Raw genomic sequence first — 57,290 nt, 5'->3', positions numbered from 1 at the left:
TCTTCCTCGACCGCCTGACCCGAGCCATGGGCGCGCGCACCAATGCCGACCCGAGTCTGCGCTGGTACCACACCGGGCCCGTGGGTGCGGTGCTGCGCCTATGCGGCTCAGGGCACGCTGCAGGGCGGCGCAAGACCGCCTGACGCAAACACACTCGTACTGCCGCACACGACATAAAAACCAGAAGAAGGTACGCGACGATGTTGGAATCCAAGTTCTCCCGCAGCATCCTGCAAGGCGCCAGCGCGCTGGCCCTGGTAATTGCCTCGCTATGCGCCAACGCCTCGGCCGACAAGCCGGGCGAGGGCGTGAAGGTAACGCCGATCTTCCCCTCCATCGCCGAAGAGCGCTTCCGTGGCGAAGTCGCCATGGAAGGCCTGCGCGAGCTGGGCTACAAGGTCCAGGAGCCTAAGGAAACCGAGTACGGCGTGATGATGGTGGCTCTGGCCAACGGCGATGCCGACTTCACCGTGCACCTGTGGGACAAGCTGCACGACAAGTTCTACCAGCAGGCCGGCGGCGATGACGTGATGGTCAAGGCCGGCGACATCATGCCCGGCGTGCTGCAGGGCTACCTGATCGACAAGAAGACCGCCGAGCAGTACCACATCAAGTACATCACCGACCTGAAGAAGCCGGAAATCGCCAAGCTGTTCGACACTGACGGCGACGGCAAGGCCAACCTGACCGGCTGCAACCCGGGCTGGGGCTGCGAGCTGATCATCTCGCACCACATTAAAGCCTATGACCTGGACAGCAGCGTGCACGTCGACCAGGGCTCGTACTTCGCGCTGATGGCCGACACCATCACCCGTTACAAGGAAGGCAAGCCGATCCTGTACTTCACCTGGGTGCCACAGTGGATCTCCACCGTGCTGGTCGAGGACAAGGACGTGGTTTGGCTGGAAGTGCCGAAGACCGACCTGCCGGATGGCAACAACGATGTCGACACGATGTACAAGGGCAAGAACCTGGGCTTTGCGGTCGACAAGGTCGAGGCGGTGCTGAACAAGGAATTCGCCCAGGAAAACCCGGCAGCCACCAAATTCCTGTCGCTGATGCAGATCACCACGGCGGACGAGAGCGCGCAGAACCTCAAGATGCAGCAAGGTGAGAAAAAACCTGCTGACATCACCCGCCATGCCAAAGAATGGGTTGCGGCGCATCGCCAGCAGTTCGACGCGTGGCTGCAGGCGTCGCGCGCGGCGGCGACACAGGCCAGCAAGTAACCTGTTCCATCGGTGGGCGCTTCTTCGCGGGCAAGCCCGCTCCCACAGGGTTCGTGCCATCGTTGGGTTTGCGCGCTGCCTGTAGGCGCGCGCTTGCGCGCGAAGAAGCCAACGCGTTTTTTGCAGTTGAGTCAAAGCCATGAGCCATTTCGAAAGCACCCTCAAGAACGCCAACCTGGCCCACCTGGACACCGCAGGCCGTACCTCGCTGTCGATGCCGTGCCAGCGCGTCGCCTTCGTGTTACGTGAGCATTTCTCCATGATGGCCTTTACTGCGGCCATGGACACCCTGGTCACCGCCAACCTGATGAGCGCCACACCACTGTTCCAGATCCAGGTAGTGGGTGATGGAGCACAGGTCATGAGCGACCTGGGCATCGCCTTGCCGGTCAACACGCCACTGGCCGAGCTCGATGTGCAGGTGCTAGACACCCTGTTGGTATGCGGTGGGTTTCGGGTGCGCCTGGAAAGCGCACCGCTGCTGCGCGCCAAGCTGCGCCAGGCCGACCAGCATGGCTGCCAGCTGGGTGGTCTATGGAACGGCACCTACTTCCTGGCCGAAGCGGGCTTGCTCAATGACCACGCCTGCGCCTTCCACCCTGATGGCCGGGCAATGATGAGCGAGCTGTTCCCCAAGGTACGTGTCAGCCGCCAAGCCCATGTGCTGGACGGTCGGCGCCTGAGTTGCGCAGGGGCTAGCAGTGCCCTGGACATGATGCTGGCCTTGCTCGAACACAGGGGTGGCAACGGGTTGCGCCGGGCGGTGGAGCAGATGCTGGCGTGCGATCGCGCACGGGTGATGAGCGACGCCCCGGCCACTGCAGCGGACATCGACCCCAGCCTGCCCAAGGGCATACGCGTGGCCCTTGAGCTGATGCATGCGAATATCGAAGACCCGATCGGCATCGACGAAATCGCCGAACATGCAGGCTTGTCGCGTCGGCACCTGGAGCGGCTGTTCCGCCGCCATGTACAAGCGACACCGCCGCGCTACTACCTGGAATTACGCCTGACCCATGCCCGGCAGTTGCTGCAACACACCAGCAAGTCATTGACCGAAGTGGCCGTGGCCAGCGGCTTTGTCAGTTTTCCGCATTTCTACCGGCGCTTTCGTGAGCTGTTCGCCGTTGCGCCGCGCCAGTTTCGGGCGAGGAGCCAGGGGTGGGCAGGGCGGCAGGAGATAGCGATACCGTAAAAATGAAATAGTGTTCGATAATCGCACAGTTAACCGTGCCCTATTGTCCGCTATCCGCCCACGATTCCAATGGTCGCATTGCCCAATCCCCGCCTTTTTGCTTAGTGTGTGCCTATTCACCGGCTGTCGCCTGCCCCTGTACCCAGCGACCAGCCCGATAGAATAACCGTGATCGACCGCAACCACCGGCCGCAAGGCCCGTAGGAAGCGGCGCCCAGAACAATAACGAAACCGAGTGCCTTGCCTATGGAAAGCCGCCTGCTGAGCGAGCGCAGTAGCGTGTTTCACCACGCCGACCCTTATGCTGTGTCCGATTATGTGAACCAGCACGTGGGCCAGCACTGCATCGGTTTGTCGCGCACCACCCACCCCCAGGCCAGCCTCAGCCACCGCAAGTTCGCCGAGCTCGACCTGTGCCGCATCAGCTACGGCGGCAGCGTGCGCGTCACCTCGCCCGCGCTGGAAACCATCTACCACTTGCAAGTGTTACTCAACGGCAACTGCCTGTGGCGCGGGCCCCAGCGCGAGCATCACTTGGTGCCGGGCGAGTTGTTGCTGATCAACCCGGACGACCCGGTTGACCTGACCTACTCGGAAGACTGCGAGAAATTTATCCTCAAGGTGCCGACCCGGCTGCTCGATTCGATCTGCGAAGAACAACGCTGGCATCGCCCGGATGGCGGCGTGCGGTTCCTGCGTAACCACTACCGATTGGAAGAGCTGGATGGGTTTGTAAACCTGCTGGCGATGGTGTGCCATGAAGCCGAGGTGAATGAGTCGTTGCCGCGGGTGCAGGGGCATTACAGCCAGATTGTGGCCAGCAAACTGCTGACCTTGATGAGCACCAACATTCGGCGCGAAAGCCTGAGTGCGCCGGCGGCTAGCCTTGAGCGGATTCTGGATTACATCGAGCGCAACCTGAAGCTTGAACTTTCAGCTGAAGTGCTGGCAGAGCAGGCCTGCATGAGCGTGCGGTCGTTGTATGCCTTGTTTGATCGGCACTTGGGTACCACGCCTAAGCAGTATGTGCGGCAACGCAAGCTGGCGCGGGTGCATGCCTGCCTGAGCGATACCCGTTGTACCGTGAAAAACGTTACCGAGCTTGCCATGGACTACGGCTTCCTGCATCTGGGGCGCTTTTCGGAGATCTACCGGCAACAGTTCGGGGAACTGCCCTCTGCCACACTGCGCAACCGGCGTTGATTTGCACAAATCGGATACCACTCTGCACGAAAAGGATATTGCCGCCCCCCCTCGATCCCTAACCTGACATGGTCTGAACAATAACAATGGAGACCCTGGCCATGTCCCTGGGATTCGACTACCTCAATGCCATGCTCGAAGACGACCGTGAAAAGGGCATCTACCGCTGCAAGCGCGAGATGTTCACCGACCCACGCCTGTTCGACCTGGAGATGAAGCACATCTTCGAGGGCAACTGGATCTACCTGGCGCACGAAAGCCAGATCCCCGAGAAAAACGATTTCCTCACCCTGACCATGGGGCGCCAGCCGATCTTTATCGCGCGCAACAAGGACGGGGTACTCAATGCCTTCCTCAATGCCTGCAGCCACCGCGGCGCCATGCTGTGCCGGCACAAGCGCGGTAACCGTGCCAGCTACACCTGCCCATTCCATGGCTGGACCTTCAACAACAGCGGCAAACTGCTCAAGGTCAAAGACCCGAGCAACGCCGGCTACCCCGACAGTTTCAACTGCGACGGCTCCCACGACCTGACCAAGGTCGCGCGCTTCGAGTCGTACCGGGGCTTTCTGTTCGGCAGCTTGAATGCCGATGTGAAACCGCTGGTAGAGCACCTGGGCGAGTCGGCCAAGATCATCGACATGATCGTCGACCAGTCGCCCGAAGGCCTGGAAGTGCTGCGTGGCGCCAGTTCGTATATCTACGAAGGCAACTGGAAGCTCACCGCCGAGAACGGCGCCGATGGCTACCACGTCAGCTCCGTGCACTGGAACTACGCCGCCACCCAGAACCAGCGCAAACAGCGCGAGTCGGGGGACGAGATCAAGACCATGAGCGCAGGCGCTTGGGCCAAGCAGGGCGGGGGCTTCTATTCCTTCGATCATGGCCACCTGCTGCTATGGACCCGCTGGGCCAACCCAGAAGACCGCCCGGCCTACGAGCGCCGTGACCAGCTGGCCGCCGATTACGGACAGGCACGCGCCGACTGGATGATCGAGAACTCGCGCAACCTCTGCTTGTACCCCAACGTGTACTTGATGGACCAATTCAGTTCGCAGATCCGTATTGCCCGGCCGATTTCGGTGAACAAGACCGAAATCACCATCTACTGCATCGCGCCCAAAGGCGAGAGCGCTGACGCCCGCGCCAAGCGCATCCGCCAGTACGAGGACTTCTTCAACGTCAGCGGCATGGCCACTCCGGACGACCTCGAAGAGTTCCGCTCGTGCCAGACCGGTTACGGTGGCGGCACCGGCTGGAATGACATGTCCCGCGGCGCTGCCCACTGGGTCGAGGGCGCTGACGAGGCGGCCCAGGAAATCGAGCTCAAGCCGCTGCTGTCAGGCGTGCGCACCGAGGACGAAGGCCTGTTCGTGCTGCAGCACAAGTACTGGCAGGACACCATGATCCAGGCGCTCAAGGATGAACAGCAACTGATCCCCGTGGAGGCCGTGCAATGAGCCTCTACGAAACCGTGCGCGACTTCCTCTACCGCGAAGCGCGCTACCTGGACGACGCCGAATGGGACCAGTGGCTGGAGCTGTACGCAGCCGATGCCAGCTTCTGGATGCCGTCCTGGGACGATGACGACCGCCTCACCGAAGACCCACAAAGCGAAATCTCGCTGATCTGGTACGGCAACCGTGGTGGCCTCGAGGACCGGGTGTTCCGCATCAAGACCGAGCGCTCCAGCGCGACCGTGCCGGACACCCGTACCTCGCACAACATCAGCAACATCGAGATCGTCGAGCAGGGCGAGGGTTACTGCCAGGTGCGCTTCAACTGGCACACCCTGAGCTTTCGCTACAAGACCACCGACAGCTACTTCGGCAGCAGCTTCTACACCCTCGATTTGCGCGGCGAGCAGCCGTTGATCAAGGCCAAGAAGGTGGTCCTGAAGAACGACTACGTGCGTCAGGTCATCGACATCTACCACATCTGAACCGAGGTAACGCGAGCCGCCCGGTGTGCCGCATGGCGCGCCGCGGGCAGGCTCGCCCGCGAGGTGCAACATGAGCTTCCAGATCGCACTGAATTTCGAGGACGGGGTAACCCGCTTCATCGAGGCCACTGGCCATGAGACCGTGGCTGACGCCGCCTACCGCCAGGGCATCAACATCCCGCTGGACTGCCGCGACGGCGCCTGCGGCACCTGCAAGTGCAAGGCCGAGTCCGGGCGCTACGACCTGGGCGACAACTTCATCGAAGACGCCCTGAGCGAGGACGAAATCGCCGAAGGCTATGTGCTGACCTGCCAGATGCGGGCTGAATCCGACTGTGTGGTGCGCATTCCGGCCTCTTCGCACGTGTGCAAGACCGAACAGGCCAGTTTCGAAGCCGCCATCAGCGACGTGCGCCAGTTGTCGGCGAGCACCATTGCCCTGTCGATCAAGGGCGAGGCGCTGAGCCGGCTGGCATTCCTGCCTGGGCAATACGTCAACCTCAAGGTGCCCGGCAGCGAGCAGAGCCGCGCTTACTCGTTCAGCTCGCTGCAAAAGGACGGCGAGGTCAGCTTCCTGATCCGCAATGTGCCGGGCGGCTTGATGAGCAGCTTCCTCACCAACCTGGCCAAGGCCGGCGACAGCATGAGCCTGGCTGGGCCGCTGGGCAGCTTCTACTTGCGGCCGATCCAGCGCCCACTGCTGTTGCTGGCAGGTGGCACCGGGCTGGCACCGTTCACCGCGATGCTGGAGAAGATCGCCGAGCAGGGCAGCGAATACCCGGTGCACCTGATCTACGGGGTCACCAACGACTTCGACCTGGTCGAACTGGACCGCCTGCAGGCCTTGGCGGCGCGCATTGCAAACTTCACCTTCAGCGCCTGCGTGGCCAACCCAGACAGCCAGTACCCGCAGAAAGGCTATGTAACCCAGCACATCGAACCGCGCCACCTCAATGACGGCGATGTGGACGTGTACCTGTGCGGGCCACCGCCGATGGTCGAGGCAGTCAGCCAGTACGTTCGCGAGCAGGGCATTACGCCGGCGAACTTCTACTACGAGAAGTTCGCCGCCGCGGCCTGAGTTTCCTTGGGGCCGCCCTTGTGGGCGCGGGCTTGCCCCGCGAACACGGGCGCAGCCCGTGCCATCCACCGTGGGGTCTGCTAGCGGGGCAAGCCCGCTCCCACAGCGTCCGCGTCAGCATGGAGAAATACTGATGAACACAAGATTTCAAGGCAAAGTCGCCCTGGTCACCGGCGCCGCCCAAGGCATTGGCCGCGGCGTGTGCTGGCGGCTCAAGGCCGAAGGCGCGCAGGTGGTGGCGGTGGACCGCTCCGAGTTGGTCCACGAATTGGCCGGGGAGGGCATGCTGACCCTCACCGCCGACCTCGAACTGCACAGCGATTGTGCCCGCGTCATGGCCGCTGCGGTCGAAGCGTTTGGCCGCCTCGACATCCTGGTCAACAATGTCGGCGGCACCATTTGGGCCAAACCTTTTGAACACTACGAAGTGGAACAGATCGAGGCCGAAGTGCGCCGCTCGTTGTTCCCCACCTTGTGGTGTTGCCATGCCGCGTTGCCGTACATGCTCGAACGCGGGGCAGGGGCCATTGTCAACGTCTCGTCCATCGCCACCCGTGGCGTCAACCGCGTGCCCTACGGCGCGGCCAAAGGTGGCGTCAACGCGCTCACTGCCTGCCTGGCTTTCGAAACCGCCGGGCGCGGTATCCGTGTCAATGCCACTGCCCCTGGCGGCACCGAGGCACCGCCACGGCGCGTGCCGCGCAACGCCGCCGAGCAGAGCGCGCAGGAAAAGGCCTGGTACCAGCAAATCGTCGACCAGACCCTCGACAGCAGCTTGATGCACCGCTACGGCAGCATCGACGAGCAGGTCGGCGCCATCCTCTTCCTGGCCTCCGACGAAGCCTCCTACATAACCGGCGTAACGCTGCCGGTAGGGGGCGGCGACCTCGGCTGAGCCAGCCCCCCCCGGCAACCGTTTTCCTCCACAACAAAAACAACAGAGACAGATGCCATGCGAACCCTTGACGTGCACCCGATCATCGATAATGCGCGCTTTACCGCGTTCCACTGGATGGTCATGGCCTGGTGCGGCCTGCTGCTGATCTTCGACGGCTATGACTTGTTCATTTACGGCGTGGTACTGCCGGTAATCATGAAAGAGTGGGGCCTGACGCCCCTGCAGGCCGGCGCCCTGGGCAGTTATGCGCTGTTCGGCATGATGTTCGGCGCCCTGGTATTCGGCAGCCTGGCCGACCGCATCGGGCGCAAGAAGGGGATCGCCATCTGCTTCGCCTTGTTCTCCACGGCAACCATCCTCAACGGCTTTGCCACCAGCCCCAGCGAGTTCGGCATCTACCGTTTCATCGCCGGCCTAGGGTGTGGCGGCTTGATGCCTAACGCCGTGGCATTGATGAACGAATACGCCCCCAAACGCCTGCGCAGCACGCTGGTGGCGATCATGTTCAGCGGTTATTCGCTGGGCGGCATGCTGTCGGCAGGCGTCGGTATTTTCATGCTGCCGCGTTTCGGCTGGGAGTCGATGTTCTTCGCTGCGGCGGTACCGCTGCTGCTGTTGCCGGTGATTCTCTATTACCTGCCAGAATCCATTGGCTTCCTGGTACGTAAAGGGCGCACCGAAGAAGCCCGCAAGCTGCTCAAACAGCTTGACCCCGCGTGCGACATCCAGCCTGGTGACGTGCTTCAGGCAACCGACCGCAAGGGGGCTGGCAGCTCGGTCGTCGAGCTGTTCCGCAACGGCCTGGCCGTGCGCACCCTGGCCCTGTGGCTGGCGTTCTTCTGCTGCCTGCTGATGGTCTACGCGCTCAGTTCGTGGTTGCCGAAGCTGATGGCCAACGCGGGTTACAGCCTGGGTTCGAGCCTGTCGTTCCTGTTGGCGCTGAACTTCGGTGGCATGGCCGGGGCGATTTTGGGGGGCTGGTTGGGCGACCGCTACAACCTGGTCAAGGTCAAGGTCGGTTTCTTCATTGCCGCCGCGCTGTCGATCAGCCTGTTGGGGGTGAACAGCCCGATGCCGGTGCTGTACCTGCTGATCTTCATCGCCGGCGCCACCACCATCGGCACGCAGATCCTGTTGTATGCCGGCGCGGCACAGATGTATGGCCTGGCGGTGCGCTCCACCGGCCTGGGCTGGGCGTCGGGCATTGGCCGCAATGGCGCCATTGTCGGCCCGCTGCTGGGGGGCGCGCTGATGGGCATCAACCTGCCGTTGCAACTGAATTTCATCGCGTTCGCCATCCCTGGCGCGATTGCCGCGCTGGCCATGGCCGTGCACCTGGTCAGTGGCAAGCGCCATGGCCTGGCCACGGCGGCGCAAGCGTAATGAAAACCCTGATGAAGGACAGCTCGCTGTCCGCCATCGTCGCCGGCTGCCTGGCGACGATGATCTCCTACGCCGGCCCATTGGTGATCATCTTTCACGCTGCCGAGGCCGCGCAGTTGTCCCATGGCCAGCTGTCTTCCTGGGTCTGGGCCGTTTCCATGGGCAGCGGAGTGCTCGGCGCTGTACTCAGCCTGCGCTACCGGGTGCCGGTCGTGATCGCCTGGTCGATCCCAGGCTCGGCGCTGTTGGTCACGGCCCTGCCTGAACTCGGCTTGGAGCAGGCCGTGGGGGCGTACCTGGTGGCCAACCTGGTGCTGCTGCTGATTGGCATCAGCGGGGCCTTCGACCGCATCATCGCGCGCCTGCCGGGCTCCATTGCCGCCGGCATGCAAGCCGGCATCTTGTTCAGTTTCGGCATTGAGGTGTTCCGCGCCTTGCCGGTACAGCCGCTGCTGGTGGTGGCCATGTTCATCACCTATGTGCTGATGCGCAGGCTTCAGCCGCGCTATGCGGTGGCTGCCGTACTGTGCGTGGGCGCCGTCGTGACCGTGGCCAGCGGGGCGTTTCGCAGCGAGGCGTTGGTGCTGCAACTGGCCTCGCCGCAATGGATTGCCCCGCAATTCAGCTTGGCGGCGGTGTTCAGCCTGGCGTTGCCCATGGTGCTGGTGGCCCTCACCGGGCAATTCATGCCGGGGATGGCCGTGCTGCGCAACGCCGGTTACGCCACACCGGCCAGCCCGCTGATCAGTGCCAGCGCCATCGGTGGCGCCGTGCTCGCGCCTTTTGGTTGCCACGGCCTGAACCTGGCGGCCGTCACCGCCAGCCTGTGCACAGGCCATGAGGCCCATGAAAACCCGCGCCGGCGCTATGTCGCGGCCGTCGCCGGCAGTGTGCTGTACCTGCTGCTTGGGGTTGCTGGGGCCACCTTGATGTCGCTGTTCGCGGCGTTTCCGGCGGCACTGATTGCGGCCCTTGCTGGGCTGGCCCTGTACGGGGCAATCAGCGAAGCCCTGGCACGCAGCCTCGCCGAGCCTGCTGAGCGTGATGCCGGGCTGTTCACTTTTTTGGTCACCGCTTCGGGGGTGTCCTTCCTTGGCCTGTCGGCGGCGTTCTGGGGGCTGCTGTTCGGCCTGCTGGCCCACGCGCTGCTTGTTCTGCGGCGGCCTCAAGCGCGGGAGGTAATGCGCCGCACCCCATGATGCCTGTGTTCCCAGCGCTTTATTCCATAAAAACAAGATCAAGAGAGCTTCGGAATGAACCACACCCCTTGCGTCGCTATTGGCCTGACATTGCTCAGCCCACCGCTGCTGGCTGCTGAAGGCGGCTTCTTCGAGGATTCGAAGGCCAGCCTCAGTGCCCGCAATTACTATTTCAGCCGCGACTTCTCCGACATTGTCGGCGCCAATCAACAGTCCAAAGCCGAGGAGTGGGCCCAGGGCTTCATACTTGACTTCAAATCGGGGTACACGCCTGGCACGGTGGGGTTCGGGGTGGATGCACTCGGCCTGCTGGGCATCAAACTCGACAGCAGCCCGGACCGGGTCAATACCGGCCTGTTGCCGGTGCATGGCGATGGCCGCGCCGCAGACGAATACAGCCGCCTGGCGCCGACGTTCAAGGCCAGGCTGTCGAAAACCGAGCTGCGGGTGGGCGAACTGCAGCCCAACCTGCCAGTGCTGACGTTCAGTGATATCCGCCTGCTGCCGCCGACTTACCAAGGTGCCAGCCTGTTGTCGACCGAGCTGCACGGGCTGACCTTGCAAGCCGGGCACCTGACCTCAACCCACCTGCGCAACGAGGGCGGCGACGGCAAGATGAATGCCATGCTCGGCCACGTGCCAATGCGTCAGGCTGAAGGTGATGCGTTCAACTTTGTGGGGGGCGACTACGCGTTCAATGCGAACCAAAGCAGTGTCAGCCTGTGGTACGGGCAGTTGGAAGATATCTACGAGCAAGGCTTTGTCGGCCTTAAACACAGCAAACCTGTCGGCGATTGGGTGCTGAGCGCCAACCTTGGCTATTTCACCGCCCGCGAGGACGGCGATGCCCTGCTGGGCAGTATCGATAACCAGGCATTCTTCTCGCTGTTCACCGCCCGCCATGGCGGGCACAGCTTCCATGCAGGGTATCAGGGCATTTATGGCGACAGCCCGTTCCCGCGGGTATTCGCCAACATTTCCCCCTTGGGCAACGAGGTGCCAACCTACGAGTTCGCCTACACCGACGAGCGTTCCTATCAGGTGCGCTACGACTACAATTTTGCCGCCATGGGCGTGCCGGGGCTAACGGCAACGGTGCGGTACATCACCGGCAACAATGTCGATACCGGGCAGGGCTACGAGGGCCGTGACCGGGAGCGCGACCTGGATATCGGCTATGCGGTGCAGAGTGGGGCGTTGAAAGGCCTGGGCATTCGCGTGAGAAATGCCATGGCACGGTCCAACTACCGCAGTGATATCGACGAGAATCGCTTGACCCTGGTGTACACCTGGCAGTTGTTGTGAAAACCCAACTGCCATCTTTTGTCACTGAGCCGCATTTGCACCCAGAGGGTAGAGGGGGTTAGCTTTCACGCGTCATCCTCTCAGGAAATCCCGCCTTGGACTCATTGACCCAAGCCGTACTCGGCGCCGCACTACAGGGCACTGTGCTCGGTCGCATCCAGGGCCGCCGAGCGCTGCTGTACGGCGCAGCGCTGGCCACACTGCCCGACCTGGACGTAGTCATTCGCTACGCCGACCCGGTGTCGCAGATGACCTACCACCGGGGGTTCTCCCACTCCCTTTTCGTCCTGACCGGGCTGGCGCTGCTGCTGGCCTGGTGCGTCAACCGGTGCTGGCCAGGCAAAGGCTATACCGTGCCGCGCCTGTTCCTCGCGTTCTGGCTGGTGCTGGTCACGCACCCGGTGCTGGACGCCTTTACCGTGTATGGCACGCAACTGTTCTGGCCGTTGGCGCTGACCCCGCAAAGCTGGGCTGCGGTGTTCATCATCGACCCTGTCTACACCGTGCCGCTGCTGGCGGCAGTGATCTACACCCTCGCCAAGGGCGTGACGGGCACTGCCGTGCGGCTGCTGACCCTGGCACTGGTTTTCAGTACGGCCTACCTCGGCTTTGGCCTGGCTGGGCGCATGCAGGCGGAGCAACGCTTTCAGGCCGCGTTGGACCAGCAGGGCATCACGGTCAGCGACGTACGTGCCGTGCCGATTGCCTTCAACAGCCTGATCTGGCGCGTGCTGGCCAAGACGCCGGACGGCGACTACTACGAAGGCGTCAGCAGCGGGTTCGACCAGCAACCGCCAGAAATGCAACGCCTGCCACGCAACCTTGAGCTGGCCGCTGCGCTTGCCGGTGCGCCACTGCATCAGCGCCTGCGCTGGTTCACCGATGACTGGTTGCGCTATGACGAAATCGACGGGGCGCTGGTGGTGACCGACCTGCGCATGGGCATCCCCGGCAACTACACCTTCCGCTTCAACATGGCCCACCGTGACAGCCAGGGGCACTGGATTGCCGACACGCCCACGGCGTGGCGAGGGGCAGGGGTGGCATCGATGTTCAACGGGCATGACCTGGGCTTGATCTGGCGGCGTATCGTCGATCAGCAACCCCCATTGCCACTGGCTGAGTGGACTTCGCGTTACCTGGGGCCGGCTGCAGCACCGCCCAGGGGCGATTAAACGAAGATTCTGTTTACCGCCGCAGCCCCCATTTTGCGGGGGAAATCGGGTACAGGGCACAGCTATTTTGCGGCTTGGTGGAATTCTTAGTAGCTTATCGTCGCCAAAGCGCTCAATATGCCACTGCAGGGGCTGGTTGTTTGATAAGGCCCTCGTTGTAATTTCACGTAAAACGCATCAAATAAGCCATCGAGGGCTCAGAGCATGTCCAACAGACAAACCGGTACAGTTAAATGGTTCAACGATGAAAAAGGGTTCGGCTTCATTACCCCAGCGGGTGGTGGCGACGACCTCTTCGTTCATTTCAAAGCCATTGAATCGGACGGCTTCAAGTCGCTGAAAGAAGGCCAGACTGTTAGCTTTGTTGCCGAAAAAGGGCAAAAAGGCATGCAGGCCGCCCAAGTGCGACCTGAGTAAGACACGCACCCGCCGGCTCGGCGTTCGAATAGGTGCTTGCAACCTTGCGGGTTGACCTGGGTGCTTGATCGAACGGCGTGAAGCCTGGCAATTGTGTGGCGTGTAAAGAAAAGCTCCGTATCGAAAGATAGGGAGCTTTTTTTGTATCTGCCGCAACGCGGTATAACCGCCAAGCGGCTTTGCGGCCCCTTGGCTTCAATCAAACGGCTGCCATCAATTGCGCGCCAGTCGCCCACTCACGTAGTGCGCCACGTCATTGAACCCTGGCGTCGAGGCATGCCCCGGCGTTACCAGCGAATCGATGAACGCTTCATCCTCCGCCGAGATTTTCACGTTCAATGCGCCGGCATAGGTGTCCCATTGTGCTTCGGTGCGCGGCCCGACAATGGCCGAACTCACCAGTTGGTTATTAAGTACCCAGGCAATCGCGAACTCGACGATGCCCACGCCCTTGGCTTCGACATACGCCTGGATCTGGCGTGCGATGGCCAATGATTCCTGGCGCCATTCCACTTCCATGATCCGCTTGTCCTGGCGCCCGGCACGGCACCGAGCCGGGTGCGTACTTGCCGCTGAGCACACCGCGGGCCAAGGGGCTGAACGGCACCACGCCCAGGCCATGGTTGGCCGCAGCGGTCAGCTGTTCGGGTTCTGCCTGGCGGTTGACGATGTTGTACAGCGGTTGGCTCACCACCGGCTTGGCCACGCCGAGTCGCTCGGCCAGGTGGCACAGCTCGGCAATGCGCCAACCGCGGAAGTTGGACACGCCCCAATAGCGGATCTTGCCTTGGCGCAGCAGGTCGCCGATGGCTTGCACGGTTTCTTCCAGCGGTACCTTGTGGTCTTCGCGGTGCAGGTAGTAAACGTCGAGGTAGTCCAGGTCCATGCGCGTGAGCGTCGCGTCGATGGCATTGAAGATGTGCTTGCGCGAAAGCCCGCTGCGGTTGGGCAGGCCGTCGGCCGGGCCAAAGCCGACCTTGGACGCCACTATCCAGTCCTGGCGATGGCGCGCTACGGCTTCGCCGACGATTTCTTCCGAACGCCCACTGTTGTAGACATCGGCGGTGTCGATGAAGTTGATGCCCTGGTCCCAGGCTTTTTCGATGATCCGCAGTGAGTCCTCGGTGCTGGTCTGCTCGCCGAACATCATGCTGCCCAGGGTAAGGGCGGAAACCTGCAGGCCACTCTGGCCAAGGGGACGGTAGATCATGCGGTTGAGTCCTTTGCAGTGGGCTTGTCTGCCTGTTTTACACACAACCGCACGCCATTGAAAGCCCGCCACAGTGGCTGACACACCTGTGCCATGCCTGCATCAGCTGTGCCATGGCTGCTGCATGTGCAGGTCTCAGCCATTGCCCGACCGTTTGGCTAGCAACCGCTCTGTAATGCCTGTTTCGAGGGTGCTGGCTGATGCTGGCACAGCCGTTGCTCTGTCTGTTATCGACGCCTGATGCGGTGTCGCCATAACAAGAACGGAGAACCGACCATGAACCGAACAGGCCCGCACCGCCGGCCCCTTCCGCACGCCTTGGGCTGCCTGGCCCTTGCCTTGGCGTGCTGCGCAACCGCTTTTGCTGCAGAAGTGGATGGCAAGCGGATCATCCAGGCCGACCAGGAACCTGGCAACTGGATGAGCCACGGCCGTACCTACGATGAACAACGCTTCAGCCCGCTCAAGGCCATCAACCAGGACAATGTCAATCAATTGGGCCTGGCTTGGAGCTATAAGCTCGACCTGGACCGGGGTGTAGAAGCCACGCCTATCGTGGTCGATGGGGTGATGTACACCACGGGGCCGTTTTCCGTGGTGTATGCCTTGGATGCCCGCAACGGCAAGCTGCTGTGGAAATACGACCCGCAGTCAGACCGCAATCGCGCCGGTGAGGCGTGCTGTGATGCGGTAAACCGCGGCGTGGCCGTGTGGCAGGGCAAGGTCTACGTCGGCGTGCTGGACGGGCGCCTGGAGGCGATCGATGCCAAGACAGGCCAGCGCGTGTGGTCGGTGGACACCCGCGACGACCATAAGCGCAGCTATACCATCACCGGTGCGCCGCGGGTGGTCAACGGCAAGGTCATCATTGGCAATGGTGGGGCGGAATTTGGTGTGCGCGGCTATGTGACGGCTTATGACGCCGAGACCGGCAAGCAGGCCTGGCGCTTCTTCACCGTGCCGGGTGACCCCAAGCTGCCGCCTGAAGACAAGGCCATGGAGATCGCCAGCAAGACCTGGCACGGCGACGCCTTCGTCGAGTGGGGCGGCGGCGGCACGGCCTGGGATTCGTTCGCCTACGACCCTGAGCTGAACCTGTTGTACATCGGCGTTGGCAACGGCTCGATGTGGGACCCTAAATGGCGCAGCCAGGCCAAAGGCGACAACCTGTTCCTGTCGTCGATTGTCGCGGTCAATGCCGATACGGGCGAATACGCCTGGCACTACCAGACCACCCCCGGTGATGCCTGGGACTTCACCGCCACCCAGCACATGATTCTTGCCGAGCTGCCGATTAACGGCAAACAACGCAAAGTGCTGATGCAGGCGCCCAAGAATGGCTTCTTCTATGTGCTCGACCGGGCCACCGGCGAGTTGCTGTCTGCGAAGAATATCGTGCCGGTGAACTGGGCCAAGGGCATCGACATGAAAACCGGGCGGCCGATTCTCGACGATGAGGCAGCGGCCTACTGGAAGGACGGCAAGCGCAAGCTGGTGACCCCGGCATTCTGGGGTGCGCATGACTGGCACCCAATGTCGTACAACCCCAACACTGGCCTGGTGTATATCCCGGCGCATATCATGTCGGCCTATTACGAGCACATCCCCGAGGCGCCCAAGCGCAACCCGTTCAAAAGCGTGTACCAACTGGGCTTACGCACCGGCATGATGCCCGAGGGTGCCGATGGCCTGCTGGAGATGGCCAAGACCTGGTCCGGCAAGCTGATCGCCTGGGACCCGGTGAAACAGGCGCCGGCCTGGGAGGTGCCCTACATCACCATCTTCAACGGCGGCACCCTGAGCACCGCCGGCAACCTGGTGTTCGAGGGCAGCGCCGATGGCCGTGTGATCGCCTATGCCGCTGACACCGGCAAGAAGCTGTGGGAATCACCCGCCGCCAGTGGCGTGATGGCAGCGCCGATCACCTATTCGGTCGATGGCGAGCAGTACGTCACCTTCATGGCCGGCTGGGGCGGGGCCTTCTCGACGTTTGCCGGGGCGTTGTCGTTGCGTGCCGGGGTACAGCCGTTCTCGCAAGTGCTGACCTACAAGATTGGCGGTACCGCCAAATTGCGTGAGCCAGCGCCGCCCGCCAATGCGCCCGAACCCCCACCCTTGACCGCTGACGCCAAGACTGTCGCCGCCGGTGCGGCCCTGTACGACGGCAACTGCTCACAATGCCACGGCATCCATGCCGTCAGCGGCGGTGTACTGCCAGACCTGCGCAAACTCAGTGCTGACAAGCACCAGATGTTCCTCGGCATCCTCTATGGCGGCCGCGTGCCGGATGGCATGCCGTCGTTTGCCGACAACCTCAAGCCCGAGCAGGTCGAGCAGGTGCACCAGTACCTCATCAAGCGTGCCCATGACCTGAAAAGCGAAGGCAACGCCTGGCAGCAATTCAGCGCCAAGCCGGCCGCCCAGCCGTCACTGGCCGACAACCCGTCACAGGAGTGAGATGACCATGACTGAAGCGATCTACCAGAACTACATCGACAACGCCTTCGTACCCAGCGAGGGGCTGATCGAGGTGTACAACCCGGCCAACGCGCAGTTACTGGGGCGTGTGCCGGAGTCGCCGGTCGATCAGGTGGAGCGGGCCATTGCTGCGGCACGCAAAGCGCAAAAAGGCTGGGCAGCGAAACCTGCCATCGAACGCGCCGGCTACCTGCGTCAGATCGCCGCCAAGGTGCGTGCCAATGCCGACCGCTTAGCGCGCATCATCACCCAGGAAGGCGGCAAGGTGCCGGGGCTGGCGCAGGTCGAGGTAAACTTCACCGCCGACTACCTCGACTACATGGCGGAATGGGCGCGGCGCCTTGAAGGCGAGGTACTGACCAGCGACCGTGCCAACGAGCACATTTTCCTGATGCGCAAGCCGCTGGGTGTGGTGGCTGGGATACTGCCCTGGAACTTCCCATTCTTCCTCATCGCCCGCAAGATGGCGCCGGCGCTGCTCACGGGCAATACCATCGTGATCAAGCCCAGTGAAGAAACGCCCATCAACTGCTATGAGTTCGCCAAGCTGGTGGCCGAGACCGACCTGCCAGCGGGGGTGTTCAACGTGGTCGGTGGCAAGGGGGCCAGCGTCGGCCATGGGCTGTCGAGCCATGCTGGTATCGACCTGGTCAGCTTTACTGGCAGCGTCGCCACGGGGGCACGGATCATGGCGGCGGCAGCGCCGAACATCACCAAGCTCAACCTTGAACTGGGCGGCAAGGCCCCGGCGATCGTGCTGGCGGACGCTGACCTGGACTTGGCGACGAAAGCCATTGTTGCCTCGCGGGTGATCAATACTGGCCAAGTGTGCAACTGCGCCGAGCGGGTGTATGTGGCGCGCAAGGTAGCCGACGCCTTCGTCGACAAGGTGGCCCAGGCCATGGCCGCGACCCGTTACGGTGACCCGTCGCGCCAGGCCGACCTGGACATGGGGCCACTGATCAACCAGGCCGGGCTCGACAAGGTAGCGCAGATGGTGCGCACGGCGGTCGGGCAGGGCGCCCAGTTGGTGACCGGCGGGCAGGTAGCGGACCTGGGGGCCGGGTTCCATTACCAGCCGACCGTGCTCGCGGGCTGCGCCGCCGACATGGAGATCATGCGCAAGGAAATTTTTGGGCCGGTGCTACCGATCCAGGTGGTCGATGACCTGGATGAGGCGATTGCCTTGGCCAATGACAGCGAGTACGGGCTGACGTCTTCGCTGTACACCCGCGACCTGAACGCGGCGTTGAAGGCTAGCCGCGAGATCGATTTTGGCGAGACCTACATCAACCGCGAGAACTTCGAGGCCATGCAGGGCTTCCATGCCGGGGCACGCAAGTCCGGGATCGGCGGGGCGGATGGCAAGCACGGGTTGTATGAGTACACGCGTACGCAGGTGGTGTACATCCAGGGATAAGGGTTGGCTTTACTGGCCTCTTCGCGGGCAAGCCCGCTCCTACTGGTACACCACAGTTTTCAAGCCTGTGGACTTTCCTGTGGGAGCGGGCTTGCCCGCGAAGAGGCCGGTACAGTCACCCCAACTGGTTCGGCTGAACGATCCCGTACCGCTTCATTTTCCGATACAACGTCGACCGCGAAATCCCCGCAGCCTCTGCCGCCAGGCTCATGTTCCAGCGCTCTCGCTTCAAAACCTCCAGCAAGTGCCGCGCCTCGGCATCTTCGACCTGCTGTTCCAGCACTTTTGGCCTGGCAGGCACTGCACGGTTCAGTAGCTCCTCCGGCAAATCTGCCAGCTCTATGACCCCACCTTCCGCCAGCGCTACCGCCTGGCGCAACGTATTGAGCAACTGCCGCACGTTCCCCGGCCAGGCATACCCCAGCAAGCAACGCTGGGCCTCATCGCTCAAGCGCAAACCAGCCCCTCCCGGCAACCCCGCCAACAACCGCGCGATCAATTCACGTCGGTCACTGCGCTCACGCAATGCCGGCAATGTCATGCGCATGCCGCATAGCCGGTAGTAAAGGTCTTCGCGAAAGCCTTTATCGCCGATCATGGCTTGCAGGTCCTGGTGCGTTGCCGAAATCACCTGAATATCCAGCGTCACCGGCGCCTCTGCGCCCAGTGGTACCAGTTCGCGTTCGGCAAGCACCCGCAGCAGGCGCGTTTGCAGGTGCGTTGGCATGTCACCGATCTCATCAAGGAACAACGTGCCGCTATTGGCCTGCTCCAGCTTGCCTTTCATACCCTTGCGGTTGGCACCGGTAAAGCTGCCAGCGCGGTAGCCGAACAGTTCGCTTTCTATCAGCGACTCGGGTATCGCTGCACAGTTGAGTGCGACGAAGGGTTTGGCGTGGCGCTGGCTAGCCTGGTGCAAGGCACGGGCGAAGGCCTCCTTGCCGGTACCGGTTTCGCCGTTCAGCAAAATGGCGATGTCCTTGTCGAGCACCTTGCGCAGGCGTTTCACCCCCTGTTGCAACTGTGCATCCTCGCCTGCCAATTGCTCAAGCGTGGGGTACGCCGCACGCGCCGGCAGGGGCCGCGACGGCGTGGATTGGCGGTAGCCGGCCGGTATGCGCAGGCCGACGTCCAGCAGATGCGCTTGCACATGCCCGTGCAATTGAGTGCCACGGGCACCGCCGCGCGTAAGGTCCAGCAACTGGTCAATGTTGGCGGGCAGCAGTTGCTCGATCGCCACGCCCAACAGCGTGCCGGCATGCGCCAGGAAGGCCGCCCGATTGGCGCCGATCACCCGGCCGCCTTCGTCCAGGGCCAGCAGTTGCTCGGCGGCAAGGTCGGAGAAATCGTCACGCGGCTTGATGGCCAAGGTCAGGCAGTCGCGGTAGCGCTGGCGAAAATGGCTGTTCTCGATCAGCCGGGCGTACAGGGTCACCAACTGCAAGGTCAGGTGCTGGGCCTGCTTGGGGCCGTCGTTATAGAGGCAGGTCGCGTTGAGGCAGCCGAGCAGTTGGTTGTGGGCATCGAAGATCGGCGCCACCGAGCAACTGAGCCGGGCGTTGGTTGCCAGGAAGTGTTCCTGGCGGTGGATGGTCAGCGCTTGCTGCGAGGCCAGTGCAGTGCCGATGCCGTTGGTTCCGGCGATCGACTCGTCCCAGCGCGCGCCGACAATCAACCCGGAGCGGGTATAACGCTGGTGGTCGGCTGGCAGGCGGGCATCAAGGGTGATGCCGTCGGCGTCGCTGAGCAGCACGGCGAAACCGGCGTCCACCACACGCCTTGCAAGGCCACTGACACCTTGGCTGGCGATGCTCAGGTAGGCCTCGTGTTGGGCCTGGTGCTGGCGGATTTCGGCAGCGCTGAGGATGTTGTCGACGTGGCGCAGTTCAGGGTCCAGGCGGTGCTGGGTGATGCTGCGGTACCAGGATTCGGCAATCACCGGTTCTGGCGTCAGGCCGCGCTCGGCGAAGTGGCAGTCGACGAAGGCGGCCAGTTCACTGGCGCGGGGTGAAGGGGTGTGCGCGGCCATGGGCGCTCCACGAAATGCTTGTTATTAGAGGTGGGGAAACCATAGCTGATTTTTTCCCGAAAAAGTCAGCCAATCAGCTTCAGCGCCTCGTCCAGCCGTAATGGCCGTTTCATCCGCTGCGACAGCTGCGCCATGGCATCCGAGTAGCCCTTGGCGATGACGGCCTCGACCTGCTCATCCACACATTGCAGCGCGACGAAGTCGCCTTGCTCCGGCTGGCCGACGAACTCGATGCGGTTCCAGTCCCGTGCATGCCCCAGGACTTCATAGGTGCGCCCATGCTGGTAGGTCCAGAAGAACGGCACATCTTCGTAGCGGCGCTGCTCGCCGAGCATGTTGGCCGCAGCGATCACGCCGTGTTGCTGGGCCAGGCGCCAGTGTTCGATGCGCACGGGCCGGCCAGCCAGGGGGAAGGTGGCGATATCTCCGGCGGCCCACAGCCCGGGTGCCGCACGCATTTCGGCATTGACCGGCAGCGATTTATCATCGGCCAGCGCCACCCCTTGCACATAGGCCGTGGCAGGTTTGACCCCGGTGCCCAGCAATACCAATGGCGTCTGCAGCCGTTCACCGTTGGCCAGCAACACGGCCTCCACCTTACCCTGGCCTTCGAAACGTTCGACTTCGGTGGGGCCGTGAAAGACCACGCCTTTGCGTTCGTGCAGTTCGCGAATGCTGCGCCCGATACGTTCACCCAATTGTTTGGCCAACGGCACCTCATGGCGGGTGACCAGGTGCACCTGCAGGCCGTACTTGCGCAGTGCAGCGGCGGCCTCCAGGCCGATGAAACCGTCGCCGACGATCACCACCGGCTGCCCGGGTTCTGCGGCGTCGAGCAACAGCGCGGCGTCCTCACGTGAGCGCAGGGTGAATACACCCGGCAGGTCTGCCCCGGGGAGCGCTGGACGTTGCGCTTTACCGCCCGTTGCCAGTAGGCAAGCGTCATAGTCGATGTGCTGCCCGTCGGCAAGGATGATCTGGCGTTTCTCGCTGTTGAGTGCGCGGACCTTGCCGTGCTGACGGATCAGGTGGCCTTTGCGCAAGTCATCCGCTTCGAGCAAGGCTGGGACCTCATCAGGTGGCATTTGCCCAGCAATGACGAATTTACTGAGCGCGGTCCGGTCGTAGGCCGACTGGTGTTCCTGGTCGAGCCAGACCAGGCGGCCGGCGAAACCGTGCCGCAGCAAGGTAGCGACGGCGGCACTGCCGGCGGCGCCGGCACCGACTACCACGAAACAACGGGCATCGCTGTGCCGCGGGGGCTCGGCCTTGGCCAGGGGTTGGTCATCCACCCACACCTCATCACCTTTGACCCACGCACGGTAGCGGCGCAGGTCGGCCAGTGCCGGCGGTTCGCACACCGCACCTTCGTCCACGGCAAACGCCGCCTTGTGCCATGGGCAGACCAGCAGCCCCGAGCAGATCACGCCCTCTTCGAGCGGGGCGCCAGCGTGCGGGCAGTTGGCCTGGTAGGCATGCACCAGGTCGCCCTGGCGGATCAGGATGAGTTCTTCACTGCCGGCCTGCACGCGCAGGGGGCGGTTGGGGTCGAGCTGATCGAGGCGGGCCACGGCGTGCTGGGTCATGGGGGTTCTCCAAAGGGGCCTTTGGAACCATTTGACGCCTGTGGTGATGAGTTGCTGACCCGAGCCGACGATCGGGGGCATTGCCCTGTAGGAGCAGCCTTGTGCTGCGAAGAGGCCGGTGATCACACAGCAAATGTTCGCTGCTATCACCGGCCTCTTCGCAGCACAAGGCTGCTCCTACACAGGCGTTCTAGTTGGCCTTGGCTGTGGCCAACGCCCCTGCGCGCGTTACCCGCAGCGCCACCAGGCTACCGACCACGATCAATGCCGCCAACGAATACAGCGCAGCATCGGTCGAGCCGGTCTGGTCCTTGATGAAACCCACCAGGTACGGGCTGAGGAAGCCGGCCATCTGGCCCACCGAGTTGATCAGCGCAAGGCCGGCCACGGCTGCACCCGCGCTGAGCAGGGCGGTAGGCATTGGCCAGAACATCGGCAGGCCGGTGAGGGCGCCCATGGTGGCGATCGACAGGCCAAGAATGGCGATGGTCGGGTTGCCGGCGAAGTTGACCGCAATCAACAGGCCAATGGCGCCCATCAGCATCGGCACGACCAAGTGCCAGCGACGTTCGTTGCGCCGGTCTGCCGAACGCCCGCAGACGATCATGAACACGCCCGCCAGCAGGTACGGAATGGCGCTCAGCCAGCCAATCAACAAGGGGTTGTCGAAGCCCATGTTCTTGATGATCGACGGCAGCCAGAAGTTGATCGCGTACACACCGCTCTGGATGCAGAAGTAGACGAAGCCGAACGTCCAGATCAACGGGTTGGTCAACACCGCGAGCACGCCGTCACCGGTGGTGGCGGGTTTACTCGCGGCATCGGCCTTCAGGTCGGCTTCGATCAATTGGCGTTCGGCCGGGCTCAGCCAGGCGGCTTTCTGGTAGCCGTCGCTGAGCAGGCGGATTGCCAGGCAACCCAGCACGACGGTGGGTAGGCCCTGAATCAGGAACAGCCATTGCCAGCCGGCAAGGCCATGCTGGCCGGCGGCGAAATGTTCGAGGATCCAGCCGGAAAACGGCCCGCCCAACAGCCCCGACACCGGGATCGCCGACATGAACAAGGCCATGATGCCGCCGCGACGGGCCGCCGGGAACCAGCGCGAGAGGTACAGCACCACGCCAGGGAAGAAGCCGGCTTCAGCCGCGCCGGTCAGCAGGCGCAGGGTGATGCGCCGGTACAGCGCATTGCGGGTGGTGTCCGTGCCTTGGTCAGGGGCGGGGCTGTGTGCCATGATCGGGTTCTCTGTTTTTATGGTTGTCACCGCGTCGCCTGTTCCGGCGCTCGCCCTGACGAGTCTCGGGGACAGCGGCGTGCCTGTCTTTGTGCTTTTGCACAGCGATTGACCAGGGGCGCTGTGCCCGGGACCAAAGCCTACCACCCTAAGGACCCTTGAATGTTCGAACTCGACCATGACCTGGCGCAGGATATCGTTGATCGGGCGATGGCCATTTTGCCGTGCAACGTCAATGTCATGGACAGCCAGGGGTTGATCCTGGGCAGTGGCGAGCCAGAGCGCATCAACACCCGCCACGAGGGCGCACAACTGGTGCTGGCCAACGGCCGGATCGTCGAGCTCGACGTGGACGCGGCCAAGTGCCTCAAAGGCGTGCAGCCCGGGGTGAACCTGCCACTGATGCTCGATGGCCGGCTGATGGGGGTGTTGGGCCTGACCGGCGACCCGCAGCAGTTGCGTACCTATGGCGAACTGGTGCGCATGACTGCTGAAATGCTCCTGGCCCAGCGCCACCTGCAGGTTGAACAGCAATGGCGGCGGCAACGCTGCGACGACCTGCTGGCCTTGCTGTTAGGCGGCAGCGGCGATTCGCCTCGGCTGCTCGATGAAGCCCGTCAGCTCGGCCTGAAGCCGCAACTGCCAAGGGTACCTTGCCTGTTCGAGCTGGAATCAGGGCCGCCTGCCGAAGCCCTGTCGTCCTGGCTGATGAGCCGTTACCCGGACAGCTGGTGCGTCAGCCCCGCACGGCAATCGCTGCTGTGGTGTCGCCCGGCGGGTCTGGTGCTGGACGAAGCGCGGTTGCTGGAGCGCCTCGAGCGTCACGGCTGGCAGGTTGAGCGCTTGGCCTTGGGGTGCGTGGCGCAAAGCCTGGAACAACTGCGCCGTGGTTATCGCCGGGTGCGCGACCTGCTGGCTTATGGGCAAGAGGTGCTGCCGGCCGAGCGCCTGCTCAGCCTTGAGCGGTACCGGCTACCGGCCTTGCTGTGGCGGCATCGCAATGACGATGCGCTGGATGAGCTGTTGCAACCGCTGCAACGCATCCGCGCCAAGGACGCCAGTGGTCAGCTGATTGCGACCTTGCGCGCCTGGTGTGCCCATGATGGCCAGAGCCAGGCTTGTGCCGACGCCTTGGGCATTCACCGCAACAGCCTGCGCTACCGGCTGGAGCGGATCGCCGAGCTGGGCGAGGTCGACCCCTTGAGGATGGAGGGGATGCTCAGCCTGTACCTGGGGTTGCAGTTGTTGCGAGCTGAGTGAAGCGCGGGCCAAAGGCATTTGCCCAAACAACGCCTCCGCCGTCTTGTGCATTTGACCGAGGCCACCTTGCCAGGCAACTGTCAGCATGCCGCTCATCTGGACAGGAGAATCCCCATGAAGATCGTCATCGCCCCCGACTCGTTCAAGGACAGCCTCGACGCTGCCGGTGTTGCCCGCGCTATTGCCACCGGCCTGGCCGAGGTGTGGCCGGATGCCGAGCTGGTCGAATGTCCCATGGCCGACGGCGGTGAGGGCACCATGGACGCCATCTTGGCAGCCAGCCAGGGCGAATTACGCCGCCTGGCTGTACGTGGGCCGTTGGGGCACAGCGTCGAGGCCGGCTGGGGTTGGCTGCCGCAGAGCCGCACGGCGATCATCGAAATGGCCCAGGCCAGTGGCCTGCAATTGGTGCCCACCCAGCAGCGTGATGCCTGCCGCAGCAGCACCTGGGGCACCGGCGAACTGATCGCCGCCGCCCTGGCTGCGGGTGCCCGCCGCATTGTCTTGGCCATTGGCGGCAGCGCCACCAATGACGGCGGCAGTGGCATGCTGCGCGCCCTGGGGCTGCGGCTGCTGGATGCCGAGGGGCAAGCACTGGAAGAAGGGGGGCTGGCCCTGGCAAAGCTGGCACGTATCGATGCCAGCGACCTCGACCCTCGGCTGGCCGAGGTCCAGGTCGAGGTTGCTGCCGACGTCGACAACCCACTCTGCGGTGCCAATGGCGCTTCGGCGATCTTCGGCCCGCAGAAGGGGGCAAACCCGCAGCAAGTACAAGCACTGGACCAGGCACTGGGGCACTTTGCGGATCACTGCGCGCACTTGCTGGGCGAGGACGTGCGTGACTTCCCGGGCTGCGGCGCTGCAGGCGGCATGGGCTTTGCCGCCAAGGCATTCATGGGCGCGCAGTTCCGCCCTGGCGTCGAGGTGGTAGCAGAGCTCGCTGGCCTGGACGCGCTGGTACAAGGCGCCGACCTGGTGCTGACCGGCGAGGGACGTTTCGATGCCCAGACCCTGCGTGGTAAGACGCCAATGGGCGTGGCCCGGGTCGCCAAGCGCCATGGTGTACCGGTGGTGGTGCTGGCGGGCACGCTGGGGGAGGGGTATCAACAGTTGTATGGCCACGGCATCGACGCGGCCTTTGCGTTGGCCAGCGGGCCGATGAGCCTGGAGCAGGCGTGCGCCAACGCCCGCGAGCTGCTGCAGGCGCGTGCCGGTGATATCGCCCGGCTGTGGCGCTGCGCGGTGTAAGTGCGGTCAGAGATTTCCGTGTAAGTGCAACTAGCGTGGGGGCTGCTTTGCAGCCCTTTCGCGCCCTAAGGCCGCGCCTAGACGTCCATGCCGAAGTTATGAGATTTGGCAAATATGGAAATCATCTTTGTTTGATATCTCGCCATAAACAAAGGCCGAATCGCTGATTTCGATCAGAAAAGCACTACATACAACCCACGCAAAAGGCTCTATTTCGGCCCAGTAATACCGTCCGACTCTCACCGCTACTTACTATTAAGTATTTTACTTAACCCCCGTCGCTCGCCAATTCTCTGCATTGTTTATTCGAGAGGGCGAGTCGATGTTAGTTCATGGCGATAAGGATTTCGGCGTGTTGAAGGATGCCGAGGGCGAACTTCAACAGCAGGTCGGGCGCGTGCCCGATGCCGCATTTTATGAACGCAAGTTGCAAGCAGTCTGGACGCGTGCGCAACACAGTAGCCATTACGCAGGGATTGGCCCCTACAGCTTCACAGCGTTTCAGCAATTGCCGCTGACCGCCAAGGCTGCGCTGAAAAGCCAACCCCTGGCGTTTTGCACCGTAGCCCTTGGCGATGCGGCCAAGTACTACGCCACCACCGGCACTACCGGCGAGCCAACCCCAACCCCGCGCCTGAAACACGACATCATCTGGAATGCCGTCAGCGTCGCCAGCCACTGGCGAGCGGTGCTGCAGCCCGGTGCGCGGGTGGCCAACCTGATGCCATCGGACATCGTGCCGGTCGGCGACCTGATCGCCAACGTCTGCGAATACCTCGACGTGTCCCATGTACGGCTCTATCCCTTTACCACCGGCATCACCGACTGGGAACGGGTGTGCACGACCTTCGACACCTACCGGCCCACGGTGCTGTTCATCGCCCCCGGCGTACTGGTGCAACTGACCCGCTACCTCAAGCAGCGGGAGCTGCTCGACACGTTTGCCCAGTCGGTGCGCACGATCATGCTGCTGGGCGAGGTCAACACCCAGCCGTTTCGTGACCGTTTGGCCCGCGGGTGGCACTGCGAGGTACACGACGCCAGTTATGGCAGTACCGAGACCGGCACGCTGGCAGCCGTAGGCGCGGGCCAGCAGATGCGCCTGGCCACGGCCACGAATTATTTCGAGCTGCTGTTGCCGGACGGCAGGCTGGTAACGCCCGCCGAAGGCCTGACCGGCCGCCTCGTCGTCACCCCGCTGAACCTGTATGCGCGGCCGTTACTGCGGCTGGACACCGGCGACAGCGTCACCCTTACCGCGCCTTGGCAAGCCGGGCGGAGTAGCCCCAGCCTGTTGGTCAATGGCCGCGACAGCGACAGCATCGCGGTGGCCGGGGTGGACCTTGAGATTCGCGCCGTCGAAGAGGTGGTCTACGGCGCCTGCGACGCCACCGGCTATGTGATCGAAATCGACCGCCAGAACGACAGCGCCGCGTTAATCCTTGAACGTGACGTGCACTGGGACAACGCCCAGGAAGGCCCATTGCAAGCGCAGCTGCTGGCACGTTCCGAGCAGCTGATGGGGCTGCGCTGGAGCCGTGTGCTGTTCGTCAACAACTTGTCGGCCATCAACAAGAGCGGTGGCTCGCAAAAAAGCTGGAAGAAGACCAACCTGCGCTTCGTGGGGGGCAAGCAATGACCACGTCACCCCTTACCCAAGGGCACGGCCTGGGCAATGGCCAGCCTGACTTGTGGTGCACGTACGCCGCGATCCGCAGCCTGGCCTGGGTCGAGCGCCTCGACAGCGTCGATACGCCGGCCCTGCACAGCTATATCCAGTCCCGGCGTAACCGCGATGGGGGGTTCGCCTGGAGCAAGGGCATGACATCCGACGCGTGGGCGACTTTTTATTGCACCGAAACGCTCAAGGACCTGGGTATCGCCATTGACCATGGCGACCAAACTGCCGATTGGCTGCAAACGCTGTTCGACGGTGATGCCTACGCCATGTGCCCTGGGCAGACGGCGGACGTCTGGGCCACCCACTATGCCGTGCGCACGTTAATCGAGGTGTGCCAGGGGCAGGTGGCCGATGCCCCGGCGTTGTACGCCTGGCTGGAAGGGCTGCAGTGCAGCAATGGCGGCCTCAGTTGGTCGGCGGACTTTGCCCGGCGCAATTTGGCTGACACCCGAGCCTGCTTCTACGGCGTGATGGCCACGCGAGCCCTGGCTCAGCAAGGGCTGCCAGCACCGCGGTGGGACCTGCCGCGGTTGATTGCCTGGTTGCAGGCGCAGCAGGTGGAAAGCGGCGGCTTTCGTTTCAGCGAGGCTGCCGAGCAACCGTGCCTGTGGGCGACCTACCGCGCCACGGCGAGCCTTGCGGCATTGCATGCGCAGCCCTTGGCGCGCCACGCGTGTATCGCCTGGATCGACGCACTGCGTCGGCCCAGTGGCGCTTTCGTGCGTTGGCAGGGCTATGACGGCGAGGACGTCTGGGCCGCTTTTTGCGCGGTGGGCTCGCTCAAGGCGTTGGGAGAGCCGGTGGCCCACCTGGCAGATGACATTGCACGGTTCATCGCGACCTTGGCGCTGCCTCAGGGGGGTTACACCTATCGGCAGGTCGACAGCGCGGCGGATGTGCTGACCACGGCAGCTGCCGTGCTCGGCGAACAGCTGAGTGCTGCGCAACGGGCGGCAGCCTTGCACTGGATCGAAGGCTGCCAGATGCCTAACGAGCCTGGGCTCATGTACATGCCAGGGCGGGGCGCCGAAGTCCGCTGCACCAATTGGGGCCTGGTGGCGGGCGCCTTCGCCGGCCAGCCTGCGGCGCGCAAGGCGGTCGGGCACTGGCTGGCCTCGTTGCAGAACCCCGATGGTGGCTTCGGGTTTTGGGAGGGGCGCGGGTCGGACCTGGTGTCCACGGCGTCTGCGGTGGCGATCCTTCAGCAACTGGGCAACAACGCTGGGGTCGACCTTGTGGCGCTGGAGGCCTTTGTGGCCAGTTGCGCTCAACAAGGTGGGCATGCCGCCTACCCACGAGGGCAGGCGTCCTTGCGTGCCAGCCTGCACGCCTTGATCTGCCTGCACCATGTGGGCTGGGATGTGCGCGAGCAGGCAAACGCACTGCTGGTTGCGCACAAGGTGCGCCAGGGCGGCTTCGCCAATCTGGGGCAGCGCATCCCTGATTTGCTCAGCACCTACCAGGCCGTGGCGTTCGGCGCCGCGCAGGGGTTGCCGGTCGACCGCGTGCACCTGCAGTTTTTCCTCGACAAGGTGCGCAGCGGCCAAGGCCATGCCTGGTCGCCGCTGTACCTGGAGGGCCACGACGCATTGTCCGATTGCCTGGGGCGCTTGTTGCAGGCGTTTGCCGAAGGCAGGCGTCAGCACCTGCCCAACCTGCAGCTGTCGTGAGGAGCAGGCATGCCAACCATTACTGTTACCTGCGCACCACTGCAGCCCCTCGAGCGCAAGCGCCTGGCCCTGGCGTTCACCCGCCTGCTGAAAGCGCAGGGCGCCGATACCGCGCATTGCATGGTGTTTTTCATCCCGCTGGAACCGGGGTGTGTGTTCAGCGCCGGCATGCCATTGCCGACCGCGGATGGCAACGGTGTGGCGTTGCAGATCTACCTGCGCATCACCCTGTCGGCGGCGCGCGACGGGCTAGCCCATGCGGCCTTGGCCGACGGCCTGCACCGTTGCCTGGTGAGTCTTTACCCGAACGCTTTCATCTACCTGCAGTTTGATCCGATCCTGCCAGAACACGTGTTCTACAGCGCGGGAACGGCATTGATCAATGCCCACCCTCAACAAGGAAAACCAGGCGCGTGAGCAACCTTTCTATTGAGCAGCAGATTCGTCAGGCACTGGCGCAACTACTCGGCGACGAGGTCAACGCAATCGATAAGCGCGACAGCTTCCGCGATTTTCTAGGCGAACGCTTCGACAGCCTGATGGCCGTCGAAGTCATCACCGCCATTGAAGCCTGTTTCGCCATCGAAGTGGATTACCTGAGTGACGACGTTCGCTACTGGTTTGAAACACTGGAAAAGATGGAGCAGTTCGTCGCCCAGAAACGCGAAGACCAATTGACCCTGCAGGCCACCCCGTGAGCGGCGATCACCTGTTCACCACGTCGGGCTCCACCGGCGCGCCACGCCACTGGCTACGCAGCCACGCGCAGATGGTCGACGAGGCCGCGCTGATTCTCGGCCGCTGGGCGGCTGACGCGACCGAGATTCTGTCATTCGCGCCGAGTTGCCACAGCTACGGGATGATCCTGGGCGAGGTCGGTGCGCAATGGCTGAACGCGCGGTTGCAGGCCTGCTCGCTGGAACACCAGCAGTTACCGCAACTCGATGGCGACGGGCCCTGTGTGATCCTCGCCATTGCCAGCACCTGGCGGCTCTTGCCTGCACTGCTGGCGCGCCTGTCAGCACGGCGTTCGGTACTGGTGGTGCACAGCGCATCGCTGTTGCCACCGGACGCATTGGCCACCGTGCACCGCTTCGCAGGGCCGCAAGTGCGCTTCATCGAGCTGCTAGGTGCCACCGAAACCGGCGCCATGGCCTATCGTGCGCTGGATGCGCAGAGTACCGCAGAGCAACCGTGGACGCTGCTGAGCGATGTCGAGTTGCTGAGCCCGATCGGCGCAGCCGGCCCGCTAGACGTCAGCAGCCTACGCATAGCGAGGGAGCAGGGCGCTGCAACCCCGGCACACCATCACCGTTGCGATGACCTGGTGCTGCCATTGGACGCGCGACGCTTTCAATGGCTGGGCCGGGCCAGCAGCCTGATCAAGGTCAACGGGGTTCGGCTCGACCTGGCGCGCCTGGCCAGCGAGCTCGGCCAACGCCTGCAATGCCCGACCCTGGCCTGCCTCGCGGTGCGCGATGGGTTGCGCGCCGAAGCGTTCGAAGTGCTGTTCAGTTCTCCAACGTTGACCGAGCAAGCCGTGCGCGAAGCGCTCACGCACTGGCCTGCGCACCACCCGCGACCGGTCGCCGTGCGCCGGGTCGCACACCTGCCGCTGTCTGCCACCGGCAAGCCCCAACCGTGGGCCGCCTCATCCACTGTCAAGGAATACACCCATGAGCCACGCTGATACCCAGGGCACCATCGCCCATTACCTGAACCACTGCGGTGCGCCGCTGGCCAGTGGCCGCGAACAGCCCGAATACCTCGGCCTAAGCCTGCGCAAGCGCCTCGAACTGCTGGAACGCAGCCCTGCACTGGCGGCTGATTGGGCTGCACAGTATGAGGCCTGGCGCGATCACGCCGACAGCCACTATCGCTGCCTGACCAGCACCCGCCCAGTTGAGGCGCCGTGGGTCCGGCTGGGGGTGAAGGACACCGTGGACGTCGCCGGCCTACCGACCCGCCTGGGGCTGCGCAGCTACCGTCACTACCCGCAACGCAGCGCCGAGGCGCTGAGCCACCTCGACCCGCGTATCGCGCTGACCAGCAAGGTGGCGACCACCGAGCTGAACATCGCGTTCGGCGCAGGCTGCCGCAACCCGCATTTCCCGACCATCGACCCGTCGGGTTCCAGCACCGGGTCTGCGGTTTCCGTGGCTGCAGGCCTGTGCGACATCTCGTTGGGCACCGATGTGCTGGGCTCGGTGCGTTGGCCGGCGTCCCACTGTGGCATGGTCGGCCTGCGCATGACCCACAAGGCCGCCAGCCTGACCGGAGTATTCCCGCTGTCGCCACGCATGGACGCGTTGGGTTGGGTGACCCGCAGTGCCGACGACCTTGCCCTGCTGCTGCCGATGCTGGGCTTGGGGCCATTGTTTGGCGATCAGCAGCCGCTCAAGCAGCAGTACCGTGTCGGCGTGCTTGAACACTCGCTCGACCCCGCACTGACCAGCGCACCAATGCTCGACATGCTGAGCCAGGCCCGTATTGCACTGGCCGACCTGGGCATGGCCCCGCGTGAAGTGGCCATGCCCGACCTGTGGGCCTGCCGTGGCGATGCCTGGCAGCTGTGCGCGCGCGACGCTTGGCTGGCATCTGCGGCCTGGGCGCGACGCTTCGACTGCGAACTGCATTGGTCAACGCTCAGCGCGCTCAAGGTAGGTGAAGGGGTAAGCGACAGCGACTACTTGCGCATTCATGCCCGCATGGACGCCGTGCGGGCGGGTATCGATGCCTGGTTCGAGGCCGCTCAGGTGGATGTCGTTATTTTTCCGATGGACCCGAACCGGCCCTTCGACCGGCGCAGCCCACAACCAGGTGATTCGACCATTCCGTCTCCGGACGATCACGACTACGCCCAGAAAATCGGTTTCACCCCTCTGGCCAGTTTCAGCGGCCTGCCGGCCATTACCGTGCCGATCGCCCTCAGCGCTGACGGCAAGGCGCCCCTGGCGATACAGATCATGGGCCGACGCGACAGCGAGCTGCAGTTGCTGGACATCGCCAAACGCGTGCAGGCGCTGATCGGCCTGCTGCCTACCCGTCGTCTTCAGGTGTAAGGGGCGAACCATGTGCGGAATTACAGGCTGGGTGGACTACACCCGCGACCTCGCGCAACAGCGCGAGGTGCTCGGCGCCATGACCGATACCCTGGCCTTGCGGGGGCCGGATGCCAGCGGCAGCTGGCAGCACCGCAATGCCTTGCTGGGGCATCGGCGCCTGGCCATCATCGACCTGAGCGGTGGCGTGCAGCCCATGACCTACCGCTTCGCCACGGGTGAAGACGTCGCGCTGGTGTACACCGGCGAGGTCTATAACCACCATGCTCTGCGCGAACGGTTGCGCCAGGCCGGGCATGTGTTTAAAACACGCAGCGACACCGAGGTGGTGCTGCACGCCTACCTGGAGTGGGGCGAGCAGTGCTGCGACCATCTCAATGGCATGTTCGCCTTCGCCGTGTTCGATGGGCGCGATGGCCACTTTCTGCTGGTGCGTGATCGCTTGGGGGTCAAGCCGCTGTACTACGCCCGTCACCAGCAGGGGCTGCTGTTCGGCTCCGAGATCAAGGCGATTCTTGCTCACCCCGAGGTTGCCAGCACCCTGGACGCGGTCGGCCTGGTGGATGCCTTGAGCCTGTCCCGTGGGACCACCCGCACTGCCTTTCGCGGGGTCAGCGAACTGCCGCCGGGGCATCGTTTGTCCTGGCGGCCCCAGGGGCAGGTGAAGATCAGCCGCTACTGGCAGCTGCAACGCCGTGAGCATCAGGACGACCTGGCGACCACGGTCGAACGCACCCGCGAGCTGCTCGACAATGCCTTGGGCGAGCAGTTGCATGCCGATGTGCCGGTTTGCTCGCTGCTGTCCGGTGGCCTGGACTCGACCCTGCTGACTGCCATGGCGCAACAGCGGTTAGTGGCCGAGCAGGGCGGGGCGGTGAATTCCTACTCGGTGGATTTCGTCGGCCAGGCCGAGCAGTTTCAGAGTGATGCGTTTCGCCCCGAACGTGACCAACCTTATGCCCTGGCGGCGGCCCAGTACATCGGCAGCCGGCACCAGACCATCCTCATCGACAACCGGGAGTTGGTGTCGGATCTGGCTCGCCTGGCGGTGTACCGCGCCAACGACAGCGCGGCCACCTTCGGTGACGTGGATACCTCGCTGTACCTGTTGTTCAAGGCGATCCGCGCGCATTCCACGGTGGCCATCTCCGGTGAGGCGGCAGATGAAGTGTTTGGGGGCTACGCCTGGTTCCGCGACCCGCAGGCCGTGGCCGCAGCGCGCTTCCCTTGGCTGTCGCGCATGCAACTGCTGCAGCCCGAGCTGATCAACCCTGAGTTCAACCGGGCCTGCGATTTTGCCCAGTATCAGGACAGCTGTTATCACCAGGCCCTGGACAGCGTCGAGCATCTGCCAGGGGACAGCCCGCAAGAACGGCGCATGCGCGAAATCTGCCACATGCACCTGCAGCGCTGGCTGCCGATTCTGCTCGATCGCAAGGACCGCCTGAGCATGGCCGCGAGCCTTGAGGTGCGGGTGCCGTTCACTGACCATTCACTGGTGGAGTACGTGTACAACGTGCCGTGGTCGATCAAGGGCAAGGATGGCGAGGAAAAATGGTTGCTCAAGCAGGCCGGCGCCGACCGGGTTCCCCCTGCGGTGTTGCAACGGCGCAAAAGCCCGTACCCAACGTCGGCGAACCTGGCCTATGAGCGCTTTCTGCGCGAGCGCATTCGGCAGTTGCTGAAGGTGCCAGACAGGCCCGTGTTCCAGGTCATCGACCATGGTCGGCTGGCCGCCGAGTTGCGCCAGCTCGAGGGCTATTTCAACTCGCAACTGCGGCGTAACAACCTGGAGACGGCCCTGGCGCTGGACACCTGGCTACGTGAGTACCGGTTGACGGTGTAGGGCTACAGGATCAGAGGGTTCTGCAGGGTGTCGCTGAAGCGCTTCGGCGCGCCCTGGTCGAGCATGGCGATGAAACTGCCCAGGGCCGGCGAAGCGTTCTGGATGTTCCAGTTCATGTACAGGCCCATGGTTGGGGTGGGCTGGTCCTTGATCGGGCGGATCGGGCGGAATTGCACGCGCTCACGCAGCGTCGAGTAAGCGATCGACTCCGGCACCAGGGCCACGCCGAAGCCACAGGCGACCAGGCCGATCAGGGTGTGGATCTGCGCCGCCTCCTGCACCACCTTGGGGTAGAAACCGGCCGATTCGCACAGGGCGATCAACTGGCTGTGGTAGCCACTGCCCAGGGCTTGCGGGGTGAAGACGAAGTCCTCTTCGGCAAAATCGCGCAGGTCGACCAGCGGCTGATGGGCCCTGGCGTGGTTGGCGGGCAGGGCCATGATGATCTGCTCGTTGAGCAACAGCCGCGACTCGATGGTGTCGGGCGGCATCGGCAGCTTGCGCATGAAACCGATGTCGGCTTCGCCGGCCATCAAGGCCTCGGCCTGCGAGGCTGAGGGCATCTCGCGGATGGTCAGGCGTACATTCGGGTAGACCTCGCGGAACCTGCGCAAGGTCGTGAGCAGCGACTCGTAATACGCAATGGAGATGGCCGTGATGGTCAGCTTGCCGCAGATGCCTTCCGAGACATTGCGCGCGTATTCGATGCCTTGCTCCAGCTCTTTGAGCGTGCGGTAGGCGGTTTCCAGAAAGGCCATGCCAGCGGCAGTCAGCTTGACCCCGCGCTTGTTGCGCAGGAACAGGCTGAAGCCGAGCTTTTCTTCAAGGCGGTTGATCGCTTGGCTCAGGGGCGGCTGCGCCATGTGCAGGCGGATGGCGGCCTTGTGGAAGTGCAGTTCTTCGGCCACGGCGATGAACTGCCTGAGCAAACGTGTCTCGATCATTCTATGTTCCTTCATCGACTTGCCGGGGTGCCTGGCAGGCGCCACCCCTGCAAGGCGGCCATCATAGTGCGTGGCCACCGAGTGACAAAGCCTCGGTGATATCCCTGAGATATCAAAGTTGCATGCTTTTAATATTAAGTCATTGATTTTTTTATTGTTATCGTAAAAAAGGAGAATCGAAGGTGCCCTGCAATGCCAATCACAGACCCATTCAAGAACAAAGTCGCGATCATCACCGGTGCTGCCCAAGGGTTGGGCCTGGCTTACGCCATGGCACTGGCCGAGCGAGGCGCCCGCGTGGTCATCAGCGACCTGGGGACTGACCGGGCAGGCCAGGGCGAGGACCCGTCGGCGCTGGCCCAGGCACTCGCGGCCTTGCAGGCCAAGGGCTACAACGCGATCGCCCATGCCGGGCAACTGGAAGACGAACGCGCCTGTCAACAATTGATCGAGCTGGCCATCGAGCAGTTTGGCGCACTGGATATCCTCATTCACAATGCAGGTTGGGTCGATTACCAGGGCATCGAAGCGCAGGAAGAAGCCTTTCTTCAGCGCGCGCTGGGCATCAGCGTGCACGCCCCGGTGTGGCTGGCCAAGCATGCCTGGAAGTACCTCAAGCATTCCGCAGCCCCGCGCGTGGTGCTGACCACCTCGGACCGCGCCATGTACCAGCGCTATTCGCAGCCCGGGCTGGTCGCCTACTCAGCCGGCAAGATGGCCCAGGTCGGCATCATGAACGCCTTGAGCATGGAAGGGATGGAGCACGGCATCCTGGTCAATGCCATCTCGCCCGTGGCCAAGACCCGCATGTGGGGCGTGACCCAGGCACCGGAAGAGCTCAAGCCCGAATGGGTCACCCCAGGGTTGTTGTACCTGGCCAGCTCGCTGTGCCGCGACACGGGCTACATCCTGCGTGCCAGCAACGGGCAGTTCACCGCCACCCGTTTCACCGAGAACAGCGGCGTCAGCTACCCACGCGACCTGGCGCGGGTACAGGCGGGCAACTTCAAGGAAGTGGCCGAACGCTGGAGCCGCATCAAGGAATGCCACTACGTACCGGTCAAGGTCGCCAACACCCGCGCCGACCTGGGCGAGAGCCCGGTTTGGGACGCGCGCAGCGGCGCGCTGTACTTTGTCGATATCACCGATGGGCGCATCAATCGGCTGAACCCGGACGGCGAGGTCGAGAGCCTGTATGAGTCGGCAGCGCGCATTGGCGCCCTGGCCCTGACCGACCAGGGCAACTTGATCTTCACCGAGGATTCCAGTGTCGCCATTCTGGACGTGAACGCGCGCAAGGTGCGGCAATACTCCGTGCCGGTTCACCCGCGTTCCACCTACCGTTTCAACGATGGTGCCTGCGACCCCCAGGGCCGTTTCGTCAGCGGCCTGATGGACGAAGCGCCAAGTGGCAAGACCGGCGCCTTGTTCCGTTTCGACGCAGAACTGAGCGACCAGGTGATCCACGATGGCATGGCGCTGCCTAATGGGCTGGCCTGGTCGGAAGACGGGCACAGCGTTTTCTTCGTCGACTCGGTCGCCCGCGCCATCTATCGCGCCGAGTACCTGCCCGAAGGCCGCTTGACCGAGGTTACGCAGTTTGCCGAAACACCTGCCGAACTGGGGCGCCCGGACGGCATTGCGCTGGACCGCGAAGGCGGGCTGTGGGTTTGCCAGTTCAATGGCAGTTGCCTGTTGCGTTACGACCGTCACGGCCACCTGACCGACCAGGTGGTGATGCCGGTGACGCGCCCGACCAGTTGCTGCTTTGGCGGTGAAGGGATGACCACCTTGTATATCACCACCGCGCGGTTTGGCATGAACGCTGTAGAACTGCGGCACTACCCGGATGCCGGCGACCTCTATGCAATTCGCCCGGAAATCGGCGGCATTGCGCGCCACGCCTTCAAGGAATGAGGTTGTGCACCTGGCTGGCCGGTAACACGGCCAGCTCACCAAAGCGTTGCGCCGAGTCGATGTAGCGCAGTGCTGACTTGGCGTCCTTCCAACCCACGTAGCTCATCAACGACTTCAGTTCCCAACCATTGGCCGTGGCCCACGTGGCGAAACCACGGCGCAGCGAGTGACCGGTGTACAACGCTGCCGGTACCCCGGCACGCTCCAGCATGCGCCGGAGCAGCCCAACCAGGCTGTTGCTGTTGAGCGCCGCGTCGCTGAGGTTGCCCCAGCGGTCGAGCTTGCGAAACACCGGGCCATGGGCGATGCCGGCCACTTCGATCCACTGCAGGTAGGCGCTGACCGGGCACAATGCCTTGAGTGCCGGCGTGCGGTGCTGCACGCCAAGCGCTTCGCGGTCACCCTTGCTGCGAGGCAGGAACAAGGTGATGCCGACACCGGCTTCAGCCTGGATATGCTCGACGCGCAGGCGCGCCAGCTCGTCCCCCCGAAACCCTCGCCAAAACCCCAGCAACAGCAGCGCCGTGTCGCGACGCGCTCGGCGCAGGGTGGTCAAGTCGTGGCATTCGCGTGCCTGGCGGGCTTCGTCCTCGAAGCATTGCACGGCGGTTTGCAGGTGTTGCAGCAACAGCGGTGCAGCCTGTTTTGGCGGTGTCGGGTGCAGGGTGCGAATACCGCGCAGTACCTGGCGCACCAGCGGCGCCTTGGTCGGGTCGGGGAAGCCCTGGCTGATGTGCCATTGGCTGAGGGCCGCGAGGCGCTGACGCAGGGTGCTCACCGCGTGCTGCTCGGCGTGGTCGGCCAGGTAACGGGCCACGCCCTCGGCGGTGGCCGGCAGGAAACCACCCCATTGGGTCTCGAAATGGTCGATGGCAGCCTGGTAGCTGCGCCGCGTGTTGTCACGGGTGGCGGCGCGGACGTAGCGCTCGATGTCGGTCATGGTGCGGTAGCCGGTATTCAGTGGTGACACGATAAACCGAATCGGCCTGCCTGTCCTGGCATCCATCCCTCTTTAGTAGACACCTACCTTTTCATCGATGCCGTTGAAGGGTGCGTAATCGAGCAGTTGTGCCGGCGACAGCGGGCGGCTGAAGTGGTAGCCCTGGGCAATGTCGCAACCGGCGAGTTTCAGGCACACCACTTGCTCACGAGTCTCCACACCTTCGGCCACCACCTCTAGGCCGAGGCGCTTGGCCAGGATGATGGTGGAGGAGACGATCGGGCTGTCGTCATGGCTGTTGGACAACGGCGCAATCAACGAACGGTCGATTTTCAGCTTGCTCAACGGCAGCGAGTGCAGGTGCGCGAACCCTGCATAGCCGCGCCCGAAATCGTCCAGGCTGATGCCCAGGCCCGCTTCGCGCAAGCGCTGCAGGTGCTCGACCGCCGTGCCCTCGGGGTCAAGGATGGTGGTTTCAGTGATTTCCAGCTCCAACCGGTGTGGGGCGATGTCGTACCTTTGCAATTTGTTCAGCAGCCGCGTGCTGAAGCCTGCCTGGCGCAACTGCAGCGCCGAAACATTGACCGCCAGGCGCGCTTCGCGGCCCTGCGCGTGCCAACGGGCGAGCGCCTCACAAGCCAGGCGCAGCACTTCCCAGCCAAGCTCGATGATAAAGCCACTGCGCTCGGCCAGGCCGATGAAGCGGTCCGGGTAAAGCAGGCCGAATTCCGGGTGGTCCCAGCGCACCAATGCCTCGTAGCCTAGCACCTGGTGGGTATCGAGGCGGATCTGCGGTTGGTAATGCAGGATGAACTGGCGCTCGGCCAACGCCGCGCCGAAGGCTTGCTCGAGGGTGAAGGCATGGATATCGGCAAGGTTCAGCGAGGGGTCGAAGAAGCGGTACTGGGCACGCCCGGCCTGCTTGGCCGAGTACATCGCGGCATCGGCGCAGCGGATCAGGCTGTCGATGTCCTGGCCATCGCGTGGGCAAATGCTGACGCCGACGCTGGGGCTGGTGTTGACCTCCTGGCCATCCAGCGCATAGGTGGTCGAGAGTTTCTGCACCAACTCGCGTACCCAGGCGTTGATCTGCTCTTCGCTGCGCTGACCGGCCAGCAGTACCACGAACTCGTCACCACCAAAACGCGAGGCTTCGTCGCCCGGCTCCAACAACCGTTGAATGCGCCCGGCCACGGCTTGCAGCAGCAGGTCGCCGATCTTGTGGCCGAGTGAGTCGTTGATCGACTTGAAACGGTCCATGTCGATGAACAGGATGGCCATCAACCGGCGTTTGCCCCGTTGCTGGGTCAGCGCAAGCCCAGCGACTTCGACGAACTGGCGGCGGTTGTGCAGGCCGCTGAGGTGGTCAGTGGCAGCGGCGTGGCTGCTGCGCCGGTGTTCGTCCTCAAGCCGCTCTATCAGTTGCTGGTTGACCTGCTGTGCGTGCTCCAGGGCGCTGAATGCTTCCTGGCGCTTGCGCAGCAGGCGCAACGTCCACACCAGGCTGGCCAGAATCATCAGGGTCATGCTCAGGTTCAGCCAGAACTGCCGTGAGTAGGCCAAGGCCGTCGGCGCCAGGATTTCTTCGTAGCGTTGGCTGACCACCACGCTAAAGCCTCGCTCGGCCTCGCGCCGGTACAGGCTCTGGTAGGGGCCGCCGGGTGAATACTGCGTGAACGCGCCCGCGTCGGGCCCGGCCTGCGGTAAATCAGGCTCCAGGCTGTCGGCGGCCACGATCACCCCGCTGGAGTCGATGCGCAGGCGTTCGTGGCCATCGTCCTGCAGCAGGCGCATCAGGCCGGTGCTGCCCAGGTCGATGTGCTGGAACAGCACCGCCAGGTAACCGATATCCAGCTGCACCACCAGGATGTTGTCGATTTCGCGGCCGGGCAGGTCGGTCAGCGGCAATATGAACGGCAGACGCCAGTTGGGCAGGGCGCTAAGCGGGCTTTGCACCTCGATACTGGGCATGAAGGGTTTGAAGCCGTAGCGGGCAACGTGCAATTGCAACTGCCGCAGCCAGTCTTCAGGCAGCGTTGTGGCGTCGTCGGCATGGCTGGCCGACACGAGCCGGCCGTGTCGGTCGTACAGGCTCATGCGTTTGAACAACGGGTCTTCGGCCAGCAACCGGGCCAGGTTGGCGTTGCCCTGGCGCGGGGCCTTCAGGTCGCCTTGGGTGACGCGGCCCACGGCCTGGGCACGGTCGACCAATTGGCGCAGGCTTTGCGCGACGATGCTGGCCAGGTTCAGGTGCTCGGCCGCCTTGGCCGACACTGCATCCTGGCGCGCAGCGGCTTTCTGGGAGAAGTGCAGCCCCCAGAGAAATGCCAGGGTGGCGGCACACAGCATCAGGATCAACAGGCGCAGGAGGCTGGCGGAAGAGAGCGAACGGCGAATCACGACTGATAATCCCGACCCTGGGTGATGCTCAAAACATACGACAGTATGATGACAGGTCGATGACTGGTGGCTAAGTGCCTCTAAGGTTTTGCCGTGTCCGCCAACGGCGTCTGCAAGCGTGTGGTTTCTTCTTCGATGTAGGTCATCAGCGCAGCGACCTCGGCATCGCCCAGGCGCATGTTGGGCATTGCCAGGCGGTTGTATTGCTCGTACAGCAGCATCGCCAGCGGGTCTTTTTGCGCAAGCATCTGATCTGGCTCTTTCAGCCAGCGGCTCAGCCACCGGGCATCGCGTTGCCGGGTCACGCCTAGCAGGTCGGGGCCGATGCCCCGTTTCACGCCTGGCTCGGCGTCGCCCAGGGTATGGCAGGAAGAGCAGCGGGTGCGGAAGATCTGCTCGCCGCTGCTGGGCGAGCGAACTTCAGGCGCGTGGGCGTAGTCGTTGGCCATGGCACTGGCTTGCTTCCAGTTGTGCAAGCTGTTGCCCAGGCGGTCGGCGAGGATGTAGGGGCTCTCGAAGGGCGAGGCTTTCATCCAGCGGCCGGTGGCCTGGTTGCCGATGATCAGGCTCAGGTTGTGGTCTTTGGAGCGGCCGTTTTCCAGGCCTTCTATGTACAGGCCCAGGCTTCTGCGCAATTGCTCGATGTCGGCAGGCTCGCCGGTGAGCAAGGTCCAGCCAGGGCCGATGGCGAATTTTTCGGCGTAACGTTTGAGGGTGGCCGGCGTGTCGTTGTAGGGGTCGATGCTGATGGAGTAGAGGAATATGTCCTTGCCGACCCGGTCGCCGAGGATTTTTTGCACCTGGCGCAGGCGCGCGGTTTCCACCGGGCAGGAGTCGGAGCAGCCGGTGAAGATGAAGTTGATGGCGACGACCTTGTCTTTGATCAGGTCATCGAAGAAGTGCACTTTTTCACCGTCCTGGGTCAGCAGGGGGGTATTGGGGAAGTAGTCGGCGCCCCAGGGGGTGGCGGTTTCTTGGGGTGCGGCTTGCCGGGGTTGCACGGGCCAGAACGGGATGCTGGCAGCGAACAGCGACAGCACGAGCAGAACACGCCATGAGCCAGTCATGAAGTCGTCCTCCGTAAAAGATCCTACACCTGCTTTGCTTACTTGATGCTGATTGGCGCTGTCACGCTTTGCCCCAGCGTCGACGTCACAGTCGCTGTCGCCGGTGTTGCTGGCCCGTTGCCGGTGGTAGTAGCCGACAACCGCCAACGGGCACCCGTGGTGGCCGCAGTCAGCGTGGCAGCACCCAGGTTCAACGGCCCGCTGGTGGTGGCCACCGTCACGTTGATGGCATTGCCGGTAGCCACCGAGGTGGTGCCCGCCAGCTCCCAGGTGTAGCGGTTGCCGCTGCGCACTTGCACCGAGGCACTGCTGACCTGGATGTTGTCGACCGGTACTGCCGGGCTCACCGCGATGCTGACCGCCGCCGGGGCGACCGACTCGGCACCCTTGGCGTCGCGCGCCGAGTAGTTGAAGCTGGCGGTGAACGGTGTGGCGACGGTGGCCGGTGGGGTGTAGGTCACCGTGGTGCCGTCGGTGCTGGTGGTACCCATGCCCGAATCCGGCTGGCTGAGGCCAGTGACGGTCAAGGGCAGGTTGCGCTCGGGGTCGGTGTCGTTGGCCAGCACATTGAGCGTGATCGCCTTGCCGGCCGTGGTGGCAGCACTGTCGTTGACCGCAACCGGTGGCTTGTTGGTATCGTCGTTATCATTGTGGCCAGACGTGCGGAAGGTCGGCAGACCTACAGAAGCGACATATTCCACACCGTCCCAACCCGGCAACGGGGTAGGCATCACCTGGAACTGGCCAGGGTGCTCCAGGTCCCAGCGCAGCAGCATCGACGAGTCCTCGTGCTGGGTGTTGTGGCAGTGCTCCATGTAGGTACCGGCAAACTCGCGGAAGCGGATGGCCATTTCCACTTCTTCCGACGAGTCGGCATCCGGCCCGATGCGGTAGACGTCCTTACGCGCCCACTTTTCCCACTCTGGCGGTGCCTTGCCGTCGCGGCTGAGCACGATGCCTTCCTCGAAGTGCACATGCACCGGGTGGCTCCAGCCATTGCCGCCATTCTTGATCTTCCACACTTCCAGCGTGCCGTCGCCGCTGAAGCCGCCAGGGGTGGCTTCGCTGGCCAGTTGCGGCGCTGCGTTGATGCGCCGTGGGTCCATGCTGTAGCCGAAGCCGCCATCGGTCTTGATGGTCCAGGGCGTGGTGTCGGTGCCGTCGGAGCGGCCAAAGATGAACTCGCGGTGGCGGGCATCCTTGAGCTTGGCCTGGTCGGCCACGGCGTTGCGGTCGAGGGTCAGCGGGATCATCTTCAGGCCTGCGGCCTTGCCCGGCTTGGCCGGTTCATAAGCGACTGGGTCCATGCTCAGGTCCTGGCCGCTGTAAGGCTGCACCAGCAGTTGCATGAACTTGCCCACCACCGGGTCGCCTTTGTCCCACTGCGGGCCCTTGCTGGTCTGCTTGATGACCGCCTTGTATTTCTCCGACAGCACATCGGCCAGGGAAATGGCCTGGTTCGGGCCCTTGCCGGTCTGGTGCTCCATCAGGTTGACGAAGTACAGCTTGTCGCCTGCCTTGATGCCGTTCTTGGCGAAGTTGATGATGATGTCGTAACGCTCGGCGATGCCTTGCAGCGGCATAATGCCGTTGTTGTCCTTGAGGTCACCGTCGCCGTTGAGGTCCAGGGTGCCGTCGAATGGCACGGCATGTTCCATGATATTGCCGTCGTTGGCGATCATGTGGAACGGCACGCGGGCATACGACACGTTGGAGCCGGATGGGCCTTTGAATTCGCCACTGCTGCCGGCGATTTCACGCACCACGGCAAATTTGAAGTAGCGCGACACCGACCCATTGAGGATGCGGAAGCGGTAGCTACGCGCCCGTACTTTCAGCTTGGGCTGGTACTGCCAGTTGACCAGGATCTGGTCGCCGAGGAAGCCGTCGGTATTGAACGGGTTGAACCACAATTGGCCATTGGCATCCCAGGCTTTGTCGGCAATCACCAGGTTGACGTCGTAGTCGCGGTTGCCCCACGGCATGGCCGAACCACTGGGGAAGCGCAGGTTGACGCCATCCTGCAGGGCCTCGTTGCCGCGGTCCAGGGCGCTGTAGTAGTTCATCATCACGGCGTTGCCTTTGTAGACGTTCTGCGCCGTGAAATCCATCATGTGGTCGTGGAACCAGTGGGTACTCATGGTTTCGCGCCAGTCGCCACGAATCTTGATGCTGCCGTTTTCGCAGGTCTTAAGGCCCGGCGAGGCGTCGTTGACGTACAGCGTTTCGCCCGGTGCGCAGGGGAACGCCGCGCGCGGGTCCTGGGCGCGGGTGTTGATGGTGTCGTAACCGGCCAATTGCACTGGCCACCGGTAGTCGTAGTACTGGCCGGGGAAGAAGTAGGCGTTGGCAAAGCCATCGCTCTCGGCCGGGGAGTGGCCGTTGTGCTCGTGGGTGGAGATGGTGTGCAGGCCAAAGCCGCCGTTGGCCGACGGGTCGATCGGCAAGGCGTTGTAATGGCGCATCAAGATCGGCTGGCCATAGCGGACCATCAGCAGCTTGGGCGGGAAGGTGCCGTCGAAGGTCCACAGCGATTTGTGGTTTTGCAGAGGGAAACTTGGGTGGAAGCGGGTGTCGATGCCCTTGGTGGTGCCCAACGTGGTGGGGATGTCCGAGGTCTGGTAGTACAGCCCGCCTGGCGCGAATTCACCGACCGCATAGTTGTGCATTTGCTTGCGGTCACGCAGCCCGAGGTTGATGCGTGCGCCAGCTTGGGCGGTCTTGAACGCAGCCTGAGGGTAGAACTCGTTCCAGCGCTGATGGGACCAGCCCTTTCCTGGTGGGCGGCCTTCAGCCGGCGAGCCGACCGGGTGGCGGTTGAGGAACATCTCGATCTGCGCTTTCCACGGGTTGCGGTCGAGCACGTTGGAGAACTGGGTAGGGAAGGGGTACAGGCCCGGTTGCTTGAGGAAGGCTTCCAGAGCCGTGCCACTGGGGCCGCTGCGGGCGACCACATTGGGGTCTTGCGCGGGGGCCGCGCCTAGGGTTGGTACGGGGAAGGTCAGGTCAGGTGCCGGGATGCTGGGGTCGAGCTTTTCCGGGCCGAATTCTTCGAACAACAGCAGTTGCTGGGTGAACGGCTGCGCACCGAACAACGGGCTGGGCTTGCCGTTGGTGGGGTATTTATCAGAGGTTTGCAGGGCAGGCGGCAGCACGTTGTCCTGGCGCACGGTCGAACGGTCACCGTAGGCACCATCGGTGAGCTCCAACGAGCCTTCGTTGGCTTCCGGCAAGGTGTACAGGTTGAGCAACGCCGGGTTTGGGTCGTCCGGCTGGTCGGTGTAGGCCGAGGGGTCGGTCGGCGGGGGCTGACCGACATCATCGAGGGAAGACGCGATTGCCGGGTTCAGCCCAAGGCTGAGCATCAGCACGGTGACGGCAGACAGTTTGAATGTGTGCCTGGTTGGGTGACTCACGGCAGGTGTTTTCATTGCCTGGTGCCTCGCTCGCGGCGTTATGGCTTGGGGCCATCAATGGCGTTTTGCCTGGTTAAGGGGCCTGAGCAACGGCTGTGCCAACAGATGTTTCGGTAATGCTTTGTTAAACAAATCCTTTAAAAACCTGAGTCGCGCTAAATAATGGCGTGCGAGGGCTGGGGACAGGCACCCACAAGCGGGTCACCCAAGGCCCAGTGTTTGGGGCGTGACAGCACCTTCCTACCTGCTGTATACCTGTGGGCCACCAAGGGGAGCCCGGCAACGGGCTGAGAAACCGCTGAGCGTTGCAGCGCGGTGACCCTTCGAACCTGATCCGGATCATGCCGGCGAAGGGATGGGACTTGAAACCTGCCTTTTTGCCGGCCTCACTGCGAGGCCAGTCCATGCCAGCTTCATCGGTCTCGCTGTCACCCCCTGCAGAGGACAGCATCATGACCGAACGCTTCACGCAAACCCTGCGCCGTCAGAGCGAGCCGACCTGGTCGGCGGCCGTCGGGCACCGCTTCGTTAGCCAACTGTGCGACGGCAGCCTGCCGGACCCGATCATGGTCCGCTACCTGGTGCAGGACCACCGCTTTCTCGACAGCTTCCTGACCCTGCTCGGCGCTGCGATCGCCACCGCGGACACCTTCGAGGCACGCCTGCGCTTCGGCCAGTTCGCCGGGATGATCTCCAGCGATGAGAACACCTATTTCCTGCGTGCCTTCGAGGCGCTGGACGTCAGCCCGGCGCAACGCGTAGAGGCCGCAGACACTGCGCCTACCGCAGGCTTCAAGGCGATTATGCGTGAAGCGGCCGCCACCCGCTCGTACGCCGCCGCGTTGGCAGTATTGAATGTCGCCGAAGGGTTGTACCTGGACTGGGCACTCAAGGCGCCGAAACCCTTGCCTGAACACTTCGTGCATGCCGAATGGATCACCTTGCACGACAACCCGGCGTTCCAAGCGTTCGTTGCCTTCCTGCAGGCCGAACTGGACCGCGTCGGGCCGCAGGAAGCCGAGCTGAGCACCGATTTCTACCTGCGTACCGTGGCCTTGGAGCTGGCCTTCTTCGATGCGGTCTACGAGGGGGAGGCGTGAGCATGGATATTTTCGATCGCCTCAAGGCCGCTACCACGGGCGAGTGGCACCGCTATGTCGAGCATGATTTCGTGCAGCAGATGGGCGAAGGCACGCTGAGCGAGGCGGCGTTCCGGACGTACTTGGTGCAGGACTACCTGTTCCTGATCCAGTTCGCCCGCGCCTGGGCCCTGGCCGCTTACAAGAGCCGCCTGCCGGCCGACATCCGCGCCGCCCAGGCGGGCCTCGCGGCGATTCTTGACGAAACCGAACTGCACCTGCGCCTGTGCGCGCGTTGGGGGCTGACCCAGGCTGATATCCAGGCCGCACCCGAGCACCAGGCCACGGTGGCGTATACCCGCTATGTGCTTGACTGCGGCGCCGCAGGCGATCTGCTGGAGCTGCATGTGGCGTTGGCGCCCTGTGTGATCGGCTATGCGGAAATTGGCCGGACGTTGGCTGAACGGATTGGTGACCTGAGCGATCACCCTTACCGTGAGTGGATCGCTGAGTATGCCGGGGAAGGGTATCGGCAGGTGGCGGCCAATGCCCGCAAGCACCTGGATGAACTGGCCGCGCGGAGCATGACCGAGCAACGGTTCGTGGAGCTGGCAGGGATTTTTGGCCAGGCGTCGAGCCTGGAGGCCGATTTCTGGCAGATGGGGCTGGATGGCGCGAAGTAGGGATCAATGGTCCTCGTTGATCATTGGAAATTCCAGGTAGGAGCAGCCTTGCGCTGCGAAGAGGCCAGTGGCAGCAGCGAAGATTAATGGTTTTTTCACCGGCCTCTTCGCAGCACAAGGCTGCTCCTACCCGGATCGCGCTTGACGGGAAGGCAGGGCTAGTGGGGCCGGCTGCAGGCCTCGCCACCCTGGCATATCCGCCAGCAAGCGGCGTGTGTACTCACTCGCTGGTTGCTCGAATACCTGCTCGGTAGGCCCTTGGTCCACCAGCGTGCCTTGGCTCATCACCAGCACCTGGTCGCTGATGCCGCGTACCGTGGCGAGGTCGTGGGACACGAACAGGTAGGTCAGGCCCAGGTCGCGTTGCAAGCTCTGCAACAACTCCAGCACTTGCGCCTGCACCGGTGCGTCCAGCGCCGACAGCGGCTCATCCAGTACCAACAGTTCCGGCTCGGCGGCCAGCGCACGGGCGATGGCGACCCGTTGCCGTTGCCCACCGGACAACTGGCCAGGGCGCCGCTGCAGCAAGTCGGCAGGTAGCCCGACACGCTCCAGCAGCTCGACCACCCGCTGGCGATCATCGCGCCGGTTACCGATGGCGAAGGCGCGCAGCGGCTCACTGATGATGTCCAGCAGGTTGTGCCGCGGGTCGAGTGCAGCCCAAGGGTTCTGGTAGACCAACTGCACCCGGCGCCGATAGGCCTGCAACTGCTTGCGCCCTGCGCCAAGCACCTGCTCGCCATCAAACAACACGCTGCCTGCGTCGGCCTGCTCCAGGGCCAGGATGATGCGCGCCGTGGTCGACTTGCCAGAGCCCGACTCGCCAACCAGGCTGGTAGTGCTGCCACGAGGCAAGCTGAAACTGACATCCGCCACCGCCGCCGGCCCCTGGCGGTTGAAGCGCCGCTGCAGCCCAGTGACCTGCAGCAAGGGCGCCGCAGCGTGATCGGCCGGGCGGGTACGACGCTGCTGCAACCGTGCCAAGGGTGAGGCATTGAGCAACTGGCGGGTGTAGGGGTGGCTGGGGGTATGCCACAGGTGTTCGGGCGTGCCGCTTTCAAGCAGTTGGCCGTGGCGCATGACCAGAATACGGTCGGCCCGGTCCAGCGCCACCGCCAAATCATGGGTGATCAGCAACAGGCTGCTGCCGCGCGCGCGCACCAAATGCTGCAAACGGTCGAGGATCTGCCGCTGGACACTCACGTCGAGGGCACTGGTGGGCTCGTCGGCGATCAGCAGCGGCGGGTCATTGGCCAGGGCGATGGCGATCAATACCCGCTGGCACATACCGCCCGACAACTGATGGGGGTAGCACCGCAGCAGTTGCTCAGGTGCCTTGAGGCCAACTTGCTGCAACAAGACCAGCGCCTTGGCATGGGCTTCACTGTGCGCTACGCCATGCACGGTCATGGCTTCGATCACCTGCGCGCCGATGGTCTTGACTGGGTCCAGCGACGTGCCTGGGTCTTGTGGTACGAAGCCGACCAGCCGGCCACGGCGGGTTTGCCAGTCGCGCTCATTGAAGGTGTCGAGTGCCTGGCCCTGTAGCCACAGTTGGCCGTTTTGCCGTGCTGTAACCGGCAACAGACCCGCCAGGGCGGCCGCGGTAGTGGACTTGCCTGAGCCGGACTCGCCGACCAGGCAGACGATTTCGCCCGCGCCAATCTCCAGGTCCAGCGCCTGTACGGCGGGTTGTTGGCTGCCGGGGTAGTCGACGCGGAACTGGCGGATACGAACCAGTGGTGAACTCATCACGCTGCTCCCTCAAGTTGTTGCAGGCTGCGCGACAGTTGTTGAGTGGCCAGAACCACCGCAGCCACCACCAGGCCAGGCAAGGTGGTGTACCACCAGGCGACGACCATGTAGTTGCGCCCCTCGGCGATCAGCAAGCCCCATTCCGGCTGGGGCGGCGGCGCGCCGAAGCCCAGAAAGCTCAGCGCCGAGACGGCCAGCACGGCGCTGGCGAATTCCAGTGCAGCCAGGGCCAGCAACGGCCCTGCGGCATGTGGCAGCACGTGGCGGCAAAGGTTGGTCCAACTGCCAACCCCGGCCACCTGCGCCGCTTCGACAAAGCTGCGGCGGCGCCAGCGCAAGACTTCGCCACGGGCCAGGCGGGCGAACATCGCCACCGAGGAAAGCCCCACGGCCAGGGCGATTTCCAGCGTGCCGAAACCCAGGGCGGTGACGATGGCCATCGCCAACAACAAGGCAGGAATCGCCATCAGGACTTCCACCCCCATCGCCAGCAGCCGGTCGGCGACGCCACCGAACCAGCCAGCAATGCCCCCCAGCAGGCTGCCGGCGACCAGGGCGATCAGTACCGCGATGCTGGTGGCCTGCAGCGACAGTGCCGCGCCATGCACACAACGCGCATACAGGTCGCGGCCCAGGTGGTCCGTGCCGAACCAGTGGTCGGCGGAGGGGGCTTGCAGGGCCTGGCTCGGGTCAGCCAGCAGCGGGTCCGCACTGCTGAACAGGTTCGGCCAGAAGGCCCAGCCCAACACCACGATGAACAAGGCCACGCTCAGCGTCAGTGGCAGGCTGGGCCAGCGCACCGGGCGTGCCAGGCGGTAGGCAAGTTGCAGGATCATGGGCGGCTTCCTTGGCGGATACGGGGGTCGAGCAACGGGTAGGCCAGGTCGGTCAGCAAGTTGGTCAGCACGTACAACGCGGCGGCCAGCAGTACTACGCCCTGGACCACGGCGATGTCCTGGCTGGCAACAGCACCTTGGGCCAAGCGCCCGATGCCATCACGGGAGAACACGGTTTCGGTCACCACCGCGCCGGCCAGCAGGTTGCCCAGCAGGGTGCCGGCCAGGCTCAGCAAGGGGATCGCTGCGTTGTGCAGAATATGCCCGTAAAGCAGCCGCCATGGCCCTACACCCTTGCTGCGCAGGGCCTGCACAAAGGGCTGTTGGCTGACCGTGGCGATCGAGCGGCCAAGCACCTGGGCGATCACCGCCGCGCACGGCAGGGCCAAAGTCACGGCCGGCAGAACCAGGCTGGCCAGGCCTTGCCCACCCATGGCCGGCAACCAGTGCAGTTGAAAGGAAAACAGTTGCAGCAGCACCAGCCCGACCCAGAAGGTCGGCAGCGACACCACCACGGCAGGGGCATTGTGCAGCACGCTCTGCAACGGTCGCTGGCGTACGCGATGGGCCGCGAGCGCTAGGCAGATGCCCAGTGGCAGCGCCAGGCCAAGCGCCGTGAAGGCCAACGCCAGGGTGGCCGGCAATGCCGCTGCAAGTGCTGCGGTGACGGGCTTGCCGGTCTGCAGCGAAGTACCCAGGTCTAGCTGCAGCAACCGCCACAGGGCACCGGTGTACTGCTGCCAGAGGCTGCCGTCGAGGTGATAGCGAGCGCGCAGTTCAGCGACCTTGACCGGGTCTGCCGAGCCCGGTTCGCCACTTTGCGCCAGCAGGATCGCTATCGGGTCACCGGGCAACCCATAAAGGATGGCAAACGACAGGCTAAACGCTGCCCACAGCACCAGCAGTGACTGGGCCAGGCGCCACAGGTGCGCGGGGTGATGGTTCAGGGCGTTCATCGGTCAGTGACTCCCCGGTTGTGCCAGCCAGGTGTCGTAGAACTGCAAGCGGGTCGAGGCCTCGTAATGCAGGCCGCGCACCGCATCGCGGAACGCCGTGACCGTAGCGGCCTCGACCAGCGGGATCACGTGGCCCTGCTCGAGCAGCTCGCGGCTGGCCTGGTGGATCAACGCTCCGCGCGTTTGCACATCGAGGCTGGCGGCCGAATCGATCAGGGTCTGGTCCAGTGCCAGCGGGCCTCGCACGTTGACGTTGCGCCCGCTGGCGAGGAACACCGTGCGCAGCACGTCCGGGTCGGCGCGGGTCAGGTTGAAGAACCACAGTTCGTAGTTCAGCGATGTCTGCAGCAGGCTGACTTGGCCGATGGTGGACTTGTTCAGGCGCAGCTCGATGCCGGCCTGGCGCAGTTGCTGCTGCACCAGTTCCAGCACCGGTGTGCTGGCCTGCCAGTAGTCGAGGGCAAAGCTCAAGCGCTTGCCATCACGCTGCCGCCAGCCGTCGGCGCCCTTGTGCCAGCCAGCGCTGTCCAGCAGTTGGCCGGCACCTTGTGGGTCATAGGCGAGCACCGCGCTTAGGTCCTGGTAGTAGGGCGTGCTACTGGCGAGCACGGAACTTGCTGGTTTCTGGTAGCGGGAAATCACGCCCTTGAACTGGCTGCGGTCGATCGCCTTGTTCAGTGCCTGACGCACCTTGGCATCGTCCAGCGGCGGGCGGGACTCGTTGGGCGTCAGGTTGAAGACGATGCCTGGGTTAGACCGCGCGATGGACGCAATGCCCTGGGCCTGCAGCACCGCTTCGTCCTGTACCGGCACGCTGGTGTTCACGTCGATTTGCCCGGACAGCAGGCTGCCCAGGCGCACACCGGACTCGGGCAGGATGTGAAACTCGATAGCCTCCAGCCAGGCACGGCCCTTGTGCACGGCCAGCGAAGACGGCCAGGCGTAATCGGCGCGGGCTTCGATGCGCACCAGGCGGTTGTGCTCGAAGCTTTTTACGTTGAATGGCCCGGAGCCCACCAAGGCGCCCTGGCAGCGTTGTTCGGCGCTACGTGCCAGGGTACTGGGTGCCAGTAGCCCAAGGCTCATGGTCGAGGTTGCCTGAAGGAACTGCGCGTTGGCCTGTTTGAAGCGGATGCGCACGCTCAGCGGCCCAATGACTTCGACGGTTTCAAGGCCAGCCAGGTAAGTACTGGCCAGTTGTGCCTGGGCACCGAGGGCGACGATGGCCTCGAAGTTGGCCTTGACCGCTGCGGCGTCCAGCGCGCTGCCGTCGCTGAAGGTCACCCCTTCACGCAGGTGAAAGGTGAACTGGCGCGAGTCTTCGCTGACTTCCCAGCGCTCGGCCAGCCAGGGCACGATCTCGGCAGTCTGCGGGTCTTGGTCGGTCAGCGAGTCCACCAATTGCCGGCCAACGTTGAGGGCGGTGTTGTTGCCCGCCTGTTGCGGGTCGATGCAGTTGGGGTCGCCGTCGAACGCCACCCGCAGCACGCCGCCATGCTGCGGCTGCGCCGGGGCGCCCGTGTTGGCCTGCTGCGCGCTTTTACCATCGCAGCCGGCCAGGCTCAGGGCAATGGCCAGGCTCAGTGTCGCCAGGGGTCGGAACATGGGCTCTCCTTAAATGAAGCGGTTGGCGCGGTAAGGCAGGCCTAGGTTTTGCCGCAGGGTGGTGCCGGCGTATTCGCGCTGGAACAGGCCGCGGCGTTGCAGCTCTGGGACCACGCCATCTACGAAGTCATCGATGGCTGAGTGCAGGCCGCTGAACATGATGTTGAAGCCATCGGCGGCGCCGGCTTCGTACCAGGCCTGCAGGTCATCGGCGATGCTCTGCGGGGTGCCGATCAGGATGCGATGGCCGCCGGAGGTGAGTTGGTTGAACAGCTGCCGCACGGTCGGCCGCTCACGGCGGATCAGGTCGAACACCAGCTTTTGCCGGCTCTGGTGGGTGTTGGTGGTGAAAGTCTCTGGGGGCAGGGGCACTGCTTCGTCGAAGGGCAACTCCGAGAGGTCGTAGCCGAGGCTGGCGAAGCGCGAGATGGAACTGAGGAAGGCCTTGGGTTCCAAGAGCGCTTGCTGGCGGTCGTACTTGGCCTGGGCCTCAGCCAGTGTCTTGCCCACTACCGGCGAGACGCCCGGCAACACTTTCAGTGCATCGGCACGGCGCCCGAAACCGGCGGCGGCCTGCTTGGTCTCCTGGTAGAACGCCTGGCCTTGGGCGATGGTGTGCTGGGCGGTGAAGATCAATTCGCCAACCCGCGCCGCCAGCCGCTTGCCAGCTACAGAAGCGCCGGCCTGGGCGACAACCGGGTGACCTTGCGGCGATCGCGCCACGTTGAGCGGCCCGCGCACCTGGAAGTGTTCGCCTTGATGTTCGAGCACATGCAGTTTGTCGATGTCCAGCCAGGTGCCACTGGCTTTGTCCTGGACAAAGGCATCGTCGGCCCAGCTGTCCCATAGGCCACTGACCACGTCGTAGAACTCTTCGGCACGGGCGTAGCGGTCATCGTGCTCGACGTGCTCCTGGCGGTTGAAGTTTTCGCCGCCGCCCAGCGAGGTCACCAGGTTCCAGCCGGCTCGGCCTCCGCTCAGGTGGTCCAGTGCAGCGAATTTGCGGGCGATGTTGTAGGGCTCGTTATAAGTACTGCTGGCCGTGGCGATCAGGCCGATATGGCGGGTGCTGGCGGCCAGCGCCGGGGCAAGGATCAAGGGGTCCCAACGCACGCTGTTGGGGCCACGCTGCAGGGCCAGGTCGAGTTTGACGTCGAGCGTGTCATTGAAAAAAAGCGCGTGAAACCGCCCGGCTTCCAGCTTGCGGGCAATGTATTGGTAATGCTCCAGGCTCTTGAAGGTATCGCGCGGTGCCTCCGGCAGGCGCCAGGCGCTGCCGCTGAGGGTGCCGGGGATGAACGCGCCGAGTATGAACGGGCCGTGGCTCATGGTGCTTCTCCTGGCGCCCGCCACACACGGCGGGCGCTGTGTGGGTGGGGTCAGAAGTTGTAGGCGATGCGCGTGTACCAGAAGCCACCGTAAGGGTCGAACGGCGAAATGGCACCGAACTTGGGGAAGCCATTGGTATCGCCGGCGGGGTAGCCACTGTTGTCGGCACGTACGTCGAACAGGTTGTTGGCACCCACGGCGACATCGAAGTGGTCGGTCAGCGCGTAGGCGACTTCCAGGTCGGTCAGCCACTTGGCGCCATAGGTCACGTCATAATCGGGATTGGCGTCGCGGGCGATGACTTTGTCGTAGCGGGTCAGGCCGGCGTTGATGGTGAAGCGCTCGATCTGCCAGTTGGCGCTGAGCATCAGCTTGGTCTTGGGGTTGGCCACGGTCAGGTAACCCTGGGCGACGCGGTCAAACAGTTCGAGGTTGTTGCCTGCGGCGCGCAGCGATGCCGGTGTTTGCTTGATGTCGTCGATGATGGTCTTGTTGTAGTTGACCCCCAGGCCGTACTTGACCCGGCCAAAGCGCCCATAGTCGACGCGGTAGTCGGCCACCAGGTCGACGCCACGGGTGGTGGTGTCGGCCGCGTTGGTGAAGTACTTGACGCGGTAGCCTGGCTTGTAGCCGTTGGCGACCAGTTGCTGATCGACGCCGTTGCCATAAAGGAAGCCCGTCAAGGCAATGCGGTCGCGGATTTCGATCTGGTAGGCATCCAGGGTCACGCTGGCCTGCGGCAAGGGTTGCCAGGTCAGGCCGAGGCTGATGTTGCGTGACTTTTCCGGGCTGAGGTCTTCGGCGCCCAGGGCTTTGGCCAACGGCGAATCCACCCGCACCGTCTTGGCTTCGACGAACTGCGCCACACCGTCGACGGTGGTGTACTGGTTGGCGGTCTGGGCGTAGACCGACTGCGACAGCGACGGGGCGCGAAAGCCGTTGCTGAGGGTGCCGCGCAGGGCAAAGGTTGGCGTGAAGTCGTAACGTGCGGAAAACTTGCCGCTGCGGGTATTACCGCTGCTGTCATCGTATTTTTCGAAGCGCGCGGCCACGCCGAGCCAGAGTTTTTCCGTCGGGTTCAGGCCCAGGTCGAGGTAGCTGGCGTAGCTGTTGCGGCTGAGTTGGCCTTCATCCTCCGGGGTCAGGGTAATGGCGCCTTGGGCGCCCACCGCTGCCGGTTGGCCTGCCAAGGGGCCGCTGGGGTAGAAGTAGCCGCCGTTGATGTACGAGAGCGGGTCGTCGGACTCGGTCTTGTAACGTTCGTGGCGGTGTTCCAGGCCCCAGGAAACCTGCAAGGGCTTGGCCAGGCCAACCTCGAAGGCGCGGGTCAGGTCGAGGTTGTTGGTCCACTGGTCGAAGGTATTGGTATAGGTGTCGAAGCGGGTCGGGCTGGTCGGGCCGAGCGAGGCGTTGAGGGTTTCATCGGCACCGGCTTGGCCTTTGTCGCGGCCGAAGGTGGAGCTCAGGTCCCAGTGCCATTCGGCGAACTCACCCTTGCCACCGACGGCTGCCTGGTAGTCGGTTTCTTCCAGGGTGTAGAAGGGGGCGGTGCCGTCCGGGTAGATCTCGGGGATGATGTTGGTGGAATTGGGCCGGCGATAGTTTTGCCCGCCGCGGGCATCACGCTTGCTGAAGGTCGAGAAGGAATACAGGGTCAGCGCGTCGCTCACCGGCAATTCGGCGTTATACGACAGGTTGATGGCCTTGATCTTGGGCAGGCCGTTTTTTTGCACTTCGCGGTCGGCGGTGTCGTTGCGGGGGTCGCCGGCGAAATACAGGTTGCCGGTGGCGGCGCGTGAGCGGGTGGCGGTCTGGACCGACTTGGCGTCCAGCGCATAGTTGAAGAAGCCGCCGTTGTCGCCCAGGGCCAGGCCCTGGTTGAGGGTTTGGCGCAGGTTACCGCCGTCGCCGTCCTCATAGTATTGGCCGTACTGGGTGCTGGCCGATCCGCCGTTGTCGCGCTGCTTGAGGATGATGTTGATCACCCCGGCGATGGCGTCGGAGCCGTACTGCGCCGAGGCGCCGTCGCGCAGTACTTCGACGTGGTCGATGGCACTGATGGGGATCATGTCCAGGTCCACCGGGTTGGTCCCGTAGGCGGCGGTGGAGTCGAGGTTGATCACTGCGCTGTTGTGGCGGCGCTTGCCGTTGACCAGCACCAGTACGTTGGAGCCGTTAAGCCCGCGCAAGCTATAGGGCCGGGCGATGCTGTCATTGGACGAGCCGGAAGGGCGCTGGGAAAACGATGGCAGCGTTTTCTGCAGGGCACCGCGCAGGCTGGACTCGCCGGTTTGCTCCAGTTGCTTGCTGTCGATAACGTCGATCGGTGCCGGGCTGCTGGTGACGGTACGCACTTCGCTGCCCCGCGAGCCGGTGACGATCACCGTGTCGAGGGCGGCATCATCCTCCGCTGCCATGGCCAGGGGGGTGAGCAGGTAGCCAGCAAGTACGGCGGGCGCCAACGTTAAAGAGGTAAACACAGACTTCATGACTGTTCCTTGGGTTCGATTGGCAGATCAGGCCCTGGATGTGCGATCGAACGGGCTCTCATAAGGTGTTTCACGCAGTGCAGGCGCAACCTGGCCCGCAGGAGGTCCGTTGCTCCCGTGGCTGAGGTGCCTGTGAATCGTCCGGCGCGCGCCGGTACGGTGTGCCGCGGCGGGTCTCTAGCCGCTGAGCAAGGGGGTGAAGCGGTCGTCCCAGAAGCCCCGCACATCCAGTGCCTGGCGGATCAACCCACTGTCGTGGAACAGGTCGGCGATGTGTTGCTGGGCAACGATGTCTGCTTGGCTGACGGGCAATAGCCGACAGGGCTGCTGACGTTGCGCGAACTGTTGCAAATAGAGGTCGCTGGAAATCCCGGTAAGGGCTTGGTTACGTGCAGCCCATTCATGGGGGTTGTGCTCGACCCAGTCCCAAGTGGCTTTTTCGCGCTGCAAAAAGTCGCGAATGGCGGCCTGTTTGCCCGGCTGCTGCAACGCCTGGGCGGTGGTTGCAATCAGGTAGTTGCCGCAGTGATAGGGGCTGGCGTCGGCCAGCGCCACGCCATCCATGGCCGTCTGCGCTTGCAGGGCACCGATACCGCCGGCGACGATGGCGTCCAGGTGGCCGTTTTGAAATGCCACCAGCGCATCCCGGGCAGGCATGGGCCTGGCCTGGATATCGGCAAGGGTCAGGCCGTTGTCGCGCAGCAGGTTGAGTATCAGGTAGTGGGTGTCGGTGGCGCGCACGAAGCTCACGCGCTTGCCCTTGAGGTCAGCGATGGAGGCGATGCCGCTGCCGCGTTTGACGATCACACTGCTGCGGTTCTGCTCGCCTTGGTAGCTGGCGATCAACACCAGCGGGTTACCGGCCACGCTGGCGAACAGGGGTAGCACCGGGCTCATGAAGGCGTAGTCGAGGCTGTTGCTGGCAAAGGCTTCCAGCACCATGGCGCCCCCGGGCACATCTACCCAGTGCAGCGGGTAAGGTGTTTGCGCTTGGCCCGCGTCGGCGAGAAAACTCGCGGCCTGGCCCTTGTAGCGCCAGACCCGCAAGGCTTCATTGGCGCGTGCCAGGGCGGGGGCCAAGCCTACGGCCAGCCCGGCAATGGCGCTGTGGCGTAGGAAGGTGCGGCGGCTGATGCTGATTGCCATAGGGTGCGCCTCAGTCCAACAGGTCGGGTTGTTGCTGGACGATGCGGTCCCACAGCGGCAGGAAGTTCAGCCAACCGAATAGCTCGCGCTGGGCAGGGTTGACGGGGGCTTCGTCCAGGTCCGGGATACGCGGTTGGCCGGCAGCGTAAGCCAGCAGGTGGGCGCGGGCGCTGTCGTCGGCGAGGATGAAGCGCCAGGCGGCGCTTTCCACAGTCTGGCCCGTGGTCCACAGGCCGTGGTTCTGCCAGACCAGCAGGTTGTTGTCGGCGAAGGTTTCGACGAACGCTTGTGCCACTTGGTCGCGGTCTTGCAGCAGGCCGCCTTCGGGCGTGCGCAGGGCCTGGCGGTCGAACAGCACCTGCTCACCGGCGAAGGCAGACGACTCTGCAGTGATCGGCTGGAACAAACGCCCCAGCGCTGACCAGGCCCGCCCATGGAAGCCATGCAGGTGCGCAATACCCACCACGTCAGGCCGGGCGCGTTGCAACGCGTAATGCAGCTCAAGGGCGCTGGTATTAAGCAGGCCGTCACCTTCGACCACCTGGCCTTCGCCGTTTACCCGCAACAGGTCACGGGTGCGGATGTGCGAGAACGGCACACCCAAGGGGTTGATCCAGTAGTGGTCGGTCTCGATCGGGTCGCGTGCCGTGAAATGGCCGGCCAAGCCTACTTCAAAGCCCAGTTCGGCGAACAGCCGATAGGACGCTGCAAGGCGCTGCTTGCGGTGCAGGCGCTCGGCAAACGGGTCGCTGAAAGCGGGTGGGGCGGTGATTTGCAGGCGATGATCACGGTTTGGCAGGCGGGCGACACTGTGGCGCGCAGCAGGTTGGCTCATGGCAGTACCTCACGGAGGAAATGATCGTTTGCCGATCATCCGTTCTGCCATGTCCGCCGTTTCAAGGGCTGAGCTCGCAGGAGGATGAATCGGGGCCTCCACCATGCGAGGGGTCGGGTCTGAGGGGACTGTAGCAAGGGGG

General features: G+C 63.8%; 42 protein-coding genes, 2 pseudogenes and 1 riboswitch. Of the genes and pseudogenes, 27 read left to right on the top strand and 17 right to left on the bottom strand.

Going from position 1 to position 57,290, the window contains the following annotated elements:
• Nucleotides 1-200: 200 nt before the first annotated feature.
• From proX to MFF34_RS26855, 12 genes are all read left to right on the top strand, one after another.
• A complete protein-coding gene (gene proX / locus MFF34_RS26910) occupies nt 201-1,229 on the top strand; it encodes a glycine betaine/L-proline ABC transporter substrate-binding protein ProX (protein WP_085274396.1) in 1,029 nt (342 codons plus the stop codon).
• A 139-nt stretch (nt 1,230-1,368) separates the two neighbouring features.
• Nucleotides 1,369-2,424, top strand: a complete 1,056-nt coding sequence (locus MFF34_RS26905; protein WP_238217573.1) for a GlxA family transcriptional regulator — start codon at nt 1,369-1,371, stop codon at nt 2,422-2,424.
• A 246-nt stretch (nt 2,425-2,670) separates the two neighbouring features.
• A complete protein-coding gene (locus tag MFF34_RS26900) occupies nt 2,671-3,627 on the top strand; it encodes an AraC family transcriptional regulator (RefSeq protein ID WP_238217571.1) in 957 nt (318 codons plus the stop codon).
• Between the two features lie 101 nt (nt 3,628-3,728).
• Nucleotides 3,729-5,087 (top strand): benzoate 1,2-dioxygenase large subunit, encoded by a 1,359-nt coding sequence (benA, locus tag MFF34_RS26895; RefSeq protein ID WP_238217569.1) that lies wholly within the window; start codon nt 3,729-3,731, stop codon nt 5,085-5,087.
• Nucleotides 5,084-5,569, top strand: a complete 486-nt coding sequence (benB, locus tag MFF34_RS26890; RefSeq protein WP_027595427.1) for a benzoate 1,2-dioxygenase small subunit — start codon at nt 5,084-5,086, stop codon at nt 5,567-5,569. Before benA ends, benB begins: the two co-directional genes overlap by 4 nt.
• Before the next feature lie 70 nt (nt 5,570-5,639).
• Entirely contained in the window at nt 5,640-6,650 is a 1,011-nt protein-coding gene (benC, locus tag MFF34_RS26885) for a benzoate 1,2-dioxygenase electron transfer component BenC (RefSeq protein WP_027595426.1), read from the top strand.
• Nucleotides 6,651-6,783: 133 nt separating this feature from the next.
• Nucleotides 6,784-7,545: a 1,6-dihydroxycyclohexa-2,4-diene-1-carboxylate dehydrogenase gene (locus MFF34_RS26880; RefSeq protein WP_027595425.1), complete on the top strand. Its 762-nt coding sequence runs from the start codon at nt 6,784-6,786 to the stop codon at nt 7,543-7,545.
• Between the two features lie 57 nt (nt 7,546-7,602).
• On the top strand, nt 7,603-8,931 hold the full coding sequence (locus MFF34_RS26875) for an aromatic acid/H+ symport family MFS transporter (protein WP_085274393.1): 1,329 nt from the start codon (nt 7,603-7,605) through the stop codon (nt 8,929-8,931).
• Nucleotides 8,931-10,130 (top strand): benzoate/H(+) symporter BenE family transporter, encoded by a 1,200-nt coding sequence (locus MFF34_RS26870; protein WP_238217567.1) that lies wholly within the window; start codon nt 8,931-8,933, stop codon nt 10,128-10,130. The genes MFF34_RS26875 and MFF34_RS26870 overlap by 1 nt, the downstream gene beginning before the upstream one ends.
• A gap of 54 nt (nt 10,131-10,184) precedes the next feature.
• Nucleotides 10,185-11,435, top strand: a complete 1,251-nt coding sequence (locus tag MFF34_RS26865; protein ID WP_238217565.1) for an OprD family porin — start codon at nt 10,185-10,187, stop codon at nt 11,433-11,435.
• Nucleotides 11,436-11,530: 95 nt separating this feature from the next.
• Nucleotides 11,531-12,610, top strand: coding sequence for a metal-dependent hydrolase (locus MFF34_RS26860; protein ID WP_238217563.1), 1,080 nt, complete (start codon nt 11,531-11,533; stop codon nt 12,608-12,610).
• A gap of 204 nt (nt 12,611-12,814) precedes the next feature.
• Nucleotides 12,815-13,027, top strand: coding sequence for a cold-shock protein (locus MFF34_RS26855; protein WP_027595420.1), 213 nt, complete (start codon nt 12,815-12,817; stop codon nt 13,025-13,027).
• A 213-nt stretch (nt 13,028-13,240) separates the two neighbouring features.
• Here MFF34_RS26855 and MFF34_RS26850 read toward each other — a convergent pair.
• A pseudogene (locus MFF34_RS26850) lies at nt 13,241-14,237 on the bottom strand (aldo/keto reductase).
• Nucleotides 14,238-14,513: 276 nt separating this feature from the next.
• Between MFF34_RS26850 and MFF34_RS26845 the strand changes: the two are divergent.
• Nucleotides 14,514-16,694: a PQQ-dependent dehydrogenase, methanol/ethanol family gene (locus tag MFF34_RS26845; RefSeq protein WP_238217561.1), complete on the top strand. Its 2,181-nt coding sequence runs from the start codon at nt 14,514-14,516 to the stop codon at nt 16,692-16,694.
• 7 nt (nt 16,695-16,701) lie between these two features.
• Nucleotides 16,702-18,135, top strand: coding sequence for an aldehyde dehydrogenase (gene aldA / locus MFF34_RS26840; protein ID WP_238217559.1), 1,434 nt, complete (start codon nt 16,702-16,704; stop codon nt 18,133-18,135).
• Between the two features lie 115 nt (nt 18,136-18,250).
• Here the strand turns inward: aldA and MFF34_RS26835 are convergent, their stop codons facing one another.
• The 3 genes from MFF34_RS26835 to MFF34_RS26825 all read right to left on the bottom strand — a co-directional run bounded on the left by MFF34_RS26835 (nt 18,251) and on the right by MFF34_RS26825 (nt 22,984).
• Nucleotides 18,251-20,164, bottom strand: a complete 1,914-nt coding sequence (locus tag MFF34_RS26835) for a sigma-54-dependent Fis family transcriptional regulator (protein ID WP_238217557.1) — start codon at nt 20,162-20,164, stop codon at nt 18,251-18,253.
• Between the two features lie 65 nt (nt 20,165-20,229).
• The gene (locus MFF34_RS26830; protein WP_238217555.1) at nt 20,230-21,750 is read right to left on the bottom strand and encodes an FAD-dependent oxidoreductase; all 1,521 of its coding nucleotides are present in this window, start codon (nt 21,748-21,750) and stop codon (nt 20,230-20,232) included.
• Nucleotides 21,751-21,940: 190 nt separating this feature from the next.
• Complete coding sequence (locus tag MFF34_RS26825) at nt 21,941-22,984, bottom strand: MFS transporter (protein ID WP_238217553.1); 1,044 nt, start codon at nt 22,982-22,984, stop codon at nt 21,941-21,943.
• Nucleotides 22,985-23,146: 162 nt separating this feature from the next.
• Between MFF34_RS26825 and MFF34_RS26820 the strand changes: the two genes are divergently transcribed.
• The 9 genes from MFF34_RS26820 (at nt 23,147) to asnB (ending at nt 33,751) form a co-directional block, all read left to right on the top strand.
• Nucleotides 23,147-24,244 (top strand): sugar diacid recognition domain-containing protein, encoded by a 1,098-nt coding sequence (locus MFF34_RS26820; RefSeq protein WP_238217551.1) that lies wholly within the window; start codon nt 23,147-23,149, stop codon nt 24,242-24,244.
• Between the two features lie 114 nt (nt 24,245-24,358).
• The gene (locus MFF34_RS26815) at nt 24,359-25,492 is read left to right on the top strand and encodes a glycerate kinase (RefSeq protein WP_238217549.1); all 1,134 of its coding nucleotides are present in this window, start codon (nt 24,359-24,361) and stop codon (nt 25,490-25,492) included.
• Between the two features lie 352 nt (nt 25,493-25,844).
• Complete coding sequence (locus tag MFF34_RS26810) at nt 25,845-27,131, top strand: phenylacetate--CoA ligase family protein (protein WP_238217547.1); 1,287 nt, start codon at nt 25,845-25,847, stop codon at nt 27,129-27,131.
• Nucleotides 27,128-28,843: a prenyltransferase/squalene oxidase repeat-containing protein gene (locus MFF34_RS26805; RefSeq protein ID WP_238217545.1), complete on the top strand. Its 1,716-nt coding sequence runs from the start codon at nt 27,128-27,130 to the stop codon at nt 28,841-28,843. The genes MFF34_RS26810 and MFF34_RS26805 overlap by 4 nt, the downstream gene beginning before the upstream one ends.
• A gap of 9 nt (nt 28,844-28,852) precedes the next feature.
• Nucleotides 28,853-29,260 (top strand): hypothetical protein, encoded by a 408-nt coding sequence (locus MFF34_RS26800; protein WP_238217543.1) that lies wholly within the window; start codon nt 28,853-28,855, stop codon nt 29,258-29,260.
• Nucleotides 29,257-29,541 (top strand): acyl carrier protein, encoded by a 285-nt coding sequence (locus MFF34_RS26795; RefSeq protein WP_027595408.1) that lies wholly within the window; start codon nt 29,257-29,259, stop codon nt 29,539-29,541. The genes MFF34_RS26800 and MFF34_RS26795 overlap by 4 nt, the downstream gene beginning before the upstream one ends.
• Nucleotides 29,538-30,533: an AMP-binding protein gene (locus tag MFF34_RS26790; RefSeq protein ID WP_238217541.1), complete on the top strand. Its 996-nt coding sequence runs from the start codon at nt 29,538-29,540 to the stop codon at nt 30,531-30,533. The genes MFF34_RS26795 and MFF34_RS26790 overlap by 4 nt, the downstream gene beginning before the upstream one ends.
• Entirely contained in the window at nt 30,520-31,905 is a 1,386-nt protein-coding gene (locus tag MFF34_RS26785; protein ID WP_238217539.1) for an amidase, read from the top strand. The genes MFF34_RS26790 and MFF34_RS26785 overlap by 14 nt, the downstream gene beginning before the upstream one ends.
• 10 nt (nt 31,906-31,915) lie before the next feature.
• Nucleotides 31,916-33,751, top strand: a complete 1,836-nt coding sequence (asnB, locus tag MFF34_RS26780; RefSeq protein WP_238217537.1) for an asparagine synthase (glutamine-hydrolyzing) — start codon at nt 31,916-31,918, stop codon at nt 33,749-33,751.
• A 2-nt stretch (nt 33,752-33,753) separates the two neighbouring features.
• On the opposite strand, the gene MFF34_RS26775 is transcribed toward asnB, so the two are convergent.
• The gene (locus MFF34_RS26775) at nt 33,754-34,695 is read right to left on the bottom strand and encodes a LysR family transcriptional regulator (RefSeq protein WP_238217535.1); all 942 of its coding nucleotides are present in this window, start codon (nt 34,693-34,695) and stop codon (nt 33,754-33,756) included.
• 192 nt (nt 34,696-34,887) lie between these two features.
• Between MFF34_RS26775 and MFF34_RS28185 the strand changes: the two are divergent.
• Nucleotides 34,888-35,532 (top strand): annotated as a pseudogene (locus MFF34_RS28185) (SDR family NAD(P)-dependent oxidoreductase); the annotation flags it as partial.
• A gap of 27 nt (nt 35,533-35,559) precedes the next feature.
• Nucleotides 35,560-36,612 carry an SMP-30/gluconolactonase/LRE family protein gene (locus MFF34_RS28180; protein ID WP_374707427.1) on the top strand — a complete coding sequence of 351 codons (1,053 nt, stop codon included), beginning with the start codon at nt 35,560-35,562 and terminating at the stop codon, nt 36,610-36,612.
• On the opposite strand, the gene MFF34_RS26765 is transcribed toward MFF34_RS28180, so the two are convergent.
• The 4 genes from MFF34_RS26765 to MFF34_RS26750 form a co-directional block, all read right to left on the bottom strand.
• Nucleotides 36,602-37,582, bottom strand: coding sequence for a site-specific integrase (locus tag MFF34_RS26765; RefSeq protein ID WP_238217531.1), 981 nt, complete (start codon nt 37,580-37,582; stop codon nt 36,602-36,604). The two genes, MFF34_RS28180 and MFF34_RS26765, sit on opposite strands and share 11 nt — an antisense overlap.
• 42 nt (nt 37,583-37,624) lie before the next feature.
• Nucleotides 37,625-39,952 carry a bifunctional diguanylate cyclase/phosphodiesterase gene (locus MFF34_RS26760; RefSeq protein WP_238217528.1) on the bottom strand — a complete coding sequence of 776 codons (2,328 nt, stop codon included), beginning with the start codon at nt 39,950-39,952 and terminating at the stop codon, nt 37,625-37,627.
• Nucleotides 39,953-40,032: 80 nt separating this feature from the next.
• Nucleotides 40,033-41,019, bottom strand: a complete 987-nt coding sequence (locus MFF34_RS26755) for an SCO family protein (protein ID WP_238217527.1) — start codon at nt 41,017-41,019, stop codon at nt 40,033-40,035.
• Between the two features lie 38 nt (nt 41,020-41,057).
• Nucleotides 41,058-44,450 (bottom strand): Ig-like domain-containing protein, encoded by a 3,393-nt coding sequence (locus MFF34_RS26750; RefSeq protein WP_238217526.1) that lies wholly within the window; start codon nt 44,448-44,450, stop codon nt 41,058-41,060.
• A 243-nt stretch (nt 44,451-44,693) separates the two neighbouring features.
• Nucleotides 44,694-44,808, top strand: a riboswitch (TPP riboswitch).
• A 79-nt stretch (nt 44,809-44,887) separates the two neighbouring features.
• Here MFF34_RS26750 and MFF34_RS26745 point away from each other — a divergent pair.
• Both MFF34_RS26745 and tenA read left to right on the top strand, forming a co-directional pair.
• Nucleotides 44,888-45,535, top strand: a complete 648-nt coding sequence (locus tag MFF34_RS26745) for a TenA family protein (protein ID WP_085274377.1) — start codon at nt 44,888-44,890, stop codon at nt 45,533-45,535.
• Nucleotides 45,536-45,537: 2 nt separating this feature from the next.
• Complete coding sequence (gene tenA / locus MFF34_RS26740; RefSeq protein WP_238217525.1) at nt 45,538-46,197, top strand: thiaminase II; 660 nt, start codon at nt 45,538-45,540, stop codon at nt 46,195-46,197.
• 126 nt (nt 46,198-46,323) lie between these two features.
• Here the strand turns inward: tenA and MFF34_RS26735 are convergent, their stop codons facing one another.
• From MFF34_RS26735 to MFF34_RS26700, 8 genes are all read right to left on the bottom strand, one after another.
• Nucleotides 46,324-47,949, bottom strand: coding sequence for an ABC transporter ATP-binding protein (locus MFF34_RS26735; protein ID WP_238217524.1), 1,626 nt, complete (start codon nt 47,947-47,949; stop codon nt 46,324-46,326).
• Entirely contained in the window at nt 47,949-48,788 is an 840-nt protein-coding gene (locus MFF34_RS26730) for an ABC transporter permease (RefSeq protein ID WP_238217523.1), read from the bottom strand. The genes MFF34_RS26735 and MFF34_RS26730 overlap by 1 nt, the downstream gene beginning before the upstream one ends.
• Nucleotides 48,785-49,744: an ABC transporter permease gene (locus MFF34_RS26725; RefSeq protein ID WP_238217522.1), complete on the bottom strand. Its 960-nt coding sequence runs from the start codon at nt 49,742-49,744 to the stop codon at nt 48,785-48,787. The genes MFF34_RS26730 and MFF34_RS26725 overlap by 4 nt, the downstream gene beginning before the upstream one ends.
• A 3-nt stretch (nt 49,745-49,747) precedes the next feature.
• Complete coding sequence (locus MFF34_RS26720) at nt 49,748-51,349, bottom strand: ABC transporter substrate-binding protein (RefSeq protein ID WP_238217521.1); 1,602 nt, start codon at nt 51,347-51,349, stop codon at nt 49,748-49,750.
• 9 nt (nt 51,350-51,358) lie between these two features.
• The gene (locus tag MFF34_RS26715) at nt 51,359-52,678 is read right to left on the bottom strand and encodes an LLM class flavin-dependent oxidoreductase (RefSeq protein WP_238217520.1); all 1,320 of its coding nucleotides are present in this window, start codon (nt 52,676-52,678) and stop codon (nt 51,359-51,361) included.
• Between the two features lie 50 nt (nt 52,679-52,728).
• Nucleotides 52,729-55,167: a TonB-dependent siderophore receptor gene (locus MFF34_RS26710; protein ID WP_238217519.1), complete on the bottom strand. Its 2,439-nt coding sequence runs from the start codon at nt 55,165-55,167 to the stop codon at nt 52,729-52,731.
• 177 nt (nt 55,168-55,344) lie between these two features.
• The gene (locus MFF34_RS26705) at nt 55,345-56,313 is read right to left on the bottom strand and encodes an ABC transporter substrate-binding protein (RefSeq protein WP_238217518.1); all 969 of its coding nucleotides are present in this window, start codon (nt 56,311-56,313) and stop codon (nt 55,345-55,347) included.
• Between the two features lie 10 nt (nt 56,314-56,323).
• The gene (locus MFF34_RS26700; protein WP_238217517.1) at nt 56,324-57,148 is read right to left on the bottom strand and encodes a class II aldolase/adducin family protein; all 825 of its coding nucleotides are present in this window, start codon (nt 57,146-57,148) and stop codon (nt 56,324-56,326) included.
• Nucleotides 57,149-57,290: the final 142 nt, after the last annotated feature.

This window comes from Pseudomonas sp. PAGU 2196 (genome assembly GCF_022179005.1).
Lineage (GTDB): Bacteria > Pseudomonadota > Gammaproteobacteria > Pseudomonadales > Pseudomonadaceae > Aquipseudomonas > Aquipseudomonas kermanshahensis.
The sequence above is the reverse complement of the archived record's forward strand: the minus strand, read 5'-3'. Positions and strand labels throughout refer to the sequence as shown.

Bases quoted from the DNA above. Each gene is read 5' to 3' on its own strand.
- proX (WP_085274396.1), top strand. From the start codon at position 201: ATGTTGGAATCCAAGTTCTCCCGCAGCATCCTGCAAGGCGCCAGCGCG.
- MFF34_RS26905 (WP_238217573.1), top strand. From the start codon at position 1,369: ATGAGCCATTTCGAAAGCACCCTCAAGAACGCCAACCTGGCCCACCTG.
- MFF34_RS26900 (WP_238217571.1), top strand. From the start codon at position 2,671: ATGGAAAGCCGCCTGCTGAGCGAGCGCAGTAGCGTGTTTCACCACGCC.
- benA (WP_238217569.1), top strand. From the start codon at position 3,729: ATGTCCCTGGGATTCGACTACCTCAATGCCATGCTCGAAGACGACCGT.
- benB (WP_027595427.1), top strand. From the start codon at position 5,084: ATGAGCCTCTACGAAACCGTGCGCGACTTCCTCTACCGCGAAGCGCGC.
- benC (WP_027595426.1), top strand. From the start codon at position 5,640: ATGAGCTTCCAGATCGCACTGAATTTCGAGGACGGGGTAACCCGCTTC.
- MFF34_RS26880 (WP_027595425.1), top strand. From the start codon at position 6,784: ATGAACACAAGATTTCAAGGCAAAGTCGCCCTGGTCACCGGCGCCGCC.
- MFF34_RS26875 (WP_085274393.1), top strand. From the start codon at position 7,603: ATGCGAACCCTTGACGTGCACCCGATCATCGATAATGCGCGCTTTACC.
- MFF34_RS26870 (WP_238217567.1), top strand. From the start codon at position 8,931: ATGAAAACCCTGATGAAGGACAGCTCGCTGTCCGCCATCGTCGCCGGC.
- MFF34_RS26865 (WP_238217565.1), top strand. From the start codon at position 10,185: ATGAACCACACCCCTTGCGTCGCTATTGGCCTGACATTGCTCAGCCCA.
- MFF34_RS26855 (WP_027595420.1), top strand. From the start codon at position 12,815: ATGTCCAACAGACAAACCGGTACAGTTAAATGGTTCAACGATGAAAAA.
- MFF34_RS26845 (WP_238217561.1), top strand. From the start codon at position 14,514: ATGAACCGAACAGGCCCGCACCGCCGGCCCCTTCCGCACGCCTTGGGC.
- aldA (WP_238217559.1), top strand. From the start codon at position 16,702: ATGACTGAAGCGATCTACCAGAACTACATCGACAACGCCTTCGTACCC.
- MFF34_RS26835 (WP_238217557.1), bottom strand. From the start codon at position 20,164: ATGGCCGCGCACACCCCTTCACCCCGCGCCAGTGAACTGGCCGCCTTC.
- MFF34_RS26830 (WP_238217555.1), bottom strand. From the start codon at position 21,750: ATGACCCAGCACGCCGTGGCCCGCCTCGATCAGCTCGACCCCAACCGC.
- MFF34_RS26825 (WP_238217553.1), bottom strand. From the start codon at position 22,984: ATGGCACACAGCCCCGCCCCTGACCAAGGCACGGACACCACCCGCAAT.
- MFF34_RS26820 (WP_238217551.1), top strand. From the start codon at position 23,147: ATGTTCGAACTCGACCATGACCTGGCGCAGGATATCGTTGATCGGGCG.
- MFF34_RS26815 (WP_238217549.1), top strand. From the start codon at position 24,359: ATGAAGATCGTCATCGCCCCCGACTCGTTCAAGGACAGCCTCGACGCT.
- MFF34_RS26805 (WP_238217545.1), top strand. From the start codon at position 27,128: ATGACCACGTCACCCCTTACCCAAGGGCACGGCCTGGGCAATGGCCAG.
- MFF34_RS26800 (WP_238217543.1), top strand. From the start codon at position 28,853: ATGCCAACCATTACTGTTACCTGCGCACCACTGCAGCCCCTCGAGCGC.
- MFF34_RS26785 (WP_238217539.1), top strand. From the start codon at position 30,520: ATGAGCCACGCTGATACCCAGGGCACCATCGCCCATTACCTGAACCAC.
- asnB (WP_238217537.1), top strand. From the start codon at position 31,916: ATGTGCGGAATTACAGGCTGGGTGGACTACACCCGCGACCTCGCGCAA.
- MFF34_RS26775 (WP_238217535.1), bottom strand. From the start codon at position 34,695: ATGATCGAGACACGTTTGCTCAGGCAGTTCATCGCCGTGGCCGAAGAA.
- MFF34_RS26755 (WP_238217527.1), bottom strand. From the start codon at position 41,019: ATGACTGGCTCATGGCGTGTTCTGCTCGTGCTGTCGCTGTTCGCTGCC.
- MFF34_RS26750 (WP_238217526.1), bottom strand. From the start codon at position 44,450: ATGAAAACACCTGCCGTGAGTCACCCAACCAGGCACACATTCAAACTG.
- MFF34_RS26745 (WP_085274377.1), top strand. From the start codon at position 44,888: ATGACCGAACGCTTCACGCAAACCCTGCGCCGTCAGAGCGAGCCGACC.
- tenA (WP_238217525.1), top strand. From the start codon at position 45,538: ATGGATATTTTCGATCGCCTCAAGGCCGCTACCACGGGCGAGTGGCAC.
- MFF34_RS26735 (WP_238217524.1), bottom strand. From the start codon at position 47,949: ATGAGTTCACCACTGGTTCGTATCCGCCAGTTCCGCGTCGACTACCCC.
- MFF34_RS26730 (WP_238217523.1), bottom strand. From the start codon at position 48,788: ATGATCCTGCAACTTGCCTACCGCCTGGCACGCCCGGTGCGCTGGCCC.
- MFF34_RS26725 (WP_238217522.1), bottom strand. From the start codon at position 49,744: ATGAACGCCCTGAACCATCACCCCGCGCACCTGTGGCGCCTGGCCCAG.
- MFF34_RS26720 (WP_238217521.1), bottom strand. From the start codon at position 51,349: ATGTTCCGACCCCTGGCGACACTGAGCCTGGCCATTGCCCTGAGCCTG.
- MFF34_RS26715 (WP_238217520.1), bottom strand. From the start codon at position 52,678: ATGAGCCACGGCCCGTTCATACTCGGCGCGTTCATCCCCGGCACCCTC.
- MFF34_RS26710 (WP_238217519.1), bottom strand. From the start codon at position 55,167: ATGAAGTCTGTGTTTACCTCTTTAACGTTGGCGCCCGCCGTACTTGCT.
- MFF34_RS26705 (WP_238217518.1), bottom strand. From the start codon at position 56,313: ATGGCAATCAGCATCAGCCGCCGCACCTTCCTACGCCACAGCGCCATT.
- MFF34_RS26700 (WP_238217517.1), bottom strand. From the start codon at position 57,148: ATGAGCCAACCTGCTGCGCGCCACAGTGTCGCCCGCCTGCCAAACCGT.